At 53.8% G+C, this 43,583-nt stretch carries 40 protein-coding genes and 1 pseudogene; 32 read left to right on the top strand and 9 right to left on the bottom strand.

The features are described from left to right. Positions 1–237: 237 nt before the first annotated feature. The 11 genes from FDW98_RS17350 to pmrB all read left to right on the top strand — a co-directional run bounded on the left by FDW98_RS17350 (position 238) and on the right by pmrB (position 15,763). The gene (locus FDW98_RS17350; RefSeq protein WP_096758635.1) at positions 238–1,869 is read left to right on the top strand and encodes a sensor histidine kinase; all 1,632 of its coding nucleotides are present in this window, start codon (positions 238–240) and stop codon (positions 1,867–1,869) included. Then, positions 1,866–2,585 (top strand): two-component system response regulator DcuR, encoded by a 720-nt coding sequence (dcuR, locus tag FDW98_RS17345; RefSeq protein ID WP_096758636.1) that lies wholly within the window; start codon positions 1,866–1,868, stop codon positions 2,583–2,585. Before FDW98_RS17350 ends, dcuR begins: the two co-directional genes overlap by 4 nt. Before the next feature lie 750 nt (positions 2,586–3,335). Then, on the top strand, positions 3,336–4,676 hold the full coding sequence (gene dcuB / locus FDW98_RS17340; RefSeq protein ID WP_096758637.1) for an anaerobic C4-dicarboxylate transporter DcuB: 1,341 nt from the start codon (positions 3,336–3,338) through the stop codon (positions 4,674–4,676). Positions 4,677–4,771: 95 nt separating this feature from the next. Further along, positions 4,772–6,418: a class I fumarate hydratase FumA gene (fumA, locus tag FDW98_RS17335; protein WP_096758638.1), complete on the top strand. Its 1,647-nt coding sequence runs from the start codon at positions 4,772–4,774 to the stop codon at positions 6,416–6,418. 159 nt (positions 6,419–6,577) lie between these two features. Then, positions 6,578–7,210, top strand: a complete 633-nt coding sequence (locus FDW98_RS17330) for a DUF2238 domain-containing protein (RefSeq protein ID WP_096758639.1) — start codon at positions 6,578–6,580, stop codon at positions 7,208–7,210. A gap of 215 nt (positions 7,211–7,425) precedes the next feature. After that, positions 7,426–9,693, top strand: coding sequence for an arginine decarboxylase (gene adiA, locus FDW98_RS17325; protein ID WP_096758640.1), 2,268 nt, complete (start codon positions 7,426–7,428; stop codon positions 9,691–9,693). Positions 9,694–10,006: 313 nt separating this feature from the next. Then, positions 10,007–10,768 (top strand): AraC family transcriptional regulator, encoded by a 762-nt coding sequence (locus tag FDW98_RS17320; protein WP_096758641.1) that lies wholly within the window; start codon positions 10,007–10,009, stop codon positions 10,766–10,768. Positions 10,769–10,895: 127 nt separating this feature from the next. After that, entirely contained in the window at positions 10,896–12,233 is a 1,338-nt protein-coding gene (gene adiC, locus FDW98_RS17315) for an arginine/agmatine antiporter (protein WP_096758642.1), read from the top strand. A 136-nt stretch (positions 12,234–12,369) separates the two neighbouring features. Further along, positions 12,370–14,007: a phosphoethanolamine transferase EptA gene (eptA, locus tag FDW98_RS17310; protein WP_096758643.1), complete on the top strand. Its 1,638-nt coding sequence runs from the start codon at positions 12,370–12,372 to the stop codon at positions 14,005–14,007. A gap of 4 nt (positions 14,008–14,011) precedes the next feature. Further along, positions 14,012–14,680 (top strand): two-component system response regulator PmrA, encoded by a 669-nt coding sequence (gene pmrA, locus FDW98_RS17305; protein ID WP_096758644.1) that lies wholly within the window; start codon positions 14,012–14,014, stop codon positions 14,678–14,680. A 9-nt stretch (positions 14,681–14,689) separates the two neighbouring features. Beyond that, complete coding sequence (pmrB, locus tag FDW98_RS17300) at positions 14,690–15,763, top strand: two-component system sensor histidine kinase PmrB (RefSeq protein WP_170975222.1); 1,074 nt, start codon at positions 14,690–14,692, stop codon at positions 15,761–15,763. On the opposite strand, the gene pmrR is transcribed toward pmrB, so the two are convergent. Both pmrR and proP read right to left on the bottom strand, forming a co-directional pair. Further along, positions 15,757–15,846, bottom strand: coding sequence for an LpxT activity modulator PmrR (gene pmrR / locus FDW98_RS17295; protein ID WP_096758646.1), 90 nt, complete (start codon positions 15,844–15,846; stop codon positions 15,757–15,759). The genes pmrB and pmrR overlap by 7 nt on opposite strands. 157 nt (positions 15,847–16,003) lie before the next feature. After that, positions 16,004–17,506 (bottom strand): glycine betaine/L-proline transporter ProP, encoded by a 1,503-nt coding sequence (gene proP, locus FDW98_RS17290; protein WP_096758647.1) that lies wholly within the window; start codon positions 17,504–17,506, stop codon positions 16,004–16,006. A gap of 699 nt (positions 17,507–18,205) precedes the next feature. On the opposite strand from proP, the gene kdgT reads away from it, so the two are divergent. Further along, positions 18,206–19,204: a 2-keto-3-deoxygluconate transporter gene (gene kdgT / locus FDW98_RS17285; protein WP_096758648.1), complete on the top strand. Its 999-nt coding sequence runs from the start codon at positions 18,206–18,208 to the stop codon at positions 19,202–19,204. Positions 19,205–19,230: 26 nt separating this feature from the next. Here kdgT and FDW98_RS17280 read toward each other — a convergent pair whose 3' ends face one another. Further along, positions 19,231–20,124 (bottom strand): diguanylate cyclase regulator RdcB family protein, encoded by an 894-nt coding sequence (locus FDW98_RS17280; protein WP_096758649.1) that lies wholly within the window; start codon positions 20,122–20,124, stop codon positions 19,231–19,233. Next, positions 20,121–22,475, bottom strand: a complete 2,355-nt coding sequence (crfC, locus tag FDW98_RS17275) for a clamp-binding protein CrfC (protein WP_096758650.1) — start codon at positions 22,473–22,475, stop codon at positions 20,121–20,123. Before crfC ends, FDW98_RS17280 begins: the two co-directional genes overlap by 4 nt. Positions 22,476–23,028: 553 nt before the next feature. On the opposite strand from crfC, the gene FDW98_RS17270 reads away from it, so the two are divergent. From FDW98_RS17270 to FDW98_RS17190, 17 genes are all read left to right on the top strand, one after another. Further along, entirely contained in the window at positions 23,029–23,364 is a 336-nt protein-coding gene (locus FDW98_RS17270; protein WP_096758651.1) for a zinc ribbon domain-containing protein YjdM, read from the top strand. Between the two features lie 117 nt (positions 23,365–23,481). Further along, positions 23,482–23,931 carry a VOC family metalloprotein YjdN gene (gene yjdN / locus FDW98_RS17265; RefSeq protein ID WP_096758652.1) on the top strand — a complete coding sequence of 150 codons (450 nt, stop codon included), beginning with the start codon at positions 23,482–23,484 and terminating at the stop codon, positions 23,929–23,931. 132 nt (positions 23,932–24,063) lie between these two features. Further along, entirely contained in the window at positions 24,064–24,852 is a 789-nt protein-coding gene (gene phnC, locus FDW98_RS17260) for a phosphonate ABC transporter ATP-binding protein (RefSeq protein ID WP_096758653.1), read from the top strand. 23 nt (positions 24,853–24,875) lie between these two features. Next, entirely contained in the window at positions 24,876–25,892 is a 1,017-nt protein-coding gene (gene phnD / locus FDW98_RS17255) for a phosphonate ABC transporter substrate-binding protein (protein WP_096758654.1), read from the top strand. A 111-nt stretch (positions 25,893–26,003) separates the two neighbouring features. Then, complete coding sequence (gene phnE, locus FDW98_RS17250; RefSeq protein WP_096758655.1) at positions 26,004–26,783, top strand: phosphonate ABC transporter, permease protein PhnE; 780 nt, start codon at positions 26,004–26,006, stop codon at positions 26,781–26,783. 20 nt (positions 26,784–26,803) lie between these two features. After that, positions 26,804–27,529: a phosphonate metabolism transcriptional regulator PhnF gene (phnF, locus tag FDW98_RS17245; RefSeq protein WP_096758656.1), complete on the top strand. Its 726-nt coding sequence runs from the start codon at positions 26,804–26,806 to the stop codon at positions 27,527–27,529. Further along, positions 27,530–27,982 carry a phosphonate C-P lyase system protein PhnG gene (gene phnG, locus FDW98_RS17240; RefSeq protein ID WP_096758657.1) on the top strand — a complete coding sequence of 151 codons (453 nt, stop codon included), beginning with the start codon at positions 27,530–27,532 and terminating at the stop codon, positions 27,980–27,982. Continuing rightward, positions 27,979–28,575: a phosphonate C-P lyase system protein PhnH gene (phnH, locus tag FDW98_RS17235; RefSeq protein ID WP_096758658.1), complete on the top strand. Its 597-nt coding sequence runs from the start codon at positions 27,979–27,981 to the stop codon at positions 28,573–28,575. Before phnG ends, phnH begins: the two co-directional genes overlap by 4 nt. Further along, positions 28,575–29,642: a carbon-phosphorus lyase complex subunit PhnI gene (locus FDW98_RS17230; protein ID WP_096758659.1), complete on the top strand. Its 1,068-nt coding sequence runs from the start codon at positions 28,575–28,577 to the stop codon at positions 29,640–29,642. Before phnH ends, FDW98_RS17230 begins: the two co-directional genes overlap by 1 nt. A 46-nt stretch (positions 29,643–29,688) precedes the next feature. Beyond that, positions 29,689–30,480, top strand: coding sequence for an alpha-D-ribose 1-methylphosphonate 5-phosphate C-P-lyase PhnJ (gene phnJ / locus FDW98_RS17225; protein ID WP_137399228.1), 792 nt, complete (start codon positions 29,689–29,691; stop codon positions 30,478–30,480). Beyond that, positions 30,477–31,235, top strand: coding sequence for a phosphonate C-P lyase system protein PhnK (gene phnK, locus FDW98_RS17220; RefSeq protein ID WP_096758661.1), 759 nt, complete (start codon positions 30,477–30,479; stop codon positions 31,233–31,235). Before phnJ ends, phnK begins: the two co-directional genes overlap by 4 nt. A 107-nt stretch (positions 31,236–31,342) precedes the next feature. Further along, complete coding sequence (phnL, locus tag FDW98_RS17215) at positions 31,343–32,023, top strand: phosphonate C-P lyase system protein PhnL (RefSeq protein ID WP_117343579.1); 681 nt, start codon at positions 31,343–31,345, stop codon at positions 32,021–32,023. Continuing rightward, the gene (gene phnM / locus FDW98_RS17210; RefSeq protein ID WP_096758663.1) at positions 32,020–33,156 is read left to right on the top strand and encodes an alpha-D-ribose 1-methylphosphonate 5-triphosphate diphosphatase; all 1,137 of its coding nucleotides are present in this window, start codon (positions 32,020–32,022) and stop codon (positions 33,154–33,156) included. The genes phnL and phnM overlap by 4 nt, the downstream gene beginning before the upstream one ends. A 2-nt stretch (positions 33,157–33,158) precedes the next feature. Further along, positions 33,159–33,704: a ribose 1,5-bisphosphokinase gene (gene phnN, locus FDW98_RS17205; protein ID WP_096758664.1), complete on the top strand. Its 546-nt coding sequence runs from the start codon at positions 33,159–33,161 to the stop codon at positions 33,702–33,704. Positions 33,705–33,776: 72 nt separating this feature from the next. Beyond that, positions 33,777–34,535, top strand: coding sequence for a phosphonate metabolism protein PhnP (gene phnP, locus FDW98_RS17200; protein ID WP_096758665.1), 759 nt, complete (start codon positions 33,777–33,779; stop codon positions 34,533–34,535). An 83-nt stretch (positions 34,536–34,618) separates the two neighbouring features. Next, positions 34,619–34,870: a type II toxin-antitoxin system Phd/YefM family antitoxin gene (locus tag FDW98_RS17195; protein ID WP_006688247.1), complete on the top strand. Its 252-nt coding sequence runs from the start codon at positions 34,619–34,621 to the stop codon at positions 34,868–34,870. Then, positions 34,867–35,154: a type II toxin-antitoxin system RelE/ParE family toxin gene (locus tag FDW98_RS17190; RefSeq protein WP_096758666.1), complete on the top strand. Its 288-nt coding sequence runs from the start codon at positions 34,867–34,869 to the stop codon at positions 35,152–35,154. The genes FDW98_RS17195 and FDW98_RS17190 overlap by 4 nt, the downstream gene beginning before the upstream one ends. Here FDW98_RS17190 and yjdP read toward each other — a convergent pair. Both yjdP and FDW98_RS17180 read right to left on the bottom strand, forming a co-directional pair. Beyond that, positions 35,151–35,480 carry a DDRRRQL repeat protein YjdP gene (gene yjdP, locus FDW98_RS17185; protein ID WP_096758667.1) on the bottom strand — a complete coding sequence of 110 codons (330 nt, stop codon included), beginning with the start codon at positions 35,478–35,480 and terminating at the stop codon, positions 35,151–35,153. The genes FDW98_RS17190 and yjdP overlap by 4 nt on opposite strands. 68 nt (positions 35,481–35,548) lie before the next feature. Continuing rightward, positions 35,549–37,813 (bottom strand): hybrid sensor histidine kinase/response regulator, encoded by a 2,265-nt coding sequence (locus tag FDW98_RS17180; RefSeq protein WP_096758668.1) that lies wholly within the window; start codon positions 37,811–37,813, stop codon positions 35,549–35,551. A gap of 114 nt (positions 37,814–37,927) precedes the next feature. Between FDW98_RS17180 and FDW98_RS17170 the strand changes: the two genes are divergently transcribed. The 3 genes from FDW98_RS17170 (at position 37,928) to FDW98_RS17160 (ending at position 41,469) form a co-directional block, all read left to right on the top strand. Continuing rightward, positions 37,928–39,451, top strand: coding sequence for a sugar ABC transporter ATP-binding protein (locus FDW98_RS17170; RefSeq protein WP_096758669.1), 1,524 nt, complete (start codon positions 37,928–37,930; stop codon positions 39,449–39,451). Continuing rightward, positions 39,444–40,439: a ribose ABC transporter permease gene (locus FDW98_RS17165; protein ID WP_096758670.1), complete on the top strand. Its 996-nt coding sequence runs from the start codon at positions 39,444–39,446 to the stop codon at positions 40,437–40,439. The genes FDW98_RS17170 and FDW98_RS17165 overlap by 8 nt, the downstream gene beginning before the upstream one ends. An 88-nt stretch (positions 40,440–40,527) precedes the next feature. Further along, a complete protein-coding gene (locus tag FDW98_RS17160) occupies positions 40,528–41,469 on the top strand; it encodes an ABC transporter substrate-binding protein (RefSeq protein ID WP_096758671.1) in 942 nt (313 codons plus the stop codon). A 71-nt stretch (positions 41,470–41,540) separates the two neighbouring features. Here the strand turns inward: FDW98_RS17160 and FDW98_RS17155 are convergent, their stop codons facing one another. The 3 genes and pseudogenes from FDW98_RS17155 to FDW98_RS17145 form a co-directional block, all read right to left on the bottom strand. After that, the gene (locus tag FDW98_RS17155) at positions 41,541–42,671 is read right to left on the bottom strand and encodes a hypothetical protein (protein ID WP_226794586.1); all 1,131 of its coding nucleotides are present in this window, start codon (positions 42,669–42,671) and stop codon (positions 41,541–41,543) included. A gap of 272 nt (positions 42,672–42,943) precedes the next feature. Further along, positions 42,944–43,204 carry a PAAR domain-containing protein gene (locus FDW98_RS17150; protein ID WP_096758672.1) on the bottom strand — a complete coding sequence of 87 codons (261 nt, stop codon included), beginning with the start codon at positions 43,202–43,204 and terminating at the stop codon, positions 42,944–42,946. A gap of 1 nt (position 43,205) precedes the next feature. Then, a pseudogene (locus FDW98_RS17145) lies at positions 43,206–43,583 on the bottom strand (hypothetical protein); the annotation flags it as partial.

The following is a 43,583-nucleotide window of genomic DNA, read 5'->3' as shown; positions in this document are numbered from 1 at the left end:
ACCCATTTGCACACAGAGTTATCCACAAAGCCGTCAGAATCTCTAACCTCATATTACGGAATCCCATGGAAATCGACCTGGAATTCCCTATCCTATAAAGAAGAAACTAACGCATACCCGTTTTCTACTCTATATAAGGAGAGCAAACGGCAGTAGCCCCATAATCCCCCTACCATCTTTGAATTACGTATCCCATCAGGTGATAATAACCACACAATCAGTCATTCCAGGACCGTGATGAGAAACGCTCTGCAACGTACTGCTATACGCAAACGCCCGATGAAGCTCGGCACCACCGTGATCCTCATGGTCAGTGCTGTACTTTTCTCCGTGCTGCTCGTCGTTCATCTGATTTACTTCTCACAAATTAGCAATATGACGCGTGATGCCTTAGCGGACAAAGCCCTTGCGGTGGCCCGAACGCTGGCTGACTCCCCGGAGATCCGTCAGGCTCTGCAGAAAGCGCCTCAAGAAAGTGGCATTCAAGCGATTGCCCAAGCGGTGAATAAAAGCAACGACTTCCTGTTCATCGTCGTCACGAATATGCAAAGCATCCGTTATTCACATCCCGAGGCCCAGCGAATCGGCCAGCGGTTTAAAGGCGACGATATTTTGTTGGCTCTGGAAGGGAAAGAAAACGTCGCAATTAATCGCGGCTTTCTGGCTAAAGCACTGCGTGTGTTTACCCCCATCTATGACGAAAACCACCGCCAAATTGGCGTCGTGTCGATTGGCCTTGAGCTCAGCAGAGTCACTGAACAGATTAATAACAGTCGCGACAGTATCTTCTGGTCCGTCTTATTTGGTGTTCTGGTTGGCTTGTTGGGTACCTGGGTGTTGGTCAAGGTGCTCAAACGTATTCTGTTTGGCCTCGAACCCTATGAAATCTCCAACCTGTTTGAACAGCGCCAGGCGATGCTGCACTCTATAAAGGAAGGCGTAATTGCCGTTGACGACAGTGGTGAAGTCACGCTGATAAACCAGGCGGCCCAGGAACTGCTGGATTACCGCAAGTCACAAGACGATGCACAACTCTCCACGCTCAGTCATGCCTGGTCACAGGTGGTCGATTTTTCTGAAGTCTTACGTGATGGAACACCACGGCGCGATGAAGAGATCACCGTGAAAGACCGGCTACTGCTGATCAACACTGTGCCGGTCATCAGCAACGGTAAAATCATCGGTGCTATTTCAACGTTCAGGGATAAGACGGAAGTCCGTAAACTAATGCAACGCCTTGATGGTATGGTCAACTATGCCGATGCACTTCGTGAACGATCCCACGAATTCATGAATAAGTTGCACGTGATTCTGGGATTATTGCATCTGAAAAGTTATAAGCAGTTGGAAACTTATATAATTAAGACAGCCAACAACTATCAGGAAGAAATCGGCTCATTGCTGGGAAAAATAAAGTCCCCGGTTATCGCGGGATTTTTACTCAGTAAGATTAATCGCACATCCGATTTAGGCCATACCCTTGTCATTAGTAATGAAAGTCAATTACCGGAAAACAGCAATGAAGATCAAGTAACCGTGCTGATTACCGTTCTGGGGAATTTGATTGAAAACGCACTGGAAGCGTTAGGTCAAGAAGCCGGTGGTGAGATCAGCGTATCCTTACACTATCGACACGGCTGGTTACATTGTGAAGTTAATGACGATGGTCCGGGGATCGCTCCCGATCGCATTGACCACATCTTTGAGAAAGGCGTCTCGTCAAAAGGAAGCGAACGGGGCGTTGGTTTAGCGCTTGTTAAACAGCAGGTTGAAAGTGTTGGCGGCAATATCGCCGTCGAATCTGAACCTGGGATCTTCACCCAATTTTTTGTACAGTTACCGTGGAATGGTGAGAGGGCCAGCAGATGATCAATGTCTTAATTGTCGATGACGACGCAATGGTAGCGGAGTTAAATCGCCGATATGTGGCGCAGCTCTCCGGTTTTCATTGCTGTGGGACAGCGTCTACGCTGGAGAAAGCCAAAGAAATACTCTTTCATGGCGAACATCATATCGACCTGATTTTGTTAGACATTTATATGCAAAAAGAGAACGGTCTGGATCTGCTGCCCGTTCTGCATAGCGAAGGCTGCAAATGTGACGTCATTGTCATCTCTTCCGCCGCCGATGCTACCACCATTAAGGACTCGCTCCACTACGGGGTCGTCGATTATCTGATAAAACCTTTTCAGGCTTCCCGTTTTGAAGAAGCGCTTACCGGCTGGCTGCATAAAAAGACGGAGATGGAAAAACATCAGTACTATGAACAGTCGGAGCTTGATCAGTTGATTCACGGCAGTTCCTCTACCGAGCAGGAAACACGTCGCTTACCCAAAGGATTAACGCCTCAAACGTTACGTACCTTGTGCCAGTGGATTGATGAGCACCAGGATCAAGAGTTCTCTACTGATGAGTTGGCGAACGAAGTCAATATCTCGCGTGTGTCCTGTCGCAAGTACCTCATCTGGCTGGTCAATTGTCATATCTTATTTACCAGCATTCATTACGGCGTGACTGGCAGACCGGTGTATCGTTATCGCGTTCAGGCTGAGCATTATTCGCTGCTAAAACAATACTGCCAATAAACAGCATTACGGGGATTATTCGTTATATAAAAGTAACAGTTATTAAAATAATGAAAAATCCCCCTACTGCTGTCTTAGACAGCAGAATACTGAATTTGCGTTAGATCAAATATAATTGTATCCAGCATGTTAACGCTCTATTTTATTATTGACAAACATCACACTGTTTTTAATTTCAAAATCACTAACAAAAGTTAATTAAGTATTATCTAACTCGCAGAATGTGTATTTTTACCCCTAAAGGATTAGTCTGATTTTAACCAGACATAAAAATCTATATCGGTAGCAATGGAGAACATGCTACGTACTATGGACACCGTACATTTTTGTGAGCAAATAAAAGTATCCGTTCGCCAACCTCATAGCATCATGAACTGGCGTGAGCGTGATCACATAAATAATACACTCACCTATCCTGCCGGTGGTTCACGTAATAGTAGAATACGTAAAGCTGACGATAAGTTTCCGGTTAACCGGGACAACGTACCTACACGACAACATCAGCCAATGCTCTTCATAACATGCTCTGCTTCCCATCGCCTGAGGATTCTCTCCTCAGAACAAAGTCACAGAAAAAAGTTAAATATTTCCAATAACGTTTAAAAATTTTCTAGACAGATATTTGAACATTAATCACAAATACGGACATACCGAATATTGACCGCTTTCTGATGCTTATTACAGCATAAAAGAGTGTGGCACAGATCCATTTATCAAAAATTGACTGGGTTTTTCGCGAGGGTAAATAAAATGTTATTTAGTATACAGCTTCTTATAATATTAATATGTTTGTTTTATGGTGCCAGAAAGGGCGGTATCGCGCTGGGTTTGTTAGGCGGTATCGGTCTGGTCATTCTGGTTTTCGTGTTCCATCTCCAGCCGGGTAAACCGCCAGTAGACGTCATGCTGGTCATTATTGCCGTGGTCGCTGCTTCCGCAACTTTGCAGGCCTCCGGCGGTCTTGATGTTATGCTGCAAATTGCTGAAAAGCTGCTGCGTCGTAACCCAAAATACGTTTCCATCGTGGCACCGTTTGTCACCTGCACCCTGACTATCCTGTGTGGTACAGGTCACGTGGTGTACACCATTCTGCCTATCATCTATGACGTTGCGATTAAGAACAATATTCGCCCGGAACGTCCGATGGCGGCGAGTTCTATCGGTGCGCAGATGGGTATCATTGCCAGCCCGGTTTCCGTGGCCGTCGTGTCACTGGTCGCGATGCTGGGTAACGTAACGTTTGAAGGCAAGCACCTCGAATTCCTCGACCTGCTCGCTATCACCATCCCCTCTACCCTGCTGGGTATTCTGGCGATCGGTATCTTCAGCTGGTTCCGTGGTAAAGATCTGGACAAAGACGAAGATTTTCAGAAGTTCATTTCCGTTCCTGAAAACCACCACTATGTCTATGGCGACACCGCTACGCTGTTAGACAAAAAACTGCCGAAGAGCAACTGGCTGGCAATGTGGATCTTCCTGGCCGCTATCGCTGTTGTTGCCGTCCTGGGGGCGGTATCTGAACTGCGTCCTTCTTTTGGCGGCAAACCGCTGTCAATGGTTCTGGTTATCCAGATGTTCATGCTGCTGACTGGCGCACTGATTATCATCCTGACCAAAACCAACCCCGCATCTATCTCTAAAAATGAAGTCTTCCGTTCAGGTATGATCGCGATTGTAGCGGTGTACGGTATTGCCTGGATGGCGGAAACCATGTTCGGCGCACATATGTCTGAAATTCAGGGCGTACTGGGCGAGATGGTGAAAGAATATCCGTGGGCCTATGCGGTTGTCCTGCTGTTGGTCTCCAAGTTTGTAAACTCCCAGGCTGCGGCGCTGGCGGCTATCGTGCCGGTCGCGCTGGCTATCGGCGTTGATCCAGCGTACATCGTTGCCTCTGCTCCGGCATGCTACGGTTACTACATTCTGCCGACCTACCCCAGCGATCTGGCGGCCATTCAGTTTGACCGTTCCGGCACCACCCGCATTGGCCGCTTCGTCATTAACCACAGCTTCATTCTGCCTGGTTTGATCGGCGTAAGCGTATCCTGCGTATTTGGCTGGGTGTTCGCTGCTATGTACGGTTTCCTGTAATCACACTTCGCGTGCCGTCCATTTGTGTACGGCACGCTACTCATAAAATGCAGAACAATTTACGTTTCTGATAAAAAAGAAAAGGTTGGAAGCAAATGTCAAAAGTTGAATTCACTTACCAGGCGCCTTTCCCGCTGGGGGAAGACAAAACTGAGTACTATCTGCTGACATCCGATCACGTCAGCGTCGGCGAGTTTGAAGGCGAGACAATCCTCAAGGTAGAACCAGAAGCACTGACGCTCCTGGCCCAGCAAGCCTTCCACGATGCCTCCTTCATGCTCCGCCCGGAACACCAGCAGCAAGTCGCCTCCATTCTTCACGATCCAGAAGCCAGCGAAAACGATAAGTACGTGGCGCTGCAATTCCTGAGAAACTCTGAAATCGCCGCCAAAGGCGTGCTGCCAACCTGTCAGGATACCGGCACGGCTATTATCATGGGTAAAAAAGGCCAGCGCGTCTGGACCGGTGGCGGGGACGAAGCCGCGCTCTCCAAAGGTGTCTTTAATACCTACATTGAAGATAACCTGCGCTATTCACAAAACGCCGCACTGGATATGTACAAAGAGGTCAATACCGGGACGAACCTGCCCGCGCAAATCGACCTGTACAGCGTGGATGGTGACGAATACAAATTCCTGTGTGTGGCCAAAGGCGGCGGCTCAGCAAACAAAACGTACCTCTATCAGGAAACCAAAGCACTGCTGACCCCCGGTAAGCTGAAAAATTACCTGGTCGATAAGATGCGCACGCTGGGTACGGCGGCCTGCCCGCCTTACCACATCGCCTTTGTCATTGGTGGCACCTCAGCAGAAAGCACCCTCAAAACGGTGAAACTGGCCAGCACGCACTACTACGACGCGCTGCCGACCGAAGGTAATGCCCATGGTCAGGCGTTCCGTGACGTTCAACTGGAACAAGAACTGCTTGAAGAAGCACAGAAACTGGGTCTCGGCGCACAGTTTGGCGGCAAATACTTCGCACACGATATCCGCGTGATCCGCTTGCCTCGCCACGGTGCATCTTGCCCGGTAGGCATGGGTGTATCCTGCTCTGCCGACCGTAACATCAAGGCCAAAATTAATCGCGACGGTATCTGGATTGAAAAACTGGAGCATAATCCAGCCCAGTACATTCCTGAATCACTGCGTCAGGCTGGTGAAGGTGAAGCAGTTAAGGTTGACCTGAACCGCCCGATGAAAGAGATCCTCGCCCAGCTTTCTCAATACCCGGTATCTACGCGCTTGTCGTTAAGCGGCACCATCATTGTGGGTCGCGACATTGCCCATGCGAAGCTGAAAGAGCGTATTGATTCCGGTGAAGGTCTGCCGCAGTACGTGAAAGATCACCCGATCTACTACGCGGGTCCGGCAAAAACACCAGCGGGTTATCCATCAGGCTCCTTAGGCCCAACCACCGCGGGTCGTATGGACTCCTACGTTGATCTGCTGCAATCCCACGGCGGCAGCATGATCATGCTGGCGAAAGGGAACCGCAGCCAGCAGGTGACCGACGCCTGCCATAAACACGGCGGCTTCTACTTAGGCAGCATCGGCGGTCCGGCGGCAGTACTGGCGCAGCAGAGCATTAAGCATCTGGAATGCGTGGAGTATCCGGAACTGGGTATGGAAGCTATCTGGAAAATCGAAGTCGAAGATTTCCCGGCTTTCATCCTGGTCGATGACAAAGGCAACGATTTCTTCCAGCAAATTGTCAGCAAGCAATGCGCTAACTGCGCGAAGTAACCTATCTGGCCCGGCACCGGACTGCTCCCAATCGTTGGACACCCAACCGTTGAGGGCAGCCCGGTGATCCCCCCGGGCCACTCTCCCCCTCAATAACGGGTATTGAATTTTTATCACGCCCGATAAATAGTAGCCTTTTCGACTACTCGCGAAATCACCATGATCCGCACACTGAATACTTCGATACTGAATACTGCTGCACTGGTGCTGGCACTCATTCTTGCCTATACCGGCTTCTGCGCCACAGAAAAAATCACCTGGCTGATGGAAGTCACGCCGGTCATTATTGTGGTGCCGCTACTGCTGGCCACGACCAGACGCTATCCGCTGACGCCGCTGCTCTACACGCTGATTTTCTTGCATGCCATCATTCTGATGGTGGGCGGTATGTACACCTACGCTAAGGTGCCGATTGGCTTTGACGTTCAGGAGTGGCTGAATCTGAGCCGCAACCCTTATGACAAGCTGGGCCACTTCTTCCAGGGGCTGGTACCAGCCCTCACGGCCAGAGAGATTTTAGTACGCGGCAATATTGTCCGTGGGCGTAAGATGTTGGCGTTTTTAGTCTGCTGTGTCGCGCTGGCTATCAGCGCCACCTATGAACTGCTTGAATGGTGGGCAGCGCTGGCGATGGGTCAGGGCGCAGATGATTTCCTTGGCACGCAGGGCGATCCGTGGGATACCCAGTCAGATATGTTCTGTGCCCTGCTCGGCGCATTAACCACGGTGATACTGCTGGCGCGGGTTCATTGTCGGCAGTTGCGCCGCTATGGGTTAATAACCGCAAACTGAGTCAGCAGCCCTCTGACCCCGGCAATATCACTATCAGCCAAAAAAATAATTCCCCTGTCGATAAACGACGGGGAAAAATCGCCAAATTCGCCAATCAACCATTTGTTTTTAAAAAATAAAAACACAAAATCGCCTGATTTTCACCCCCTTTACTCCCGTATTTATCAGGTAAATACTTGCCCTCGTCACACATCCTCCACTACGGGAAACAGACGATGAAAGTATTAATTGTTGAAAGCGAATTTCTGCATCAGGACACCTGGGTCGGCCACGCGGTCGAACGTCTGGCGGACGCTCTAAGTCGGCAAAATGTGACCGTCATTAAGTCCACATCATTCGATGATGGTTACGCCATCCTGGCCGCCAATGAAGCCATTGACTGCCTGATGTTCAGCTACCAAATGGAACAACAGGACGAACACCTCAACGTCAGGCAATTGATCGGCAAGCTTCACGAACGCCAGCAAAATGTTCCCGTTTTCCTGCTGGGCGATCGGGAAAAAGCTACCGCATCGCTGGATCGCGATCTGCTGGAGCTTGTCGATGAATTCGCCTGGATTCTGGAAGATACTGCCGACTTTATCGCCGGGCGCGCCGTTGCGGCAATGACCCGTTATCGCCAGCAGCTTCTGCCGCCACTGTTCAGCGCATTGATGAAATACGGCGACATCCATGAATATTCCTGGGCCGCACCGGGCCACCAGGGCGGCGTCGGATTTACCAAAACCCCTGCGGGTCGTTTCTACCATGATTACTACGGCGAAAATCTGTTCCGTAGCGATATGGGTATCGAACGCGCCTCTCTCGGCTCACTGCTTGACCACACCGGCGCATTTGGCGAGAGTGAAAAATATGCCGCCCGCGTCTTTGGCGCTGACCGTTCGTGGTCCGTAGTGGTCGGCACATCCGGCTCTAACCGCACCATCATGCAGGCCTGCATGACCGACAACGACGTGGTCGTTCTGGATCGAAACTGCCATAAATCGATCGAGCAGGGGCTGATCCTCACCGGGGCAAAACCGGTGTATATGGTGCCAAGCCGTAACCGTTACGGCATTATCGGGCCTATCTACCCGCAGGAAATGCAGCCGGAAACGTTGCAGAAAAAAATCAGCGAAAGCCCGCTGACACAAGGTAAAGCCGGGCAAAAGCCATCTTACAGCGTGGTCACTAACTGTACCTACGACGGCGTCTGCTACAACGCGAAAGAAGCGCAAGACCTGCTGGCACAAACCAGCGATCGTATACACTTCGATGAAGCCTGGTACGGCTATGCGCGCTTCAACCCGATTTACAACGACCACTACGCCATGCGTGGAGAGCCGGGCGACCATAACGGCCCCACCGTATTTGCCACGCACTCCACCCACAAACTGCTGAATGCGCTGTCACAGGCCTCTTACATCCACGTGCGTGAAGGCCGTGGAGCGGTGAATTTCTCCCGCTTTAACCAGGCGTATATGATGCACGCCACCACCTCACCGCTGTATGCCATCTGCGCCTCAAACGACGTGGCGGTCTCAATGATGGACGGTAATAGCGGCCTGTCGCTCACTCAGGAAGTGATCGACGAAGCGGTTGATTTCCGCCAGGCAATGGCGCGGTTATACAAAGAATTCACCGCCGAGGGCGACTGGTTCTTCAAACCATGGAACAAAGAGGTGGTCACCGATCCACAAACCGGCAAAACCTACGACTTCGCGGATGCACCGACCCAACTGCTGACCACCAACCAGAATTGCTGGGTGATGCGCCCGGGTGAATCCTGGCACGGCTTTAAAGACCTGCCGGATAACTGGAGCATGCTGGACCCGATTAAGGTCAGCATTCTGGCACCAGGAATGGGCGACGACGGCGAGCTGGAAGAAAATGGCGTGCCGGCCGCGCTGGTCACCGCCTGGCTTGGTCGTCACGGTATCGTACCGACCCGCACCACCGACTTCCAGATTATGTTCCTGTTCTCAATGGGGATCACCCGCGGGAAATGGGGCACGCTTATCAACACGCTGTGTTCCTTCAAGCACCATTACGATGCCAATACCCCGCTGTCACAGGTGATGCCGGAACTGGTAGAGGAACATCCTGACACTTACGCCAACATGGGCATTCACGATCTGGGCGACACCATGTTCGCCTGGCTGAAAGAAAATAACCCAGGTAGCCGCCTCAATGCGGCTTACTCCGGCCTGCCTGTCGCTGAAATCACCCCGCGCGAAGCCTATAACGCAATCGTGAGCAACAACGTTGAGATGGTAGCCATCGAAAATCTGCCGGGCCGTATTGCCGCCAATTCCGTTATCCCTTACCCACCGGGAATCCCGATGCTGCTGTCCGGGGAAAACTTTGGCGATGCCAATAGCCCACAGATAAGTTACCTGCGTTCGTTGCAATCCTGGGACCATAACTTCCCTGGCTTTGAACATGAAACCGAAGGAACGGAAATTATCGACGGCATGTATCACGTCATGTGCGTGAAAGCATAATGTCGCTTTATAGATAGTCCGATGTTTAAGGTAGACATGTCATGCTTGAGTAATTCCTGAGTATTGCTGCAAAACAATAACATTGTCATACCTTTTGCGCGGGGCCACCCCGCGCTTTTTTTATGCAGCGAAAACACGTTGCCACTCGCGTAAATTATTATGTACACCCCAATAATCCCCACAGATATTGTAATTCCTATGAATCACGCTATTTTATCGCAGGTTTTGATTCATCATACAATTCCATTTAACCGGTATTACTCACCCTTCGGCGAGCGACGGTATTTTATATTCATATTCCAGGAGTTCGGGTATGAGGGTTTGCAGCAAAGAAGCTTGTGTTGTTGTATTAACGGAGAAAGATGTTTGGTTAAGGATTAACGGTAAAGAAGCCATCAGTTTAAAAGCCAACCACATGGCACTGGTGGCATGTGATAATAATATTATCGACTTCTCTTCACTCAATAACGCCCTGGTGGTTCACATCAGTCGCGACATTATTAAAGATTACTTACGATTTTTAAATAAAGATCTCTCACAAATCCCCCTCTGGCAACGCAGTGCCAGCCCGGTAATGACCGCTGCCTGCCTGACGCCGGATGTGTTTCGGGTCGCCGCCCAGCACAGCGTGATGGAAACGCTGAACGAAGGGGAGGCAGAACGGACGCGTGCACTGCTGTTCACCGTGCTATCACGCTTTCTCGACAGCAAAAAGTTTCTCCCGCTGCTGATGCATATGTTACGCAGTCGTATTAGCGACAGCGTTTATCACATCATTGAGAGTGATATTCATAAAGACTGGAACTTGAGTCTGGTCGCCAGTTGCCTGTGCCTGAGCCCCAGTTTGTTAAAGAAAAAGCTCAAAAATGAAAATACAAGTTACAGCCAAATAATTACCACCTGTCGCATGCGTTATGCCGTCAATCAATTATTGATGGACGGAAAAAACATATCTCAGGTGTCACAACTGTGCGGATATAACAGTACGTCATACTTCATCTCTGTATTCAAAGAGTTCTACGGGATGACCCCACTGCATTATGTTAGCCTGCACCGGGAACAAACGGCCGCCTGATTTTTAATCATTTAGCAATAAGCCATAATAATATCAGCATTGGCGATACTCCCCTTTCGCCATAATTCAATCATCTTCTGCGGAGGTATGATACGTCGTCATTTATCCTTATCAGGAGTTAAGAAATATGTCGACGGATGCTGATGCTCACAAAGTGGGCTTAATCCCCGTCACCTTAATGGTGTCGGGGAATATTATGGGTTCCGGTGTATTCCTGTTACCCGCCAATCTGGCGTCAACTGGCGGGATTGCAATCTACGGATGGCTAGTCACGATTATCGGCGCGCTGGCGCTGTCGATGGTGTATGCCAAAATGTCGTCCTTAGACTCCAGTCCCGGTGGTTCTTACGCGTATGCCCGCCGCTGCTTCGGTCCCTTCTTAGGCTATCAAACCAACGTCCTGTACTGGCTGGCCTGCTGGATCGGTAACATCGCGATGGTGGTCATTGGCGTGGGTTACCTGAGCTACTTTTTCCCCATCTTAAAAGATCCGCTGGTGTTAACGCTGACCTGCGTCGCCGTACTGTGGGTCTTCGTGTTGCTGAATATCGTCGGGCCGAAAATGATCACCCGCGTGCAGGCCATTGCTACCGTGCTGGCACTGGTGCCCATTGTCGGGATTGCCGTCTTCGGCTGGTTCTGGTTTCGCGGTGAAACCTATATGGCAGCCTGGAACGTCAGCGGCATGAACACCTTCGGCGCGATCCAAAGCACCTTGAACGTCACCCTGTGGTCATTCATCGGGGTAGAAAGTGCTTCTGTGGCTGCGGGCGTGGTCAAAAACCCTAAACGTAACGTGCCTATCGCCACCATTGGCGGGGTACTGATTGCCGCCGTCTGCTACGTACTTTCCACCACCGCGATTATGGGTATGATCCCTAACGCGGCGCTGCGCGTTTCGGCTTCACCATTCGGCGATGCGGCACGCATGGCATTGGGCGACACCGCAGGCGCGATTGTCTCCTTCTGCGCAGCGGCCGGGTGTCTCGGCTCACTGGGTGGCTGGACGTTACTTGCCGGACAAACCGCAAAAGCGGCGGCCGACGACGGTCTGTTCCCACCGATTTTCGCCCGTGTCAACAAAGCCGGTACACCGGTTGCCGGGTTAATTATCGTCGGGATCCTGATGACTCTCTTCCAGTTCAGCAGCATGTCACCGAACGCCGCCAAAGAGTTTGGCCTGGTCTCTTCTGTCTCGGTCATCTTCACGCTGGTGCCTTACCTGTATACCTGTGCCGCCCTGCTGCTGCTGGGCCATGGTCACTTTGGTAAAGCACGTCCCCTGTACTTGCTGGTCACCTTCGTGGCATTTATCTACTGCATCTGGGCGGTGGTCGGCTCGGGCGCCAAAGAGGTGATGTGGTCATTCGTGATGCTGATGATCATCACCGCGCTGTATGCCCTTAATTACAACCGGATCCATAAAAATCCGTATCCACTGGATGCCCCAGTTAACAATAATTAATGTAAGCAGCAGGGGTGCATATAGGCCGGACAAGGCATCGCAGCCATCCGGTATTAAGCCAATCTTAAGTTCTTAAGGTTGGCTTAACTTTACTTTGCGAGGATCTGCCCCACTTAGTCGATGGAATTTCCTCTTCATGTTAAAGCACCTGTTTAAAAGACCGACTCTCGGGCACATCAGCTGGCTGCTGCTGATCTCTTTTTATCTGGCCACCTTTCTGAACGTTGCGTTCTATAAGCAGGTGCTGCAAGAGCTCCCGCTGGATTCCCTGCGCAACGTGCTGGTGTTTTTGTCGATGCCGGTGGTGGCCTTCAGCGTCATGAACATTGTGCTGACGCTGGCTTCATTCCTGTGGCTTAACCGCCCGTTGGCCTGCATTTTCATTCTGCTGGGCGCTTCTGCCCAGTATTTCATCATGACCTACGGCATCATCATCGACCGTTCGATGATCGCCAATATGATGGATACCACGCCCGCTGAAACCTTCGCTCTGCTGACGCCGCAAATGATCGTCACGCTCGGGGTGAGCGGTATTCTGGCGGCGATCATCGCCTGCTGGATCAAAGTTAAACCAACGACGCCGGTATTGCGTAGCGTGCTGTACCGGGGGGCAAATATCCTGGTCTCGGTACTGCTGATCGTGCTGGTCGCCGCCTTCTTCTACAAAGATTACGCCTCGCTGTTTCGCAATAACAAAGAGCTGGTTAAATCCCTCAGCCCGTCCAACAGCATCGTCGCCACCTCGTCCTGGTATTCACACCAGCGCCTGGCCGATTTGCCACTGGTGCGTATTGGCGAAGATGCCCACCGCAATCCGTTAATGCTGAAAGAAAAGCGTAAAAATCTCACCATCGTGGTGCTGGGAGAAACCTCGCGCGGGGATAACTTCTCGCTGTCGGGGTATTCACACCAGACCAACCCGCGGCTGGAAAAAGATGACGTGGTCTATTTCCCGCGCACCACGTCCTGCGGGACGGCGACGGCGGTGTCCGTCCCCTGCATGTTCTCCGACATGCCGCGCGCACACTACGATGAAGAGCTGGCACACCACCAGGAAGGCGTACTTGATGTCATTCAGCGGGCGGGAATCAACGTGCTGTGGAATGATAACGACGGCGGCTGCAAAGGCGCATGCGACCGCGTACCGCATCAGAATATGACCAAGCTAAATCTGCCGGGGCAGTGCATCGACGGTGAATGCTACGACGACGTTCTGTTCCACGGGCTGGAAGAGTACATTAACCATCTTCAGGGCGACGGCGTGATTGTGCTGCATACCATCGGCAGCCACGGCCCGACCTATTACAACCGCTATCCGCCGCAGTTCAAGAAATTTACCCCAACCTGCGACACCAATGAGATCCAAACCTGCTCGCAGCAACAACTGGTGAATACCTACGACAATACCATCCTGTATGTTGACTATATTGTTGATAAAGCAATCAATATACTGAAAGCACATCAGGACAATTTCACCACCAGCCTGGTCTATCTTTCCGATCACGGTGAATCGTTAGGGGAAAACGGCGTCTATTTACACGGCCTGCCGTATTCCATTGCGCCAGCAACACAAAAGCATGTACCGATGCTGCTGTGGTTGTCAGAGGACTACCAGCAGCGCTACCAGATCTCGCAAACATGTTTGCAAAAACGGGCCAGCGCAGAAGATTTCTCCCAGGATAATTTATTCTCAACCCTGCTGGGATTAACGGGCGTACAAACCAGGAATTACCAGGCGGCAGATGATATTCTGCACCCGTGCCGGGGAGGCTAACTGAATGAAAATTCTGATTGTTGAAGACGATACGCTGTTATTACAGGGACTGATCCTTGCCGCCCAAACGGAAGGCTATGCCTGCGACGGCGTGTCAACCGCCCGTGCCGCAGAGCAGTGCCTGGAGACTGCGCATTATAGTCTGGTGGTACTGGATCTCGGTTTACCTGATGAAGACGGCCTGCACTTTCTCAACCGCATCAGGCAGAAAAAATACACGATTCCGGTGCTGATCCTCACCGCCCGCGACACGCTCAAAGACCGGGTTGCCGGGCTGGACGTCGGTGCCGATGACTATCTGGTCAAACCGTTCGCGCTGGAAGAACTGCATGCCCGTATTCGGGCCTTGCTGCGCCGCCATAACAATCAGGGCGAGAGCGAGTTGACTGTCGGTAACCTGATGCTGAACATTGGTCGTCGCCAGGTATGGATGGACGGGCAAGAGGTTATCTTAACGCCGAAAGAGTACGCGCTGCTGTCGCGCTTGATGCTCAAAGCGGGCAGCCCGGTACACCGGGAAATCCTGTATAACGATATCTACAGTTGGGAGAACGAACCGTCGACAAATACGCTGGAAGTTCACATTCATAACCTGCGCGATAAAGTGGGTAAAGCCCGTATTCGCACGGTCAGGGGATTTGGCTACATGCTGGTCGCCACTGAGGAAAACTAAGTGAAGCTGATACGTTATTTAAAACAGCCGCTGCCGCTGCGCCATCGTTTGATGATAACGATCGGCCTGATTCTGGTGGTCTTTCAGCTGATTAGCACCTTCTGGCTGTGGCATGAAAGCACCGAACAAATACAGCTGTTCGAACAGGCGTTGCGCGAAAACCGTAACAACGATCGCCACATCATGCATGAGATCCGCGAGGCTATCGCCAGCCTGATCGTCCCCGGTCTCTTTATGGTCAGCCTGACGCTGCTGATTTGCTATCAGGCAGTGCGACGGATCACCCGCCCGCTTGCCAACCTGCAAAAAGAGTTAGAAGCGCGCACGGCCGATAACCTGACCCCTATAGAGATCCGCAGCTCTACCGTTGAGATACAGGCGGTCGTCACGGCACTGAATCAGCTGGTGACGCGACTCACCAACACTCTCGACAATGAGCGTCTGTTTACTGCCGACGTCGCTCACGAGCTGCGCACACCGTTATCTGGCGTTCGCCTGCACCTGGAATTACTGTCAAAAACCCACAACGTGGACGTTTCACCGCTTATTGCCCGCTTAGACCAAATGATGGACTGCGTGTCGCAGCTGCTGCAGCTTGCCCGCGTGGGTCAGTCGTTTTCAGCGGGGAATTACCAGCATGTCAAACTGCTGGAGGACGTCATACTGCCTGCCTACGATGAACTCAGCACTATGCTGGATCAGCGGCAACAAACGCTTCTATTACCCGAGAGCGCTGCCGATGTCGTGGTGCGTGGCGACGTTACGCTGTTGCGTATGCTGCTGCGTAACTTAGTCGAAAACGCGCATCGTTACAGCCCGGAGGGCAGTAATATTAGGATTAGCCTGAATACTAGCCCGGAAGCGCGGATGGTCGTTGAAGACGAAGGGCCGGGCATTGATGAAAGTAAATGCGGGGAGTTAAGCAAAGCGTTTGTGCGCATGGACAGTCGTTTTGGCGGTATTGGACTGGGGCTGAGCATTGTCAGCCGCATCACCCAGCTCCATCGCGGGCAATTCTTTTTGCAAAATCGCACGGGAGCCACCGGCACCCGAGCCAGCGTAGTACTGGAGCAAGATCAGTAAGAGCTCACCCACACGTACACAAAGCTGCTCACAATCAGCAGGCTGCACACGGTGGTTAAACTTTCATAGATACGGGTTTTCATGACACTCTCCTCCGATAGTATGGAGGAGAGTTTGCCTGACAGAGATTAAGCCAACCTTAAGGCCACGCGCCGGATGGCGGCTAACGCCTTATCCGGCCTACTGACTACAACGCTACCCGTAGGCCTGAAAGCGGCGCGCCGTCAGGCAGTAACACGATTACTCATCAATACGCGGATGCTGCTGGACCAGGCGTGAACGCTTAACCTGCAAATCCGCAATTTCCTGATCGATATCTTCAATCTTCTGCTCGATATTATCGTAGTGCTCGCCGAGGATTTCTTTCGCTTCCTGAATATCCGAAGCAGCAGGCGTCGCCCCTTTCAGCGGCTGGTTAGCGGTCTCTTTCATGGTTATACCGGTAATTAAACCGACCACCGCAACCACCATCAGATAGTAAGCCGGCATCATCAGGTTCTGCGAACTTTCCACCAGCCAGGCGGCCAGCGTCGGTGTCAGACCAGCAATCAGTACCGAAATATTAAATGCCGCAGCCAGCGCACTGTAACGAATGTGCGTCGGGAACATTGCCGGTAACGTTGACGCCATCACCCCGGTAAAGCAGTTGAGGATCACCGCCAGCATCAGTAAACCGGCAAAAATCAGGCCGATGACGTTACTGTTAATCAGGATGAAGGCCGGGATGGCCAGCACAAACAGCGCAATACTGCCCATGATCACAAACGGTCGACGCCCGAAACGGTCACTCAGCAGCCCCATTATCGGTTGCACAAACAGCATACCAATCATAATGGCGATAATAATCAGCACACCGTGATCTTCAGAGTAATGCAGGTTATGCGACAGATAGCTCGGCATGTAGGTGAGCAGCATGTAATAGGTGACGTTGGTGGCAATCACCAGACCGGTACACGCCAGCAGACTACGCCAGTGTTTAGTGGCGATTTCTTTAAACGAAACCTTCGGCCCTTCCTGCAGCCCCTGGCGATCGCCCTGTTCCAGCTTATCGACATGCTGCTGAAACGCCGGGGTTTCTTCCAGCGCGTGGCGCAGATACAGACCAATCAGTCCTAACGGCAGCGCGATGAAGAACGGAATACGCCAGCCCCACTCAAGGAAGTTTTCCTCACCGACGACGGTCGAGATCAGCACGACTACGCCCGCACCCAGCACAAACCCGGCAATCGAGCCAAAGTCCAGCCAGCTGCCCATAAATCCGCGCTTACGGTCCGGGGAGTATTCCGCGACGAAAATCGAAGCACCGGTGTATTCCCCGCCCACCGAGAATCCCTGCGCCATCTTACACAGCAGCAGCAATATTGGCGCCCAGATACCAATCGAGGCATACGACGGGATAAGCCCAATACAGAAGGTGCTTATCGACATAATGACAATGGTGATAGCGAGGATCTTCTGGCGACCGTATTTATCGCCGAGCATACCGAAGAACAGTCCGCCAAGCGGTCGAATCAGAAAGGGAACGGAGAAGGTGGCGAGTGCAGCAACCATCTGCACGCTGGGGTCAGCCCCCGGAAAGAACACTTTACCTAATGCGTAAGCAACAAATCCATAAACGCCAAAATCGAACCATTCCATCGCATTACCCAGCGACGCTGCGGTAATGGCTTTTCGCAGTTTACCGTCATCAATAATGGTGACGTCGCGAAGCGTAATGGGTTTTATTTTTTTCCTTTTTAGCATACCAGTCCTCATAGACTTAGCCCTGTCGCGCACGAGACTCTCCCAACGCAGCATGCGCTAAGGTCATCGCCGAGCGGGGAATGCACAGGCGCAATCCCTGTAACAAGCGTAGCAGGTTTACTTACACTGAACGGCAATGCGCAGTACAACCGAACCTGTTGACGCCTGATTGGGCGGTTAATGACCTCTTTACCCTAACAGTGTTTAAATCTGTGATCAACTTCACACATAGTATTTCATTTCGTCAACCTGCGTAAATAAGGTCATTCTTAGTCAACTTTTTTACACACCAGGGTTGCGATTAATTCCCTATTTACTACAAGTAAAAATCGATTTTCAGCATCAACAATCACGAACGTCATTATTACCCTGCCAGGTAAAAAAACACCTAATCCCGTTACAACTTATTCACAGGTTTTTTAATAATCGGAAGCTTTAGGAATTTTTGCGTGAAATATGTGATGAAGATAACTAAAACGCTGTTTTATTTTGATTGAATCATCGTTCTTATGAATGCACACTAATTCCAGACGCACTATCCCTGGGGGCAATGACATGCTCAACGTATGCCGCGTTAGATTTTAAAAAACAAAGAGATAGCTATTTTTCTTTGTTAAGACTTACGAATAACCTGTTGAATTTAAATAATATTTTGTTTTATTGCGCATTTATCATCGGCGATAAGATATGAGGACGTTTATGAAAATTAAGGCCACGATTGAACGCATCCCCGGCGGAATGATGTTGATTCCTCTGTTATTAGGTGCGGTGTTAAATACGTTAGCTCCCGATACCGGTGCGTATTTCGGTTCATTTACTAAAGGGATGATTAGCGGCACCGTTCCCATTCTGGCCGTGTGGTTCTTTTGTATTGGTGCTTCTATTGATTTACGGGCAACCGGCACGGTATTACGCAAGTCCGGTACGCTGGTATTAACCAAAATCGCCGTGGCCTGGGCAGTGGCAATGATCGCCGCATCATTCATTCCTGATACCGGTATTCAAACAGGATTCTTTGCGGGTCTTTCCGTGCTGGCAATTGTCTCTGCAATGGACATGACCAACGGCGGTCTGTACGCCAGCCTGATGAACCAGTACGGCACTAAAGAAGAGTCCGGCGCATTTGTCCTGATGTCTCTGGAATCCGGCCCGCTGATGACCATGGTCATTCTGGGTTCTGCAGGTCTCGCCTCCTTTGAGCCACACCATTTCGTTGGCGCCGTATTACCATTCCTGATTGGTTTTACGTTGGGTAACCTGGATCACGACCTGCGTACCTTCTTCAGCAAAGCGACGCCGGTACTGATTCCGTTCTTCGGTTTCGCACTGGGGAACACCATTAACCTGAGCGTTATCGTTGATACCGGTCTGCTGGGTATCCTGCTGGGTGTCGCGGTCATCGTGATTACCGGTATCCCGCTGATTATTGCTGACCGTGTGATTGGTGGCGGGAACGGTACGGCGGGCGTAGCGGCGTCTTCTGCAGCCGGTGCTGCGGTAGCAAACCCGGTCATTATCGCCCAGATTAACCCGGCATTTGAACCGGTTGCCGCCTCCGCTACCGCGTTGGTTGCCGCCAGCGTGATTGTCACGGCGATTCTGGTCCCGATTATCACCGCCCTGTACGCCAAACGTTTTAACAAAACACCGGTCGTCACAGAATCGACAACCGCGCCGGCTGACTCGTTACATCACTAAGTCTGCTGCGTACTCACCGTCCCTTCTCAGCCTCTGCGAGGGGACGGTGCAAAAATCTCCTCAACCATCGCATCCACCAGTCGCTTCGCCGAACACAGTCGCGGCATCCCCAGCGCCACATTTTGCCAACGCTGCGTCACCGACCCGCTCACCGGATGCTGCTCCATATCACACCAGTCGCCCAACCAACTCAGCATATCGTTATGCTCGCGTGATCCCCCTGCGGTAGGTGAACTGAGCCATTGATGATAATAATGACGCGTGGTGGGTGCGGCATTCACACTGTGCGCCAGCGCCTGGGTCGCCATAGTGCGTAGATTATCTTTGAGCATCGCCACCACATCGGCATTGCCCAGCCGACAAGCATCACCAAACGCGCCCCAGCGCAGCTCTTCCAGCGCGACAAAACAACGCCCCGGCAGCGACCAGCCGTCATACGCCCCTGCCCGCCAACGGGTAAAAATTTGTTCGCTGTGTTCACCCGCCTGAACGGTCAGCCCGCGCTGCGTCAGCGCCTTCTCTTTATAAGCACTGCGTTGGCTAAACCAGCTGGAGAGCGTATTGATCTGCTGCATAATGCCGGGCGTGGATTGCCCGCGCGGACGTTCCGTCTCTTGCAGGAACGCCAATCCTTCGGTAATACGCACCAGCGCCAGATGACCGGGGTCAATCATGCTCGCCAGTTTTTCCACCAGCTTCAGGCGCATCATCAGATTCTCGCTGGAGACGCCCGCCAGAACCCACGCCCGCAGCTGTGTCTGGGATAACACTTCCTGCGTCAGGCGCGCGCGCAGACGCTGCTGCTGTTGCAGAAAACCGCCGGAACGTTTGGTTTCATCTCCCTGAACCAGATCGACCATAAACTTTGGGTAGACGCACTCCAGCGCCCGCCCGGGGCCTTCCAGTAACACGTTAGTCATGTATGCTCAGCTGCAAAAAGAGTATGGATATCATCACGTAGCAAGCGGGAGTCTTCATAAATCCATGACGCAATCGTAATACGGTGCTGCAGTTGTTCACTCAATGCGCTCACAGCAGATTCATTTTGCTGACGCAGGATCAGACTCTCACGCAGGCTCGCCTGCAATTGCGTCAGACACAGCGAAAAATCGGCAAAAAACGTCGCCATGCCTGCCGTAACAGAAATATCGACCTGCGCCACTAAAGCTTTACGAATTTGTTGGCAAAACAGCGTAACGTACTGCCCAAGGCTGTTGTGCAGTGCGTTGATATCAATCAGGTACCGCGTTTTTGCGGCGACATCATCATTCCATCCCCAGTTCGGCTGATTCAGCCAACGTGAGAACGTATCCCGCACTCCGCCTGCGGAGGATGTGCCTTCATCCAACGGCGTATCCTGCTCAATCGCTTCGTTAAACAACTGGCGGGTATTGAAGTTAAACATCGCCGAATGAAACGCCGGAAAGCGGATCCGGGCACGGAATCCGGCATGGCTCAACTCTTCTTTCACCCGCTGCTCAATGGGTCGTATGGCGTCATTTAACGCCCGCGACAACGTCGACTCAAGTTGCTCAAAGCGCAGGGCTAAATCGCGGCTGATACTCTCCTGTGCCGCCAGCAGGACGACTTCACAGGCGGAACGAATTTTATCTAACACAATTTTCGCTTGCCCTTCATCATGCAGCACCAGCATTTCTCCGGCCATTTCCGCCGCCGCAACGCCCGATCCCATACCGTGTCGTGACATCCTCAGCACGCTTTCTTTTTCAAACAGCCTATCGATACTGCCCAGGATCTCAGCCTGCTGCTGATTGAGAAACGCGGTGGTCGCCTCCAGTGCCAGATCAACTTCGTGTTTAACCTCATCGCTGACCTGCTCCTGACCCACCTGGATCTGCTGCATATCCTCTTCAATATGGTCGATGTTCAGCTGCAGCTTGTCACACGCGACCGTTAATCCGTGATAGCGAAATTCAAGGTATTCGTGTGCGCTTTGCGCATAATTCAACAGCTTATGGGACGCGGAGCGGAGCGCATAGAGCGAGGCATTCGCGTAGGCGGCATAAATAACATTCTGAATCGGCTGCTCAAACAGCGAGTCTTGCCACAGTAAATCGGCAGCATGCCGAATATGCTCGGTATCATCCAGATCGGCGGTACGCCAACGCCGACCCAGCGCCGCTTCGGCAAAATCCTGTACCCAGCGTTGTTGCTGGTGATCCGGCAGCCGCCCGTGAGTCATCAGTTCATGACGTGCGCGATTCGCCAGATACCCCCACATGGAAGACACCGGATAAATACGCTCAGGCGTAATACCGCCCTTCATCAACGTGCCAGAAATCAGCGCCCGCACCTGCTCTTCATCATCGCTATTACGGTCTTTTTGATCGAATTTATTAACCAGGGCATACAGCGGTACCGATTTACCCACCGCGGTGATCGCCTGGCGCACTTCCTCATCCGAAATCGACTTCAGTTGGGTATAGTCCATCACCGCCAGTACCGCAGACGCCCGCGCCAGCTGTTCCTTCAGCATCTTTTGTAAGTGCGGCTGTCCGGCTTCATTCGGCCCCGGCGTATCCAGCAGGGTTAACTGCCCCGGATAATTTGTCTGCCCGGCCAAATGCACAAACTCGACCTCAATCACCGGAATATGCTCAATGGCGGCGTACGCAGAAAAAGGAAAATCAACCTCCAGCGCTTTTGACAGACGCACCAGATCGTTCAGGCTCTTGAGGCACTGGAAAATAGGTTCGGCACCTAAATAGGTGCGCTCGAACGCCACACCGTTTTCAATACGCAGCAGCAGCGTATTCATATCTTTATCAATTTCCAGCTCATGGCTAAGAGACTGGCGATCGCACTCGCGCACACGCTGCTGCAAAGTTTTCATTAAGGCATCAATCGGCGCGACATGAGAAAAATACAACACCGGATCTTTCTGGCCTGGCGTATGGCGGATCAACGTCGGCAGGGCCGTCATCGGACGATTACGATTGGGTAACACTTCCGTCCCCACAATCGCATTAATCGTCGTCGACTTTCCCGCTTTCATCGTGCCGACAATGGCCAGTACCATTTCCAGACGCGTGACCTTCCGTAGCTCATTATTGAGCGTTGCTTGCTGGACATCCATGCCACGCGCAGTGAAATGCAGGGGCTGTACGTGCCCGCTATGCTCACCTTTTTTCAGCGCGACATCATCCAACGACGTCGTCGGCAATTTTTGCAACTGCCTGAGATGGTCAAGAGAGAGCATCAGCAAGCGTTCAGCTTCCTGACTTAATTCATATATTGTCTGTGTGTACATGGAAAATTCTTCCTTAACGCAAATAATCTTACTTTTATTTAGCCAAATCTTTTTATTTATGGACTTTCGGCTTTTATCATTACGTGTAGAAATAATTAAAATCAAAACAACCAATTGATATTATTAGAATAAATTTTATTTTATAACCGTTGGCCTGATGCCTCTCCCTTACTGTAATAAGCAAGGAAGATAAACAGAGTAGTTCAGTTTTAAAAAATGCCAGCTTAATCCCCCTACCTAAATTAAGGGGTATGCGGTATCCACTCACAATAACTCAGCTTGGCTGACAAGTCATGATACCGATGAATATTAGGTGGTTCGCCTCACCTTAACTTAAATAACAAAGCGGAGCAATTTCCCTTAAAAAATATTCCGCCAAACGTGCAAGTAGTGGAAAGTACAGGTATTGAGACCTTTATCTGCGCCGTGCCTCAGAGCTTAGTCAGACAGTAGTCCCGACAACCGCAGGGATTTTATGTATAATTGCGGCCTTTTTCGGCAATCTGCCATTTTTTGGGCGCTTTTGCCCCTGCTGACTTTTGAGGAAATCCACATGTCATTACCACACTGCCCACAATGCAACTCCGAATACACCTACGAAGATAACGGCATGTTCATCTGCCCGGAATGCGCTCACGAATGGAACGATGCTGAACCCGCGCATGACAGCGACGAACTGATCGTGAAAGACGCTAACGGTAACCTGCTGGCCGACGGCGACAGCGTAACCGTCGTGAAAGATCTGAAGGTCAAAGGTAGCTCTTCCATGCTGAAGATCGGTACCAAAGTGAAAAACATCCGCCTGGTGGAAGGCGACCACAACATCGATTGCAAGATTGATGGATTCGGACCGATGAAACTGAAATCCGAGTTTGTGAAAAAGAACTAATTTTGTTGGCCGGATAAGGCGTTAGTCGCCATCCGGCTTTTATTGCCCGGTGGCGCTTCGCTTACCAGGCCTACGCTAACTACACTTAACGGGCTTCTTTTACCTGAGGTAAAGATCATGTCGTTAAGTCCCTACATCTCTTTTGCAGGCAACTGCGCTGACGCCATTGCGTACTACCAACAGACGCTGGGCGCAGAACTGCTCTACAAAATCAACTTCGGTGAAATGCCCCAGTCGGCGCAGGACAGTGAAGAGGGTTGCCCTTCTGGAATGAAATTCCCTGATACCGCCATCGCCCACGCCAACCTGCGCGTTGCGGGCAGCGACATCATGATGAGCGACGGCGTCGCGACGGGAAAAGCCCATTACTCCGGCTTCACGCTGGTCCTCGACACGCAGGATGTCAACGAAGGGAAGCGCTGGTTTGACAACCTGGCAGCAACAGGTCAAATCGAAATGGACTGGCAGGAAACATTCTGGGCGCACGGTTTCGGTAAAGTCACCGACCAGTACGGTGTGCCGTGGATGATCAACGTCGTCAAACAGCAGCAGCCCCCCACGGAGTAATCCTACGGGAGGCTTGTCCTCCCGTACTGTCATCAAATATCGCTCAACTCTTCATCTTCGAGTAACCATCCCTTAACGAAAATGTCACATTAATCCGCCACGATGGGGCCACTTTTTTAGGGAGGCCGCATCATGCAAACGGTTATTCGCGTCGAGAAACTCTCCAAATCATTCAATCATCATCAGGCGCTGAATGCGGTTGATCTGACTATCCATTCCGGTGAGATGGTGGCTCTGCTTGGGCCATCTGGTTCCGGCAAATCCACCCTTTTACGTCATTTAAGCGGGTTGATTACCGGTGATAAATCGCCAGGTAGCCACGTCGAGCTATTAGGCCGCACGGTACAACGTGAAGGCCGACTGGCGCGTGACATCCGCAAAAGCCGTGCCCACACGGGCTATATCTTCCAACAGTTCAATCTGGTGAACCGTCTCACCGTGCTGGAGAACGTGCTGATTGGCGCGCTCGGCAGCACGCCGTTCTGGCGCACCGGTTTTAGCTGGTTTACGCCACAGCAGAAGCAACGGGCGTTACAGGCGCTGACCCGCGTTGGCATGGCGCACTTTGCCTACCAGCGCGTTTCTACGCTCTCCGGCGGACAGCAGCAGCGCGTCGCCATCGCCCGCGCCCTGATGCAACAGGCAAAAGTGATCCTCGCCGATGAGCCGATTGCCTCGCTGGACCCGGAATCTGCACGCATCGTGATGGACACCCTGCGCGACATTAACCAGACCGACGGCATCACCGTCGTGGTCACGCTGCATCAGGTGGATTACGCCCTGCGTTACTGCGAACGCATTGTTGCGCTGCGCCAGGGACACGTCTTCTACGACGGCAGCAGCCAACAGTTTGATAACGATCGTTTTGACCATCTCTACCGCAGCATGAACCGCGTCGACCAGAACGCACAGGCTGCCTGACATCCCCACAATGAGGAATGGAAATGAGTTATAAGACAGTTGCCGCGCTGGCCTTCACCAGCATGTTTAGTCTCAGCACCTTCTTAAGCCCGGCATATGCCGAAGAACAGGAAAAAGCGCTGAACTTTGGCATTATTTCGACCGAATCACAGCAAAACCTGAAGCCACAGTGGGAACCGTTCCTGAAGGACATGGAAAAATCGCTGGGCGTAAAAGTGAATGCCTTCTTCGCCCCGGACTACGCCGGGATCATCCAGGGCATGCGCTTTAACAAAGTCGATATCGCCTGGTACGGCAACCTCTCGGCGATGGAAGCGGTGGATCGCGCCAATGGGCAGGTCTTCGCCCAGACCGTCGCGGCAGACGGATCGCCGGGTTACTGGAGCGTATTGATCGTCAATAAAGACAGCCCGATCAACAACCTGAACGATCTGATCGCCAAACGTAAGGATCTCACCTTCGGCAACGGCGATCCAAACTCCACCTCGGGCTACCTCGTCCCTGGTTACTACGTCTTCGCAAAAAACAACATTGCTGCCAGCGACTTCAAGCGCACCGTTAACGCCGGGCATGAAACTAACGCCCTGGCCGTCGCCAACAAGCAGGTGGATGTTGCCACCAACAACACCGAAAACCTCGACAAGTTAAAAACCTCCGCACCGGAAAAATTGAAAGCACTGAAGGTGATCTGGAAATCGCCGCTGATCCCTGGCGATCCGATCGTCTGGCGCAAAAACCTCTCCGAAACCACCAAGGACAAGGTGTACGACTTCTTCATGAGCTATGGCAAAACGCCGGAAGAGAAAGCCACGTTGGAACGCCTGGGCTGGGCGCCGTTCCGTGCCTCCAGCGATCTGCAACTGGTACCGATTCGCCAGCTGGCGCTGTTTAAAGAGATGCAGGGCGTGAAGGATAACAAGGGCCTGAACGCGGAAGAGAAAACCAGCAAAACCTCGGTGATTAAAGCACAACTGGATGACCTCGACCGCCTGACCGCCGCGCTGGGTGCCATGACCAGCGTAAATAAAGCGGTGCAGTGATTTGTAGGCCTGATAAGCGCAGCGCCATCAGGCAATCGCGTAAATGCCGGATGGCGCTGCAAACACCTTATCCGGCCTACAACGCAAACACCTGTTCCAACGGAGCCAAATATGCAAACCATCACCGTCGCCCCGCCCAAGCGTAGCTGGTTCTCGCTGCTGAGCTGGGCCATTCTTCTCGCCGTGCTGGTCGTCTCGTGGAAAGGGGCCGAAATGGCTCCACTCACGCTGATCGAGGATTCCGGCAATATGGCGACCTTCGCCGCTGACTTCTTCCCGCCGGACTTCAGCCAGTGGCAGGACTATCTCAGCGAAATGGCCATCACCCTGCAAATCGCCGTCTGGGGGACCGCCCTCGCCGTGGTGCTGTCGATTCCTTTCGGCCTGATGTGCGCCGACAACCTGGTGCCGTGGTGGATTTACCAGCCAATGCGTCGCCTGATGGACGCCTGCCGCGCCATCAACGAAATGGTCTTCGCCATGCTGTTTGTGGTTGCGGTCGGTCTCGGGCCGTTCGCCGGGGTGATGGCGCTGTTTATCCACACCACCGGGGTGCTCTCCAAACTGCTTTCCGAGGCGGTAGAAGCCATTGAGCCGGGTCCGGTCGAAGGCATTCGCGCCACGGGTGCTAACAAGATTGAAGAAATCCTCTACGGCGTACTGCCACAGGTCATGCCGCTGCTCATCTCCTACTCGCTGTACCGCTTTGAGTCCAACGTCCGCTCCGCCACGGTGGTCGGCATGGTTGGCGCAGGCGGCATCGGCGTGACGTTATGGGAGGCGATTCGCGGCTTTCAGTTCCAGCAAACCTGCGCCCTGATGGTGTTAATCATCGTCACCGTCAGCCTGCTGGATTTCCTCTCTCAGCGTTTGCGTAAGCACTTCATCTAATCAGCGAGGCATTGATTGCTATGCACTTGTCTACACATCCGACCAGTTATCCGACGCGTTATCAGGAAATTGCCGCCAGACTTGAGCAGGAGCTTCGTCAACATTATCGCTGCGGTGACTACCTTCCGGCCGAGCATCAGCTTGCCGCCCGCTACGCGGTCAACCGCCACACGCTGCGCCGCGCCATTGACCAGTTGGTCGAACGCGGCTGGGTGCAGCGTCGTCAGGGCATCGGCGTACTGGTGCTGATGCGCCCGTTCGATTACCCACTGAATGCCCAGGCGCGCTTCAGTCAGAACCTGCTGGACCAGGGCAGCCATCCCACCAGCGAGAAGTTGCTGGCGGTGCTGCGCCCGGCCTCGAGCCATATTGCCGACGCGCTCAGCGTCACCGAGGGCGACAACGTCATCCATTTGCGCACCCTGCGCCGGGTGAACGGCATCGCGCTCTGTCTTATCGACCACTATTTTTCCGACCTCACCCTCTGGCCGCTGTTGCAGGGCTTTAACCACGGCTCACTGCACGACTACCTGCGCGAGCAGTTAGGTCTGATGTTACTGCGCACGCAAACACGCATCAGCGCCCGCCGCGCGCAGGCCAAAGAGAGCAAGGTACTGGAAATCCCCAACATGGCGCCGCTGCTGTGCGTGCGCACCCTGAACCACCGTGAAGGCGAAGAACACGCGACGGAATACTCCGTCAGCCTGACCCGCGCCGACATGATCGAATTCACCATGGAGCACTGAATGCACCCTGATACCGCCCCCCGCCAGCGCTGGATGCGCGCGCTGGCTTACAGCAACGCTGAAGACCTGAATGCGCGCGTCAACGCGCTGAAACTGACACCAGAATATGAACTTATCCGCGCACCGGAAAGCGGGCTGATGCAGATCCAGGCCCGCATGGGCGGCACCGGCAACCGTTTTTTTGCCGGTGATACCACGATAACGCGCGCCGTCGTACGCCTGAAGAGCGGCACGCTGGGTTATAGCTACCTGCTGGGACGCAACAAACCCCACGCCGAGCAGTGCGCCGTGATTGACGCACTGCTGCAGGAACAGACGTATTTCCAGAGCGTAATGGAAACCTTAATTACCCCGCTGGAAGCGGAACGCGATGCACTAATTAACGCTCGCCGTGCCGAAGTCAACGCCAGCCGGGTCGACTTCTTCACACTGGTACGCGGAGATAACGCATGACACGATCTACGGCACTACAGAGCGCCTTTAATTTACCCGTCCAGGATGCGCAGCAGTGCTTTCGTCGCCTGCTGAAAGCCATGAGCGAACCGGGGGTGATTGTCGCCCTGCATCAGCTGAAACACGGCTGGCAGCCGCTGGGTCTGGCAACCACCAGCGTGCTGCTGACCCTGGTCGACGGTGACACCCCGGTGTGGCTGGCTCCAGCCATGGATAACGACATTGCCCGACAGAACCTGCGTTTTCACACCAATGCCCCACTGGTAGAACAACCGCAGCAGGCGGCCTTTGCCATCGCCGACAATCGTATTAGCAGCGAACAGCTCAACGCCCTCTCTTCCGGTTCCGCCGTAGCACCAGAGACCAGCGCGACCCTGATTGTGCAGATCGCGGGCTTAAGCGGTGGACGCATGCTGCGCCTGACCGGGGCCGGTATCGCCGAAGAACGGATGATCGCCCCGCAATTACCGGAATGCCTGATTCATGAACTGACCGAGCGCCCGCATCCGTTCCCGCTGGGGATTGATCTGATCCTCACCTGTGGCGAACGGCTGCTGGCTATTCCGCGAACCACCCACGTGGAGGTGTGCTGATGTACGTTGCCGTCAAAGGGGGCGAGAAGGCAATAGCCAACGCCCACGCGCTGCAGGAGAACCGACGCCGGGGCGATGCGCACATTGCCGAACTGAGCGTGGCGCAAATCGAACAGCAGATGAACCTCGCCGTTGACCGGGTCATGACTGAAGGCGGTATCGCCGACCGTGAACTGGCGGCACTGGCGCTCAAGCAGGCCAGCGGCGACAACATTGAAGCCATCTTTTTGCTACGCGCTTACCGCACGACGCTGGCAAAACTGGCGGTGAGCGAGCCGGTAAACAGCGCGGAGATGCGCCTGGAACGGCGTATTTCCGCCGTCTACAAGGATATTCCCGGCGGGCAGTTGCTGGGTTCAACTTACGACTATACCCACCGCCTGCTTGATTTCACTCTGCTGGCCAACGGCGAGACGCCGCCGCTGCGCGCCGCGGAGAGTGAACAGGATGCCGCCCCGCACGTCTTCTCCCTGCTGGCAAATCAGGGGCTGGCGAAGCACGAAGAGGACGACGGCGCTCAGCCCGATGACATCACCCGCACGCCGCCGGTGTACCCCTGCTCGCGCGCCTCGCGCCTGCAACAACTAATGCGCGGCGACGAAGGGTATCTGCTGGCGCTGGCTTACTCCACCCAACGCGGCTACGGGCGCAATCACCCGTTTGCCGCCGAGATCCGCAGCGGCTATGTGGCGCTGGAAATAGTAGCGGAAGAGCTGGGATTTGCGGTAAACGTCGGCGAACTGCTGATGACCGAATGCGAAATGGTGAACGGCTTTGTCGCGCCAGAAAATGACTCTCCCCATTTTACCCGCGGCTACGGGCTGGTGTTCGGCATGAGCGAACGCAAAGCGATGGCAATGGCGCTGGTAGACCGCGCCCTACAGGCACCCGACTACGATGAAACGGTCACGGGACCGGCGCAGGACGAAGAGTTCGTGCTGGCGCATGCGGATAACGTCGAGGCGGCGGGTTTTGTTTCCCACCTCAAACTCCCCCACTACGTCGATTTCCAGGCCGAGCTGGAACTGCTCAAACGCCTGCAACAGGAGGCCGTCCGTGACCGCTAATCTTTCCGGCTACAATTTTGCTTATCTCGATGAACAAACAAAACGCATGATCCGCCGGGCACTGCTGAAAGCGGTCGCCATTCCGGGGTATCAGGTACCGTTCGGCGGGCGTGAAATGCCCATGCCCTACGGCTGGGGCACCGGCGGTATTCAGCTTACCGCCAGCGTGATAGGTGAAGCTGACGTGCTGAAGGTCATCGACCAGGGCGCGGATGACACCACCAACGCGGTGTCCATTCGCAACTTCTTCAGGCACGTAACCGGGGTAAACACCACCGACGCGACCTGCGACGCGACGCTTATTCAGACCCGTCACCGCATCCCGGAAACGCCGCTCACGGAAGATCAGATTATTATTTTCCAGGTGCCGATCCCCGAACCGCTGCGCTTTATCGAGCCACGCGAGACGGAAACCCGCACCATGCACGCGCTGGAAGAGTACGGCGTGATGCAGGTGAAGCTGTATGAGGATATCGCCCGCTTCGGCCATATCGCCACCACCTACGCCTATCCGGTCAAGGTCAACGGGCGCTACGTGATGGATCCGTCACCCATCCCAAAATTCGACAACCCGAAAATGGACAGGATGCCCGCGCTGCAGCTGTTCGGGGCCGGGCGTGAAAAACGCATCTACGCCGTACCGCCGTATACCCGAGTCGAGAGCCTCGATTTCGACGATCACCCGTTTACCGTGCAGAGCTGGGATGAACCCTGCGCCATCTGCGGTTCCACCCACAGCTATCTCGACGAAGTGGTGCTCGACGACAGCGGCAAACGGATGTTTGTCTGCTCCGACACCGACTACTGCCGCCAACAGAGCGAGGCCCTTAGCCAATGACGCAACCGCTGCTTTCCGTCAATAACCTGACCCATCTCTACGCGCCGGGCAAAGGCTTCAGCGATGTCTCTTTTGACCTGTGGCCTGGCGAAGTGCTGGGCATTGTAGGCGAGTCCGGTTCCGGCAAAACAACCCTACTGAAGTCGATTTCCTCGCGCCTGACGCCGCAGTATGGCGAAATTGTGTATCAGAACCGTTCGCTGTACGGCATGAGCGAAGCCGACCGTCGCCGCCTGCTGCGCACCGAATGGGGCGTGGTACATCAGCACCCGATGGACGGCCTGCGCCGTCAGGTTTCGGCGGGCGGTAATATCGGCGAACGCCTGATGGCCACCGGCGCACGCCACTATGGCGACATCCGCGCTACCGCGCAGCGCTGGCTGACCGACGTCGAAATTCCCGCCTCGCGCATCGACGATCTGCCCACCACCTTCTCCGGCGGCATGCAGCAACGTTTACAGATTGCCCGCAACCTCGTCACCCATCCCAGGCTGGTATTTATGGATGAACCCACTGGTGGGCTGGACGTCTCGGTACAGGCCAAACTGCTGGACCTGCTGCGCGGCCTGGTGGTGGAACTGGATCTGGCCGTGGTGATTGTCACCCATGATTTGGGCGTGGCGCGCCTGCTGGCAGACCGTTTACTGGTGATGAAACAGGGTCAGGTGGTGGAAAGTGGATTAACTGACCGCGTGCTCGACGATCCGCATCATCCGTACACCCAACTGCTGGTGTCGTCGGTGTTGCAGAACTGATTTTTTGTTGTGCCGGATGGCGGCTGCGCCTTATCCGGCCTACAGGTGCGTTTTTTGTAGGCCGGATAAGCGCAGCGCCATCCGGCAATAAGAACCATGAGGCTCAAATGATCCGCGTAGAAAATGTCAGTAAAACCTTTGTACTGCACCAGCAAAACGGCGTACGCCTGCCGGTGTTGCACAACGCCACTCTGGACGTAAAAAGCGGTGAGTGCGTGGTACTGCACGGTCACTCGGGCAGTGGGAAATCAACGCTGCTGCGTTCGCTGTACGCCAACTATCTGCCGGACACCGGCCATATTCATATTCAGCACGGCGACGAGTGGGTGGATCTGGTGCAGGCTCCGGCGCGGAAAGTGCTGGAAGTGCGCCGCTCCACCATCGGCTGGGTCAGCCAGTTCCTGCGCGTGATCCCCAGGGTCTCGGCGCTCGACGTGGTGATGCAACCGCTGCTGGATCTGGGCGTCTCCCGCGACGTGTGTGCGGCGAAAGCGGCGCGCCTGCTGGAACGTCTGAACGTCCCGGAAACGCTGTGGCATCTCGCCCCATCGACCTTTTCCGGCGGTGAGCAGCAGCGCGTCAACATTGCGCGCGGGTTTATCGTCGATTACCCAATTTTACTGCTCGATGAGCCCACCGCGTCGCTGGATGCCAAAAACAGCGCCGCCGTAGTGGCACTGATAGAAGAAGCCAAAGCGCGCGGCGCGGCAATTGTCGGTATTTTTCACGATCAAACCGTTCGCGACCGCGTGGCGGACCGTTTGCACCTGATGGGAACCACAGCATGATTATCAATAACGTAAAGCTGGTGCTGGAAGACGAAGTGGTACAGGGATCGCTGGAAATGGAGGGCGGCGTGATTCGCGCCTTTACCGAAAGCCAGAGCCGTCTGCCCGAGGCGCTGGACGGTGAAGGTGGCTGGCTGCTGCCGGGGCTTATCGAACTGCACACCGATAATCTCGACAAATTCTTCACCCCGCGCCCGAAGGTGGATTGGCCCGCGCATTCGGCGATGAGCAGCCATGACGCGCTGATGGTCGCCAGCGGCATCACCACCGTGCTGGATGCAGTGGCGATTGGCGATGTTCGCGACGGCGGCGATCGCCTGGAAAATCTGGAAAAGATGATCAATGCGGTGGAAGAAACGCAGAAGCGCGGGGTCAACCGCGCCGAGCATCGTCTGCATCTGCGTTGCGAACTGCCGCATCACACCACCCTGCCGCTGTTTGAAAAACTAGTCGGGCGCGAACCAGTGACGCTGGTTTCACTGATGGATCACTCGCCGGGCCAGCGCCAGTTCGCCAACCGCGAAAAATACCGGGAATATTATCAGGGCAAATATTCGCTCACCGACGAGCAGATGGCCCGCTATGAAGAAGAACAGTTGGCCCTCGCCGCACGCTGGTCGCAGCCCAACCGAACCGCCATCGCGCAGATGTGCCGCGAACGCCATATTGCGCTGGCAAGCCACGACGACGCTACCCATGACCATGTTCTCGAATCACATCAACTTGGCAGCGTGATCGCCGAGTTTCCCACCACCTTTGCAGCCGCAGAGGCTTCACGCCAGCACGGCATGAACGTGCTGATGGGCGCACCCAATATCGTGCGCGGCGGCTCGCACTCCGGCAACGTCGCGGCGCATAAGCTGGCTGAACTGGGGCTGTTGGATATTCTCTCCTCTGATTACTACCCCGCCAGCCTGCTCGACGCAGCGTTTCGTGTAGCGGACGACGATGCCAACCGCTTCACGCTGGCGCAGGCGATTCATCTGGTGACCCGTAATCCGGCGCGGGCGCTGAATCTCGACGATCGCGGTGTTATCGCCGAAGGTAAACGCGCGGATCTGGTGCTGGCGCACCGCAAAGGCGATCACGTGCATATCGACCACGTCTGGCGGCAGGGAAAAAGGGTGTTCTGACTATGGGAAAACTGATCTGGCTGATGGGGCCGTCCGGCTCCGGTAAGGACAGCCTGCTGGCCGAACTCCGCCAGCAGGAACAGGCGCAACTGCTGGTGGCGCATCGTTACATTACCCGGGCCGCCAACGCCGGGAATGAAAACCATATTGCGCTGAGCGAACAAGAGTTTTTTACCCGCGCCGGACAGAACCTGCTGGCGCTGAGCTGGCATGCCAACGGCTTGTACTACGGCGTCGGCGTGGAGATTGACCTCTGGCTGCACGCCGGGTTTGATGTGGTGGTCAACGGCTCCCGCGCCCATCTGCCACAGGCGAAATCACGCTACGGCGCGGCGCTGCTGCCGGTCTGTTTGCAGGTATCACAAGACGTGTTGCGCCAGCGCTTACTGGCGCGCGGGCGAGAAAATGAAACGGAGATTGTCGCCCGTCTTGAACGTGCAGCCCGCTATGCGCCAGAGGACTGCCATACGCTAAACAATGACGGTAGTCTGCTACAGTCCGTGAATACATTGCTCACACTGATGGGACGTAAGCATTCTTATGCCTGAGAGCGCACGGACCCGTAGGCCGGATAAGACGCCTGCGTCGCCATCCGGCTATACATGACCTGGGGAGCAACAATGAGCTTAACGATCACTTTAAGCGGCACCGGCGGCGCGCAGCTGGTGCCGGTTTTTGGCTGCGACTGCCCCGCCTGTCAGCGAGCGCGTATCCAATCGCAATATCGCCGCCGACCCTGCAGCGGCGTGGTCAAATTCAACCATGCCGTGACGCTGCTTGACGCGGGGATCCCGCACCTGGTGGACGACTGGCCGGCGGGCAGCTTCCGCCAGTTTCTGCTCACCCACTACCACATGGATCATGTTCAGGGACTGTTTCCGCTGCGCTGGGGCGTGGGGAAAACGATCCCGGTATACGGGCCGCCGGATGAACAGGGCTGCGACGATCTGTTTAAGCATCCCGGCATTCTCGACTTCAGCCACACCGTCGAACCGTTTGTGGTGTTTGATTTGCAGGGGTTACAGGTGACACCGCTGCCGCTCAACCACTCAAAGCTGACGTTTGGCTATCTGCTGGAAACCGCGCACAGCCGCGTGGCGTGGCTCTCTGATACCGCCGGGCTGCCCGACAAAACGCTGACGTTTCTGGGCAACAATCAGCCGCAGGCGATGATCATCGACTGTAGCCATGCCCCGCGCACGCAACCACCGCGCAATCACTGCGATGTAAATACCGTGATTGCGCTCAATGAAGTTATCCGCTGCCCACGGGTGATTCTGACCCACATCAGCCATCAGTTCGACGAGTGGATGATGAACAACCCGCTACCGACAGGCATCGAAGCCGGGTATGACGGCATGGAGATTGTGCTGGATTAAGCGGAGACACTTCATAATAAGACTTGTTAACAGGTCTTTCCCATCCTATATTAAGACCAGTTAAATGGTCTTAAGGAGCGATTATGCCACATATCATTTTAAGCGACACCACCGCCAGCGTGAGTGAGCTAAAAAAGAACCCGATGGCGACTGTTAGCGCAGGGGATGGGTTTCCGGTCGCAATCCTGAACCGTAACCAGCCCGCCTTTTATTGTGTTCCCGCTGAGCTTTACGAAAAAATGCTTGATGCGCTGGACGATCAGCAACTGGTTAAATTAGTCCATGAACGGAGCCAACAGCCACTGGTGGATGTTGATCTGGACAGCTATTTATGAGTTATACGGTAAAGTTCAGGGAAGATGCGCTGAAAGAATGGCAAAAACTGGATAAAACCATTCAGCAGCAGTTTGCCAAAAAACTCAAGAAATGCTGTGAAAATCCGCATGTCCCCTCCGAGAAGCTCGGGGGAATAAAAGATTGCTATAAAATCAAACTACGCACTTCAGGGTTCCGTCTTGTTTATCAAGTTATTGACGAAACACTGGTCATCGCTGTCGTTGCCGTCGGTAAACGCGAGCGTAGTGAAGTTTATAATCTTGCCAGCGAAAGACTACGTTAACGATCGTAATCGTCTTCCATTCTACGTTCTTCATCTTCCAGCTGACGCCGTTCCTGATCGAGCCGACGCTGGCGGTCATCCAGCTGCCGACGGCGGTCTTCAAACTGGCGGCGACGATCGTCATATTGCCTGCGGCGATCGTCGCTTACCTGGCGTTGCCAGCTTTCGTCGCGCGAGTCATCGTAATCCCGATTATTATCAGGCTTATAGGCGTCGCTGACGGCGCGTTGAATATTGCCGATGGCGTCATCAATAATATCCGCCTGCGCCGACACGGTGGTCAGCATCAGCAAACTGAAAAAAAAGATCGTCGGGGAGCGTGTCATAAACCAGCCTCAAAAAGAAACTCGCCCCACGGTAATCAAAGCGCTTGCTCACGAGTAGCGGAGGAATCTCAATTGCGCGGATGACGCAGCGCCTGCGCCAGCTCCCCGCGGGTAAACGGTTTTCGCAGTAGCGCCACCTCCGGCAGAGCCGGGTTGTGTGCCGGACGCAAATCCTGACCGCTGATCAGAAGGATACTCAACTGCGGGTAATGCTTTAGCGCATGGTTAACCACATCCACGCCGCTTAATCCACCGGGCAGCATGAGGTCGCTGATCAGAATGTCGATCTCTGAAGATGCGGCAAGCAAGTGCATCGCCTGCTCGCCGTTGGCGGCCTCCAGCGTCAGATAACCCAGCAGGTGGAGCTGCTCACACAACGTCTGGCGCACATCGGCCTCATCTTCGAGCACCAACACCAGTTTCTCACCGCTGTTCGCCGCATGTTCCACCACAGGGATGTCCTGAGGCTGCACCGGTACAATGGCGCGCGGAAGCTGTAACCGGACCGTGGTCCCTTGCCCCGGCGCGCTCTCAATTTCCACCCGACCACCAGACTGACGCACAAAACCGTACACCATCGACAGCCCCAGTCCGCTGCCGCTGCCGGTCTGTTTGGTGGTGAAGAACGGTTCAAAGACCTGCGCTTTGATCTCCTGCGACATCCCACAGCCTTGGTCGGCCACCTCCAGCATCACCATGTCCTGCTTGCGTCCGTCGCTGCGCGTGACCCGCTGATTCCAGCTGCGAATTTTAATCGTACCCGCCTGCCCATCCATCGCATCACGGGCGTTCATCACCAGATTAATAATGGCGTTTTCCAGCTGGCTGACGTCGATCCACGCCGGCCAGGCGGGTGACTGCGCTTCAATCTCCAGCGTCATCGTCGCCGGTAGCGAATGGCGCATCAGTTCCCCCAGGTTCTCCAGCAACGTTTTCAGCTCCACCGCATGTGGGTGCAACGATTGCTTACGCGAAAAAGCCAGCAGTCGCTGAGTCAGTAGCGCCCCGCGCTCGGCGGCTTTTAGCGCCCGGTTGATACGCGGCGCATCGGGCGAGTCCGGACTGACCAAATCCAGGCTGCCAATGATCACTGCCAGCAAGTTATTGAAATCATGCGCTAATCCACCCGTTAACTGCCCCACCGCCTTCAGCTTTTGGCTGTGCAGTAACGCTTCTTCCAGCCCCTGACGCTCGGTGCGGTCGATTTCCATTTGCGTCGTTTTTTCTTTCAGCAGCCGAGTGGTGTGTTCAAGCGACGCCGTATTGCGGGCAAACACGCTAAAGGCGCGCGCCAACTCTCCCAGCTCATCGCGCCGCTGCAGGGCTGGCACGCTGACGTCCGATTCGCCATGCGCCAGCCGGGTCATCGCCCGCGAGATAGCCGTCAGGTTCGAGCCTAAGTTGCGGTAGATATACCAGCCGGCAAAGCCGGTGATCACCACCGCCAGCAGCGCAAAAATCATGATAAACAGCACGCCAGACTGCAGTTCCTGATGGCTTTGCGCCACCCGCTGCTCGGAGATACTCGCCACCTGTGAGACATACTGGTTGATATCGCTGTTGAGGATCGCCACCAGCGCTTTGATATGGAACATATACCAGCTGATCGCCAGGTCACTCTGCTCCAGCGCGGACGAAAGCGGCTCCAGCTTATGCAGTTCGAGGTTGAAGTCGCTAAGAATACGACTCACCAACTGGCTGGGGTTTTGCAGAACAAGCGCGGGCATCACGCCGCCCAACTGTTTGATTACCGAACGCGGCGTCGGCGTTTCAATGGCGGCAACGATCAGGCGGTCCATCTGCCTCAGCAGCGCATCATCCTGCGCGCCGGTGAGTTTTTGCAGATGGCGTAAATAACTTTGATTCTGGTACAACGAACTGAGCAGAGCATTACGTTCCTGATGCCGCAACTGCCCGCGCTGCAGCATGCCTTCCACACTGCTTTGCAGCTCGTTACTGCGCTGGATAATGCGCTCGACCAGCCCCGGTTCCTGCTGCGCCAGCGGGGCGCTGGCCAGCTGTTCCAGCGAATGCTTGAGCGCGCGCTGGGTCTCCTGTAGCCGTTCCGCTTCACCTTTGTATTCCAGCGCCCCCACGACCTGTGAGAGCCGCACCGCCGCCGTCGCGACGTTCGCCGTGTCGCGCGCCAGATTCATGCTGCCGGTCATGTCATCAACGGTTTGCTGTTGCACCTGTTCCTGGATCTGGCTGGCGTGCTGAAACCCCAGCACCGCCACCCCGCTGACCATCAGCGTGACCGCCACCACCAGCAGATTGAAGAACAGCAATCGCCCGCGCGCACTGGCGAAAAAGTGACGTCCGGGTTGCGGCATATCACGCTCCATGAAGAAAAATCGCAATATGACAAATATGAACGGCTTCTGACATTTTGCATTTACATTCCTGTGATGGACTGCTGATATCGGCCACCCCGCAGGAGATCCGTTATGAGCAAGACACCGGTTCTGGAGATGCGCAACATTGCCAAAGCATTCGGCAAATTTTACGCGCTGAAAGGGGTCGATTTAACGGTGTGGTCCGGCGAAATCCACGCCCTGATGGGTGAAAACGGCGCCGGGAAAAGTACCCTGATGAAGATCCTCGCCGGGGCCTATACCGCCACCAGCGGTGAGATCTTAATTGACGGTCAGCCCTTTCATATTCGCGGACCCAAGGATGCGCTGAGCGCTGGCATCACGCTGATTTATCAGGAGATGCAGCTCGCGCCAAATCTGACGGTAGCGGAAAATATCTTTCTTGGCAGCGAACTGTCGCGCGGTGGTCTGGTACAGCGCAAAGAGATGGTGATGCAGGCGCAAAAGGTCATCGACCGGCTCGGGGCACAGTTTAAGGCCAGCGATCGGGTCATGACGCTGACCATCGCCGAGCAGCAGCAGGTCGAAATCGCCCGCGCCCTGCACCGTAACAGCCGCATCCTGGTCATGGATGAACCCACCGCCGCCCTCTCTTCACGTGAAACCCACCGCCTGTTTGAGCTGATCATGCGCCTGCGTGATGAGGGAATGGCGATTATCTACATCAGCCACCGCATGGCGGAAGTATATGAACTTTCGGATCGCGTCAGCGTGTTGCGCGACGGGCAGTACGTCGGCAGCCTGACCCGCGACAAGCTTAACGCCTCTGAACTGGTGCGCATGATGGTCGGCCGCCCGTTAAGCGATCTGTTCAACAAAGAACGCGATATCCCTTTAGGCAAGGCGCGCCTGAACGTGCATCACCTGACCGATGGCAACAAAGTCCAGCCGTGCAGTTTACTGGTACGTTCCGGGGAGATTGTCGGCCTGGCCGGGCTGGTCGGCGCCGGTCGCTCCGAGCTGGCGCAGCTGATATTTGGCGTGCGCAAAGCCATCAGCGGCATGATTGAAGTCGACGGCGAGCCGGTGGTGATCCACTCCCCGCGTGAGGCCATCGATCACGGTATCGGCTTTCTGACCGAGAACCGCAAAGAACAGGGGCTGTTTTTAGAGCTGGCGGCGGCTGAAAACATCACCATGGCCACGCTGGAGCGTGACGCCAACTGGGGCATGCTGAACCGCAAAAAAGCGCAGACCATCTCCGATGACGCCATTCAGTTGCTCAACATCCGCGTACCCCACGCGCAGGTCCGCGCGGGCGGACTGTCCGGCGGCAATCAGCAAAAATTACTTATCTCTCGCTGGGTCGCGATTGGCCCACGCATTTTGATCCTCGACGAACCCACGCGCGGCGTGGACGTCGGTGCCAAAAGCGAGATCTACCGGATCATGAACGAGATGGCGCGCAAAGGTGTGGCGATCTTAATGATCTCCAGCGAACTGCCGGAAGTGGTCGGCATGAGTGACCGGGTGTACGTGATGCGCGAAGGCAGTATTGCCGGTGAGCTGAACGGACAAAGCATTACTCAGGAAAATATTATGACGCTGGCAACCGGCGTGAACGACTCCCATCATCAGGCGGTGTCCCATGAATAATCCAACCCCTTCCCAGCCGGTGGCCAAATCCGCCTCGGCGAAAAAAATGTTGATGGGCGATCTGATGCAAACGGTCGGTATCTTGCCCATTTTAATCCTGATTGTGGCGGTATTTGGTTTTATCGCACCCAACTTTTTTACCGAAAGTAACCTGCTCAACATCACCCGTCAGGCGTCGATCAACATCGTGCTGGCAGCGGGGATGACCTTCATCATTCTCACCGGTGGGATCGACCTTTCCGTCGGTTCCATTCTCGGCACCACCGCGGTGGCGGCGATGGTCGTGTCGCTGATCCCGGAGCTGGCAATGTTGTCGATCCCGGCGGCATTGATGCTTGGCCTGGCACTGGGGCTGTTTAACGGCGCACTGGTCGCCTTTGCCGGACTGCCACCGTTTATCGTCACCCTCGGCACCTATACCGCGCTGCGCGGCGCGGCTTACCTGCTGGCGGACGGCACCACGGTTATCAACTCCAATATCAGCTTCGAGTGGATTGGTAACAACTACCTCGGCCCGATCCCGTGGCTGGTGGTGATTGCGTTGGCGGTCATTGCGGTGTGCTGGTTCATTCTGCGTCGCACCACGTTGGGCGTTCATATTTACGCGGTGGGCGGCAACATGCAGGCCGCACGGTTAACCGGTATCAAAGTGTGGCTGGTGCTGCTGTTCGTCTACGGCATGAGCGGGCTGCTTTCCGGCCTCGGCGGGGTGATGAGCGCCTCGCGACTGTACAGCGCCAACGGCAACCTGGGCATGGGCTATGAGCTGGACGCCATCGCCGCGGTGATCCTCGGCGGCACCAGTTTTGTCGGCGGGATCGGCACCATCACCGGCACGCTGGTGGGGGCGTTGATTATCGCTACGCTCAATAACGGCATGACGCTAATGGGCGTGTCTTATTTCTGGCAACTGGTGATCAAAGGGGCGGTGATCATCATAGCGGTGCTCATCGACAAATACCGTACCCGACACCATCAAAGTGCATAGACAAGCTTACTGGCCTACATATTCGTAGGCCTGATAAGCGCAGCGCCATCAGGCGTATAACAACAATACCCTACGTGAGGAAACGAGTATGCGTTTGAAGCCATTAGTTACCGCGCTCTGTGCTGGCGCACTGCTTGCCGCGACGCCGTATGTGCAGGCAAAAGAACTGAAATCCATCGGCGTAACGGTCGGCGATCTTGCCAACCCGTTCTTCGTGCAGATAACCAAAGGTGCGGAGCTGGAAGCGCGCAAGCTGGCGGGGGATAACGTCAAAGTGACGCTGGTGTCCAGCGGCTACGATCTCGGTCAACAGGTGTCGCAGATAGACAACTTTATTGCCGCTAAAGTCGACATGATCATTCTTAACGCGGCGGATTCCAAAGGCATCGGCCCGGCGGTAAAACGGGCGAAAGACGCGGGGATTGTGGTCGTCGCCGTTGACGTGGCAGCGGAAGGCGCTGACGCCACCATCACCTCCGACAACACCCAGGCCGGCGAAATGGCCTGTAAATACATCACCGACCGCCTGAAAGGGAAAGGCAACGTCGTTATCATCAACGGGCCGCCGGTTTCCGCCGTGCAGAACCGCGTAGAAGGCTGCCAGACCGAGTTCAAACGCCACCCGGACATCAAGGTGCTGTCGCATAATCAGAACGCGAAGGGCAGCCGTGAAGGCGGGTTGGAGATCATGACCGCTCTGCTGGCGGCCAATCCGAAGATCGACGGCGTGTTCGCCATAAACGATCCGACAGCGATCGGGGCCGATCTGGCTGCAAAACAGGCGCAGCGTAGTGAATTCTTTATTGTCGGCGTCGACGGATCGCCGGACGGCGAAGAGGCGCTGAAGCGGGAAAACTCATTATTTGTGGCGACGCCAGCACAAGATCCGCAGGTAATGGCTGCCAAAGCGGTCGAAATCGGCTATGACATATTGCAGGGTAAACCCGCACCGAAAGAGCCCGTGCTGATCCCAGTGACGATGATCGATAAGAACAACGTCGGCAGCTATAAGGGTTGGACGGTGAAATAAGTCCTGAATTGACTGATACCCACCTCCGCAAGAGAGTAAACGAAGCAAGAGCGCCCGTCAGGGCGCTTACCTCATAAAAACTGCGAGTAATAAATATTCATTTTCTGCTCTATATTATGAGTCAGTATAAAAGAAAAAATCATCACCGCCGTATAAATAACCAGAATACCAATAACTAAAGGAATAAACGTATACCCTGGGTGACTTTTGAACAGTTCCAGTGGTACGAGACTTACAAACCCGATACACCATAAAGTAATTGCGCACAATTTTATGATTCTCCAATAATCATGGAAATCCAGCTTATCAAGTGCAGGGCAACATCCTGGATATTTAGCAGCTATTATGCCGGATTGAATAGTATCTGCGGATGTACTGGCGAATAACTGATGCCCTTGCCCATATTTTGCTGCATCCGCAGCCAACGCTAATATAACCCAGCGCTGAACCTCTGAGCTTTTCCCAGTGACGGCCTCCAGTTCATATCGACTATCGGCTAAAATACTCGTTGTTGCGCTTTCTATCCCACTAAACAATACGAATTTTGACTGCTTATCCAGTGAGTTGAACCACAGTTTTTTAATTTTGCTAACATCCACTTGTTGTGCAGAAAGATATGTACTTACGATTTCATCAAGATAATAGGGAGTACTGTCCATCATGCGTAATAAATATAAAGGCGTGTCTTTATCTGCAAGCAGTTTTGTATTGGTAAAAATAAAAGCATTAGCACTCTCGAAAAAATCAGAATCACTTTCATCGTGCAATTCAATAGTAATAACCAGGTTGTTTTCAGAGTTATTTAAATCAATCCAGCCATTGATTAAGAAATAATCAGGACATTCGTCAAGAATATTAATTTTCCCGACCTTATCGTTGGGGATGCTCAGGCTTGCCAGCACCGCCTTGAAACTATTGCCGATAGTGTCATCCGCTCCCTTAACGTACAGCCAGGTATTAAATGGACGATAATCCCTGACAAGGGATTTTTTTAGAGGTTCTATCAACTGTCTTAGCACGTTCTCAACTCTGACGTCATCCATTGAGTCAACTTCAATATCAATTCGTAACGGAGTTGCAGAACCTGCTGGCGCTTCACCCTCTAGTTTCTGAATTTTTAATGCCAGTTCAGGCACCGGGAGAATGGATGAATAGTCTAAAAGAGGCAATGCCTGTTTTGCCCAGTTTTTCCACTTATTCATACCATACTGTTCAAGATAACCCGCATAGTAACATGGAAAAGATATAACACCGTAGGTGATGACTACCACACACCAGATTGCTAACACGATTAGCGATGGGATACCTATTGCATTCCATATCAAACAATCAGGAACTTTATTGTCCTGCAACCAGCTGAATATATTGTACGTTATAAAAAACAGAAATATAGCACAGCTAATAATCAGCATAATATTCAGCGGGAATTTTTCTGATTCTTGCTAGGGATTCTTGTTTGGTATCTTCCATTTACTCATTTACTTGTCCCCGCCGTTGGCAGAGTGGTTTTTATTGCACAGCCGCATGCAGCCCTGCAACCATCCACAACGACGCCTTTGCCGTCCATTGTCCAGGTTGGCTCAAAATCAAGTATGGGAAAGGTGCCTTTGTGCGGAATACAAACAACAGTATCCCCCTGCAAAGCAACAGGAATCCCCATAAATAGGCTACCGGAAGCTCTATTAACATACCCGCCGTTCTCCAGTGGGTCATTTAACCTGATAACACCTTTCATTTTATTTCCCCGCATTCATATCGCAGCGCATCCGGGTCCAGCCCTTATAGCCCACCACTTCCGGTTCTTTGTCCGGCAGATTTTGATAATTCGCCTTATATCCTTCCGTTAGATGGGCTAAAGATGCTTTCATAAACACCACCGTTCCCCAGGCGGCACCTGGAAAATCAGGACTGGTATGACCGTCTACATACTCGCCACTGGATTTATGCTTGCCTGGTCTGTAGAGATAATACGTATCATCGAAGTATTGATAATCTATACCCGGCCCCCCCGGCGCCAGACGCGGGTCGTCAAAAGGGTATGAACTCATATATAAATGTCCTTGTGCAGTGGAAATAAATGCCTGGTTATTGACCACCACCACTCTTTTTATTTC

Source organism: Citrobacter sp. wls711, assembly GCF_005281055.1.
In the GTDB taxonomy this organism is placed as follows: domain Bacteria; phylum Pseudomonadota; class Gammaproteobacteria; order Enterobacterales; family Enterobacteriaceae; genus Citrobacter; species Citrobacter gillenii.
This window is presented reverse-complemented; position numbering and strand designations above follow the sequence as displayed.

Coding starts and splice junctions, on each gene's coding strand:
- FDW98_RS17350 (WP_096758635.1), top strand. CDS start 238: ATGAGAAACGCTCTGCAACGTACTGCTATACGCAAACGCCCGATGAAG.
- dcuR (WP_096758636.1), top strand. CDS start 1,866: ATGATCAATGTCTTAATTGTCGATGACGACGCAATGGTAGCGGAGTTA.
- dcuB (WP_096758637.1), top strand. CDS start 3,336: ATGTTATTTAGTATACAGCTTCTTATAATATTAATATGTTTGTTTTAT.
- fumA (WP_096758638.1), top strand. CDS start 4,772: ATGTCAAAAGTTGAATTCACTTACCAGGCGCCTTTCCCGCTGGGGGAA.
- FDW98_RS17330 (WP_096758639.1), top strand. CDS start 6,578: ATGATCCGCACACTGAATACTTCGATACTGAATACTGCTGCACTGGTG.
- adiA (WP_096758640.1), top strand. CDS start 7,426: ATGAAAGTATTAATTGTTGAAAGCGAATTTCTGCATCAGGACACCTGG.
- FDW98_RS17320 (WP_096758641.1), top strand. CDS start 10,007: ATGAGGGTTTGCAGCAAAGAAGCTTGTGTTGTTGTATTAACGGAGAAA.
- adiC (WP_096758642.1), top strand. CDS start 10,896: ATGTCGACGGATGCTGATGCTCACAAAGTGGGCTTAATCCCCGTCACC.
- eptA (WP_096758643.1), top strand. CDS start 12,370: ATGTTAAAGCACCTGTTTAAAAGACCGACTCTCGGGCACATCAGCTGG.
- pmrA (WP_096758644.1), top strand. CDS start 14,012: ATGAAAATTCTGATTGTTGAAGACGATACGCTGTTATTACAGGGACTG.
- pmrR (WP_096758646.1), bottom strand. CDS start 15,846: ATGAAAACCCGTATCTATGAAAGTTTAACCACCGTGTGCAGCCTGCTG.
- proP (WP_096758647.1), bottom strand. CDS start 17,506: ATGCTAAAAAGGAAAAAAATAAAACCCATTACGCTTCGCGACGTCACC.
- kdgT (WP_096758648.1), top strand. CDS start 18,206: ATGAAAATTAAGGCCACGATTGAACGCATCCCCGGCGGAATGATGTTG.
- FDW98_RS17280 (WP_096758649.1), bottom strand. CDS start 20,124: ATGACTAACGTGTTACTGGAAGGCCCCGGGCGGGCGCTGGAGTGCGTC.
- crfC (WP_096758650.1), bottom strand. CDS start 22,475: ATGTACACACAGACAATATATGAATTAAGTCAGGAAGCTGAACGCTTG.
- FDW98_RS17270 (WP_096758651.1), top strand. CDS start 23,029: ATGTCATTACCACACTGCCCACAATGCAACTCCGAATACACCTACGAA.
- yjdN (WP_096758652.1), top strand. CDS start 23,482: ATGTCGTTAAGTCCCTACATCTCTTTTGCAGGCAACTGCGCTGACGCC.
- phnC (WP_096758653.1), top strand. CDS start 24,064: ATGCAAACGGTTATTCGCGTCGAGAAACTCTCCAAATCATTCAATCAT.
- phnD (WP_096758654.1), top strand. CDS start 24,876: ATGAGTTATAAGACAGTTGCCGCGCTGGCCTTCACCAGCATGTTTAGT.
- phnE (WP_096758655.1), top strand. CDS start 26,004: ATGCAAACCATCACCGTCGCCCCGCCCAAGCGTAGCTGGTTCTCGCTG.
- phnF (WP_096758656.1), top strand. CDS start 26,804: ATGCACTTGTCTACACATCCGACCAGTTATCCGACGCGTTATCAGGAA.
- phnG (WP_096758657.1), top strand. CDS start 27,530: ATGCACCCTGATACCGCCCCCCGCCAGCGCTGGATGCGCGCGCTGGCT.
- phnH (WP_096758658.1), top strand. CDS start 27,979: ATGACACGATCTACGGCACTACAGAGCGCCTTTAATTTACCCGTCCAG.
- FDW98_RS17230 (WP_096758659.1), top strand. CDS start 28,575: ATGTACGTTGCCGTCAAAGGGGGCGAGAAGGCAATAGCCAACGCCCAC.
- phnJ (WP_137399228.1), top strand. CDS start 29,689: ATGATCCGCCGGGCACTGCTGAAAGCGGTCGCCATTCCGGGGTATCAG.
- phnK (WP_096758661.1), top strand. CDS start 30,477: ATGACGCAACCGCTGCTTTCCGTCAATAACCTGACCCATCTCTACGCG.
- phnL (WP_117343579.1), top strand. CDS start 31,343: ATGATCCGCGTAGAAAATGTCAGTAAAACCTTTGTACTGCACCAGCAA.
- phnM (WP_096758663.1), top strand. CDS start 32,020: ATGATTATCAATAACGTAAAGCTGGTGCTGGAAGACGAAGTGGTACAG.
- phnN (WP_096758664.1), top strand. CDS start 33,159: ATGGGAAAACTGATCTGGCTGATGGGGCCGTCCGGCTCCGGTAAGGAC.
- phnP (WP_096758665.1), top strand. CDS start 33,777: ATGAGCTTAACGATCACTTTAAGCGGCACCGGCGGCGCGCAGCTGGTG.
- FDW98_RS17195 (WP_006688247.1), top strand. CDS start 34,619: ATGCCACATATCATTTTAAGCGACACCACCGCCAGCGTGAGTGAGCTA.
- FDW98_RS17190 (WP_096758666.1), top strand. CDS start 34,867: ATGAGTTATACGGTAAAGTTCAGGGAAGATGCGCTGAAAGAATGGCAA.
- yjdP (WP_096758667.1), bottom strand. CDS start 35,480: ATGACACGCTCCCCGACGATCTTTTTTTTCAGTTTGCTGATGCTGACC.
- FDW98_RS17180 (WP_096758668.1), bottom strand. CDS start 37,813: ATGCCGCAACCCGGACGTCACTTTTTCGCCAGTGCGCGCGGGCGATTG.
- FDW98_RS17170 (WP_096758669.1), top strand. CDS start 37,928: ATGAGCAAGACACCGGTTCTGGAGATGCGCAACATTGCCAAAGCATTC.
- FDW98_RS17165 (WP_096758670.1), top strand. CDS start 39,444: ATGAATAATCCAACCCCTTCCCAGCCGGTGGCCAAATCCGCCTCGGCG.
- FDW98_RS17160 (WP_096758671.1), top strand. CDS start 40,528: ATGCGTTTGAAGCCATTAGTTACCGCGCTCTGTGCTGGCGCACTGCTT.
- FDW98_RS17155 (WP_226794586.1), bottom strand. CDS start 42,671: ATGAATAAGTGGAAAAACTGGGCAAAACAGGCATTGCCTCTTTTAGAC.
- FDW98_RS17150 (WP_096758672.1), bottom strand. CDS start 43,204: ATGAAAGGTGTTATCAGGTTAAATGACCCACTGGAGAACGGCGGGTAT.